Consider the following 56,570-nt stretch of genomic DNA (forward strand, 5'->3'; position numbering starts at 1 on the left):
AAGGAGACGACGGGCGTGGAGTTAAAGGGCGACCCGATCGTGCTGGCGAACGGGGCCGAGCTGCATTTTCTGGGCACCAACGCCAAAACGGCGCAGGGCTACCACGGCGATACCTACCTCGACGAATATTTCTGGATCGGTGGCTTTGAGCAGTTCCGGAAAGTCACCAGCGGCATGGCGATGCACAAGAAATGGAAGCAGACCTATTTCAGCACGCCCAGCAGCGTCGCCCATGAGGCGTATCCATTCTGGACCGGCGAGCGGTTCAACAAGCGCCAGAAGAAGGCCGACCGTGTCGAGATCGATGTGAGCCATGCGGCGCTGGCCAGCGGTGCGCGGTGCGCCGATGGCCAGTGGCGCCAGATCGTGACGATTCAGGATGCGATGGCCGGTGGCTGTGATCTGTTCGACATCGATCAGCTGCGCCTGGAGTACAGCGATGACGAGTTCGCGAACCTGCTGATGTGCGAGTTCGTCGATGACAGTCAATCAGCGTTCCCGATGATGTCGATGCAACGCTGCATGGTGGATTCATGGGATATCTGGCGTGACTGGAAGCCGTTCGCGCAGCGCCCGTTCGGTGATCAGCCGGTGTGGATCGGTTATGACCCGGCGGGTGAGGGCGAGGGCAGCGACGGGGCCGGGCTGGTCGTGCTGGCCCCGGCCAAAAACCGCAACGACCGGCACCGGATTCTGGAGCAGCACCGGCTCAAAGGGCACGACTATGAGGCGCAGGCCGAGTACATCCGCGAAGTGGCCCGACGCTATAACGTCCAGTACATCGGCATCGATACCAATGGCATGGGCGATGCGGTGGCGCAGCTGGTCGCGAAGTGGTTCCCGCGCGTCACTCGGCACCGCTATACCCCCGACAGCAAGAGTGCGCTGGTTCGTCAGGCGCAGCACATCATCGACCGCGGTCGCCTGGAATTTGACGCCCGCGACACGATCATCGCGCAGTCGTTTACCTCGATTCGCCGCGAGCTGACCGCAAGCGGTCGGCAGTTCACGTATGCCGCTGGCCGCAATGGCCAGACCGGCCACGCCGATCTGGCGTGGGCCACCATGCACGCCCTTAGCAATGAGCCCATCGACGTTCTCGCCGAGGGCGAGCGCGGTGGCTCGATCATGGAGATTTACGGATGACCGCAGAGACCGCAAAACCACGTCAGCGCATGTATGCGCAGTTCGAGCAGCAGGCCGCAGCACCGGCATCTGCCCCGGCCAGTACACCGGCGAGACCGGAGGCGTTTACCTTCGGCGAGCCGGTGCCTGTCACCGATCTGGCCGATTTTCTTTACACCGGATGCTGGATGGCCAACGCCCGCTGGTATGAGCCGCCGGTGGATCTGGCCGCGCTGGCCAAAATGTACCGGGCGACCGCGCACCATGGCAGCGGACTGCAGGTTAAGCGCAATATTCTGACGCGCAGCTTCGTGCCGCATCCGCTGCTGGGCCGGCAGGCGTTCCGCGAGCTGGTCACTGACTATCTGGTATTCGGCAATGCGTATATCGAAAGGGTTTATGGTCGGCTGGGCCGACTGATCGGGCTGCGCCCGGCTCGGGCCAAGTACGTGCGGCGCGGTACCGAGGAGGGGCATTTCTGGTGGGTAAGCAACTGGCAGCAGCCGGTCGAGTTTGAGGCCGACTCGATGATTCATCTGATCGAGCCGGACATCAATCAAGAAATCTATGGCGTGCCGGATTACATGGGTGCGCTGCAGTCGATCATGCTGAACGAAAACGCCACGCTGTTTCGCCGGCGCTACTACCTGAACGGCAGTCATGCAGGGTTCGTGATGTACGTCTCTGATGCGGCGCAGAATCAGGAAGACATCGACGCGATGCGCGATGCGCTCAAGAATTCGAAGGGCGTCGGCAATTTCAGAAACCTGTTCCTGCATTCCCCTGGGGGCAAAAAGGATGGGGTGCAGATCATCCCGATCTCGGAGGTCGCGGCGAAAGACGAGTTCGCCGGTATCAAGAACATTACCCGCGACGACACACTGGCCGGGCATCGGGTACCGCCGCAGCTGATGGGGATCATCCCGAACAACACGGGCGGGTTCGGTGACATTGAAAAGGCGGCGAGGGTGTTTGTGGCCAATGAGCTGGACCCGCTGCAGTCGGTGTTCCTCGAGATCAACGACATCATTGGTCAGGAAGTGGTGAGGTTCAGGCCGTATGAGCTGGGCGGGAAGGAGTCATAACTATGGCAAAGTGGATTGGCGTTGACCTGGACGGGACGCTGGCCAAAAGCGTCAGCACCATGACCGGCGGTATCGGCGAGCCAGTGCCCTCGATGCTGACCAAGGTCAAGGATTGGTTGCAACGTGGCCAGCCTGTCCGAATTTTTACCGCTCGGGCGGGCGACCCCAAGCAGGTGCGAGCGATCCGGGCGTGGCTGCGGCAGCATGACATCGACAAGTGCGGGATCACGGATCGCAAGGATCTCGACATGATCGAGCTATGGGACGACAAGGCCCGACGCGTTGAGAAAGACACCGGGAAAGTTTGCAGCGGCTGTAGACCGAAACCGTCTAACCACAGCTCATTGGATGGGGCCGTTGTCTTCACCGACTGCTGACCGAACTCCAGCCTGAATGAAAGCGCCGCCCATTGGGCGGCTTTTTTGTGGGGCACACGTCAAATTCTACTGAGACGCATTAACTTTAGCGTTTGCATCCATCGACGCCACGCACCCTATTTGCCCGTGTACGCGGCGCTGCCTTTCTGCGCTCACGGGCACGTCTTGATGCCGCTTTGTCCGCTAGCGCGCCTCACTGGTCGACCCTGCCCCATTCTGGGCGCTTTCACCCCACAGCGCGCCATCGACTCCCCGCCCCGCCTGCGCGCTAAATGGGTCTATTTTATTGCACCCTTTCACCTGCCCGCGAGCCAGCCGCCATGCGGGCCGCTCGGCGGTTTTTGCGATAGGTTTTATCGTGCGTTTCCTTGCATTTCATGCGCCCACACTATGGCGTGTGTGGAATGTTTCCAGATCACTGCCGGCGCCTGCTTTTCTACTCATCCAAAACCGCCGGAAATGTTGCCCTAAATGCTGCCCCAGCTATGCCAAAACCTGCCCGCTTCATGCCCCTTTGTTCGTTTTTTGATCAGTAGCGTTTTCAGCGCTATATGGCGCTAAGCCCTTGTTTTAAACATAAAAAAAGCCGCCCGGTGTGGGGCGGCCTTTTTCATATTTGGTGGAGGCGGGGGGAGTTGAACCCCCGTCCGCCGGCACTCGTCCATCAGCTCTACATGCTTAGATTCGTCTTTTGGTTCAACCGTATCGGCTCCGACGAGCAGGATCCGATACAGCGGGCTCTCTAATGTTTAGCGGTTGACGCGAGAACAAAGCCAACCACGATCCTGTCAGCTGTAGCTCATAGCCCCGTCACGATGAACAGGCACATCGCTTCGGGGTAAGAAGGTTACCAGCAGGGTTTAAGCTGCCAGCGCGCCCTCTTGAGCATAGTTTTCGTCATTTGCGACTATTTTAGAGTAACGTGGTATTTACGAGATACGTTACGCTCTCGGCATGCACCTCAGGATCTGCAACCGGCGTCGAATCCATAACGCCCCCGGTTCGGTACAGAGTGTAGCAATAATTGCAGTAAGCGCCAATTGCTATCGATGCTGGAATACCTGATGCACGTACAAAATGGCTGATCTGCCATTGAATGGCTTGCCGACGGCTCAGCGCTGTTCGCGTACAACGCGTGCCTTCTGTCGCTGCCAGTCGCGCTGCTTTTCGGTTTCGCGCTTGTCATGCTTTTGCTTGCCGACGACCAGCGCCAGCTCACATTTGACCAGATGCCCTTTCCAGTAAAGCCTCAATGGGACACAGGTATGACCCTTGTCCTGCGTACGTGAAAAGATTTTGGCAATTTCCTTTCTATGCAGCAGCAGCTTGCGCGTTCTGGCTGGCTCGGCCACCTCATGCGTGCTGGTCGTGTTCAGGGGCGTAAAATGAGCGCCCATGAGCCAGGCTTCGCCACGACGCACCAGGATGTAGGTATCTGTCAGCTGTGCCTTGCCGGCGCGCAGGCTTTTGACTTCCCACCCGGATAAAGCAAGCCCTGCTTCGAAGCTTTCTTCGATGTGGTATTCATGGCGCGCCTTGCGGTTCTGGGCAATCAGATTGCCTGAGGGCTGTTGTTTCTTCTTGCCCATCGAAATGTCATCTCCTTGACGATAAAAATCATGCAATGCATCACATGCGCGTGCTCACCTTGAAATGGGGGGAGGCGTGATATCATTCAAGTATGTGTGAACAAACGTCAACCATGGTACGCGCTGAGCGTGCCTGCGTCATGGGAGAAGGGCATGCCCACCGTTGATCGCTCCGCGATGGTGCGCCATACCGATCAGCAGATGTTTGATCTGGTGAATGATTTCGAGCGTTATCCAGAATTTTTACCCAACTGTCGCAACGCGCGTACGGTCGAACGGGGAGAGCACCATCTAATCGGTGAGCTTACCCTGGGAAAGGGAGGGATAGAGCAGACCTTTCGCACCCATAACGGGCTCAAACCCTTTGATCGTATTGACCTGTCACTGGCAAGTGGCCCGTTCAAGCGTTTTGAAGGCCACTGGAGGTTTGTGGCGCTGGATGAGCGTTCCTGCCGGGTAGAGCTGCATCTGGAATTTGAATTTTCCAGCCGGCTGCTGGGGATGGCCTTTGGACGGCTTTTCAATCAATTGGCAGGCCAGCTGGTCGATGCCTTTATTGAACGTGCTGACAGGGTGTACGGGCGCTGATGCAACGTGAAGCGGAAGGGATTACCTGTGAGGTTGCCTGGGCGACACCGGCGTCACAGTATCTCGAAGTCATTACGGTGCCTTCGGGGACCACGGTGCTGGGCGCGCTTGAGGCCTCGGGCCTTTGCAGCAAGGTCAACGAACTGTGTAGCGTGCCCATGGAGACGTTAACGCTTGGGATCTTTGGCGAGCACGTTAAATCGCCGAGCGATCAGGTAGTGCGTCAGGGGGAGCGGATCGAGGTCTACAGGCCGCTGCAGGTCGATCCAAAGCAGGCTCGTCGGGCCCGGGCCCGACGAAAGGTCTGAATGACCGCTATCCTGTCGATGGCTTACAGGGTCGGATCCGCCGCGCCACCCTCGGGATTTGATGTCGGCTGACCCATGGGGGAAACCACTTCTCCGGGCCCTGCGGCGGCAGCTGATGCAGGGGCATCAAGCTGCTGCGTTCGGGGGCTGGCATCGATATCGCCGGCTGTCTGAACATCCGCCAGTTGATTGCCATTAAAGACGAGCGAAACCTGCTTTTCAGTGATATTGTCGTCAGCATCCTTCAGCCGATAGACATAGTTCCAGTGTGAATCGTCAAAGGCGTTGTACATCAGGGGACTCCCCATGACCTGTACGACCTGCTGACGGCTCATGCCGGGCTGCAGCTGCGACACCATATCGGGAGTGATCAGATTACCCTGTGGCAGGTCGCGCTTGTAAACGCATGCTGCTAACAGACTGATCAGAAAAGAAAAAATTATAAGCTTGAGCGTGTTTTGCATTTGCCTGGGACTTTCCCTATCGTTTGCCTTGATCGATCATACCCGATACATCCAGAGACTGCGAAGAGCTACCATGGCCGATAGAAATCAGGAGTTACGCAAGGCGGGCCTCAAGGTGACCCTGCCCCGCGTAAAAATCCTTCAGATCCTCGAGGCAACTCGGGAAGAGGATCTGCACATGAGCGCTGAAGACGTCTACAAGGCGCTGCTGGATTCCGGTGAAGACGTCGGTCTGGCCACTGTTTATCGTGTCCTGACACAGTTCGAGTCCGCAGGACTTGTGGTACGTCACAATTTTGACGGCGGCCATGCTGTATTCGAAATGTCTCAGGAAGAACATCACGATCACATGCTGTGTCTGGAAACGGGCGAAGTCGTCGAATTCTTTGATCGCGATATCGAGCGTCGTCAGCGTGAGCTTGCCGAAGAGCGCGGCTACGAGCTGGTCGATCATGCCCTGGTGCTTTATGTCCGCCCAAAGGGCTCCAGCGCGACGCGTCAGGATGGCGGTGGCAATCGCCGCTGATCAGAACCACGAACACCTGGGTGATCACAAAAACGCCGCGAATGTTCGCGGCGTTTTGATGTCGGTAACCCGGAAGCCCCAGCTGCTAATGGGCAGAGCGCTGACTGACGTCCAGCATTTCACGGGCGTGGGCCAACGTGCGCTCTGAAAGGTGTACGCCTCCCAGCATCCGTGCTAGCTCCCTGACCCGTCCTCCCTCATCGAGCAGTGCCATGGTGGTATGCGTGGTGCGCTCATCTGCTTGTTTTTCGATATGCAGGTGCTGATGCCCCTGTGCGGCGACCTGAGGCAGATGCGTGACGCATAGAATCTGACCGTGACCGCCCAGCTGTCGCAGCAGCTGTCCGACGATTTCGGCCGTGGCGCCTGAAATGCCGACATCGACCTCGTCAAAGACCAGTGTCGGAATAGTGCTGTGCTGTGCGGCGACCACCTGAATGGCGAGACTGACGCGGGAAAGTTCACCGCCCGATGCCACTCGGGTCAGAGCGCGAGCCGGTTGACCAGGGTTGGCGCTGATCAAAAAGCTGACCCGGTCCATGCCGTCGGGTTGTGCTGTCTCCCGGCGTGCGACATCAACGGTAAAGTCCGCCTTTTCCATACCCAGAAAGGCCAGCTGAGACTTCACTTCCTCGCCCATGCAGCGTGCTGCCTCGGTGCGCTGCTCTGAGATCTGGCGGGCCAGTTCGCGCCAGGCGTTGCGCGCGGTTTCCGTGGCCTCGACCAGCGTCTCCATGTCTTCCCCGCCATCCTGTAACGCGGAAAGTTCTGTCTGCAGGCGTTGATGCAGCGCCGACACTTCCTCGGGCATGACGTGGTGCTTGCGGGCGATACGGTGAATTTCGGCCAGACGTGACTCGACCGTCATCAGACGATCAGGGTCCAGTTCAGTGGCGTTGACATAGTGATGAAGTTCATAGCCCGCTTCCTGGAGCTGAATGCAGGCATCTCCCAGCATACCCAGAATGTTGGCCAGGGCGCCGCTGTCACTGCCGGGCAGCTGCTCCAGTCGCTGTCTGGCCTGAGTCAGGCGGAACAGGGCGCCGCTCTCATCATCATCACAGCAGTCGGCGGCAAACTGCGCCTGAGTAATGATTTCTTCGGCATTGGCCAGGCGGGTCTGTTCCTCTTCAAGTGCCAAGAGCTCTTCTTCGCCCAGTGCCAGCGCGTCGAGCTCTTCAACCTGATAGCGCAACAGCTGACAGCGAGCCTGCTGCTCGTCACCGTTTTCCCGTGCATTTTTCAGTCGGCGACTGGCCTGCTGCCACTGACGATAGATCTGCGTGAGCTGTTCGACCTTCTCGCTGTGGCCTGCAAAATCGTCCAGCAGACGCAGATGCGTCTCCTCGCGCATCAGGGTCTGATGGGCATGCTGGCCGTGGATATCAATCAGATGTTCGCTGAGCGCCTTGAGGTCGGCAAGCGTTGCCGGTACGCCGTTGATCCAGGCCTTTGAGCGGCCGTTGGCGGTTACCGAGCGTCGCATCAGACACTCCGTATCGTCGAGGTCGCGCTCGGCAAGCCAGGCGCGTGCGTCGGACAGTTTCTCGACGTCAAAGCGCACCGCCAGATCGGCCCGCGAGGCACCATGGCGCACGCTGCCGGCATCGGCTCTTTCCCCCAGGCAAAGCGACAGGGCGTCCAGAAGAATGGACTTGCCGGCACCGGTTTCGCCGGTGATGGCCGTCATGCCATCGCGGAAATCCAGTTCCAGATGTTCAACAATGGCGTAGTTACTGATGGATAGCTGAGACAGCATGGCCACTCCCGTGCGCGGTGTCGCAATGACTGGGTATTAGTGGGTAGAGACTGATTTTATATACAGTGAATGTGTTTTTATACAGCTGCTCTGATCGGGCTTCAATACCCTGAATTGGTAATTTCATCGTCGTCATGCCTTGAGATTGCGACCCGAATGCCCCATCTGGGTAAACAGTTTTCAGCATGAATGTCGCTCTACAGGATGACGCACTGACAGCCGGTCGCGTATGCCCGCGCAACATGAGCGCCATGATTCAATAGTAGACACAGCGAGTCAGGAGTGGGGTATGACCAACAAGCCGCATGATCCAAGAGATGAAGAACTCGAGCGTGCCGAGCGCGAAGGCGAGCCGCAACCGCTTGACACCGACAATACGGATACTCTCGAGGATATCGAAGGCGAACTGGCCTCGGACGACGATGCCGTGATGAGCCAGAGCGAGCAGGAAGCCGACGTTCTGGCCGGACGCGTGGCAGAACTCGAGCAGGAGCTGGCACAGGTGAAGGACCAGCAGGTCCGGGCCGCGGCCGAAGCGCAAAACGTACGCCGCCGTGCCGAGCAGGATGCCGAGAAGGCCAAAAAGTTTGCGCTTGAAAAGTTCGTCAAGGAGCTGCTGCCGGTCGTGGACAGCCTCGAGAAGGGGCTTGAAAGCATGAGCGAGGATGTCAGCGAAACACATCGTGAGGGCGTATCAATGACCCTTCGGATGCAGCTGGACGTGCTCGGGAAGTTTGGCGTTGAGCAGCTCGACCCGCACGGCGAGCCCTTTGACCCCCAGTACCATGAAGCCATGACGCAGGTGGCCAATCCCGAGATGGATCCCAACACGGTCATGGACGTCATGCAGAAGGGATACACGCTTAACGGTCGCCTGGTTCGCCCGGCCATGGTGGTGGTGAGCAAGCAGGCCTGACTACCCGGTTTCGGATGATTTGTCGACAACGATACGTGTGGGGTCTTGAAAAGCAGCGTAATGCCCACACATAGGCAGACATCCACGCAGCGTTGGCTGCGCATCGACAGCAATTCTGGTTCAAAAGATTTTTCGAGGTGACACTTATGGGACGCATTATTGGTATCGACCTTGGCACAACCAACTCCTGTGTGGCTGTGCTTGATGGCGATAAGACCCGCGTAATCGAAAACGCCGAAGGTGCTCGCACGACGCCTTCCATCATCGGCTATACCGGTGACGGCGAAACACTGGTAGGTCAGGCGGCCAAGCGTCAGGCCGTGACCAACCCGAACAACACCCTGTATGCGGTCAAGCGTCTGATTGGCCGAAAATTCAAGGATGACGTTGTTCAAAAGGACATCAAGATGGTGCCTTACAGCATCATCGAAGCCGACAACGGCGATGCCTGGGTTCAGGTCAACGACAAGAAGATGGCGCCGCCGCAGGTCAGCGCTGAAGTCCTGAAGAAGATGAAAAAGACCGCCGAGGATTATCTCGGTGAAGAGGTCACGGAAGCGGTCATCACCGTACCGGCCTACTTCAACGACTCTCAGCGTCAGGCCACAAAGGACGCCGGTCGTATTGCCGGTCTTGAAGTCAAGCGCATCATCAACGAGCCGACGGCTGCAGCGCTGGCCTACGGCATGGACAGCAAGGGCGGCGATCGTACCATTGCGGTTTACGACCTGGGCGGCGGTACCTTTGATATCTCCATTATCGAAGTGGCCGATGTCGACGGTGAGAAGCAGTTCGAAGTCCTCGCGACCAACGGTGACACCTTCCTTGGCGGCGAAGACTTTGACCTCAAGCTGATCGACTATCTTGTCCAGCAGTTCAAGACCGATTCCGGTATCGACCTGTCAGGCGATTCGCTCGCCATGCAGCGTCTGAAGGAAGCCGCCGAGAAGGCCAAGATCGAGCTGTCTTCCGCACAGCAGACCGAAGTCAACCTGCCCTATATCACGGCAGATCAGACCGGCCCCAAGCACCTGGCGGTCAAGGTCACTCGTGCCAAGCTCGAGTCACTGGTCGAAGATCTGGTACAGCGCTCGCTCGGCCCGTGCAAGACGGCCATGCAGGATGCCGGTCTCTCCAATAGCGAGATTCAGGACGTGATCCTGGTCGGTGGCCAGACGCGCATGCCGATGGTTCAGCAAAAGGTTGCCGAATTCTTTGGTCAGGAAGCTCGCAAGGACGTCAACCCTGACGAAGCCGTTGCCATGGGTGCGGCGCTTCAGGGCGGCGTACTGGGCGGTGACGTCAAGGACGTGCTGCTGCTCGACGTGACGCCGCTGACACTGGGTATCGAAACGATGGGTGGTGTCATGACACCGCTGATCGAAAAGAACACCACGATCCCGACCAAGAAGACACAGACCTTCTCCACGGCCGAGGACAATCAGACGGCAGTGACCATTCATGCGCTGCAGGGTGAGCGCAAGCAGGCAGGGCAGAACAAGTCACTGGGTCGTTTCGACTTGGCCGACATTCCGCCGGCCCCGCGTGGCGTGCCGCAGATTGAAGTGGCCTTCGATCTTGATGCCAACGGTATCCTGAACATCACGGCGAAGGACAAGGCGACCGGCAAGGAACAGTCGATCGTGATCAAGTCTTCCGGCGGTCTCTCCGATGACGAGATTGATCAGATGGTCAAGGACGCCGAGGCGCACGAGGCCGAAGACAAGAAGTTCGAGGAGCTCGTTCAGCTGCGCAACCAGGCCGACGGCATGATTCATGCCTCGCGCAAGACGCTGGAAGAGTCCGGTGACAAGGCCACTGACGAAGATCGTCAGAGCATTGAAACGGCCATTACCGAACTGGAAGAAGCGCTCAAGAGCGATGACCCCGAGCAGATCCAGCCGAAGCTGGATGCCCTGACCGAGGCTTCCGGTAACCTGGCCCAGAAAATGTACGCCGAGCAGGGCGAACAGGCTCAGGGTGAGCAGTCGGAAGGTACTCAGAAGAGCGGTGATGATGTGGTCGATGCGGACTACGAAGAAGTCAACGACGATCAGAAAAAGCAGTAAGGTTTTTCACGCCTGATCTGTACAACGCGGGAGCCTTGCTCCCGCGTTGTTTTTGCAGGTGTCAGACTTCGGAGGATTCGTTAGACCATGTCCAAGCGTGACTATTATGAGGTCCTCGGCGTCGAGCGCGGCGCCGACGACAAGGAAATCAAGAAGGCCTATCGTCGCCTGGCACAGAAGTATCATCCCGATCGTAACCCTGATGATGAGACGGCGGCCGAGAAGTTTCGTGAGGTCTCTGACGCTTATGAAGTATTAGCCGACGGTGACAAGCGGGCGGCCTATGACCAGTTCGGCCATGCCGGCGTTGATGGTCAGGGCGGCGGCTTTGGCGGCGGTGGCTTTGGTGGGGCCGGCGGTGCAGGCGGTTTCAGCGATATCTTCGGCGACGTGTTCGGCGACATCTTCGGGGGTGCCGGTGGACGGCGCGGCCCAGGCGGTGCCGCGCGTGGCAGTGATCTGCGTTACAACCTGGAAATCGATCTGGAAGAGGCCGTTGCCGGCACGACGGTCGATATTCGCGTGCCGCGCCTGGTGGAATGCGATCGCTGTCACGGTGATTGCGCCGAACCCGGTACCAGCAAGCGCACCTGCTCCACCTGTAACGGCATGGGTCAGGTTCGCATGCAGCAGGGCTTTTTTGCCGTGCAGCAGCCCTGCCCGACCTGCCATGGTCAGGGGCAGAGCGTTGATACGCCGTGCCGCAAGTGCCACGGTGAAGGGCGTGTTCAGGAAACGCGCACCCTGTCGGTCAAGATTCCGCCAGGCGTCGATACCGGTGACCGCATTCGCCTCAACGGTGAAGGTGAAGCCGGCGTTAACGGTGGCCCGGCAGGCGATCTTTATGTGCAGGTGGCCATCAAGGCCCATGCCATCTTCGAGCGCGACGGGCGCGATCTCTACTGCGAAGTGCCCATCAATTTTGTGGACGCCACCCTCGGTGGTGAGCTTGAAGTGCCGACGCTTGAAGGTCGCGTCAAGCTGCGCATTCCGCCCGAGACCCAGACCGGCAAGCTTTTCAGGTTGCGTGGCAAGGGCGTCAAGCCGGTACGTGGCGGCGCACCAGGCGATCTGATGTGCAAGGTGGTACTGGAAACGCCAGTCAATCTTGATGAAGAGCAAAAGCAGCTGCTGCGTCAGTTCCAGGAAAGCCTGGACGGCACGGACACCCGGCATTCGCCGCGTAAAAGCCGCTGGTTTGACGGCGTGAAAAAGTTTTTCGATGACATGCGCCCATAAGCGTCTGGATCGATCTCAAAAACCCTGCCGGTTGGCAGGGTTTTTTTGTGTTTGGCCACATGGCCAGGCGTCCTGAGGTGGTATCAACTACGCTTGCAGCAGGTTTTCAACACAGGAAGAGCATCATGTCAGTCATGTATGAAACCACCGTCAATGTCTCCGGCGGACGCAAGGGACATGCCAGAAGCGATGACGGCATTCTTGATGTCGATCTTGCCATGCCGGGCAGTGGTACAGATGCCACCAATCCGGAGCAGCTTTTTGCTGCCGGTTATGCCGCCTGTTTCTCCAGCGCCGCCATGGGCGTGGCACGCCAGCAGGGTCATAAGCTCGATGACATCCCGGTGGCCGCTCATGTCACACTGGATGCTGAAAATCATGACTACAACCTGGCGGTTAAACTGACTGCGGAAGTGGCTCTGCCCCAGGCCGAAGCGGAAAAGCTGATCGCTCAGGCGCATGAGATGTGCCCGTACTCCAAGGCCACTCGAGGCAACATCAAGGTTGATATCGAAGTGAAAGGTCACTGACACCATCGTGTGATCCCGCCAAAAAAGCGCACCGCAGCTCTGATAGACTGCGGTGCGTTTTTTTATGAAGAGTACGGGCCATGTCGATCGTATCAATGCCGGCAAAGTGCTGGCTAAAAGGGCAGCAGCTTCTGGCGCTGCTGTGTCTATTGGGGCTGGCTGGATGCGCCGGCAGCCAGCTGTCTGATGCGCCGGGAGCCACTGCCTCGGGTAAGGCCTCCTACTACAGCGACCGTCATCAGGGCGCACGCACCGCCAGTGGTGAACGCTATGATAAAAGCGCTCTGACAGCGGCGCATCGATCTCTGTCCTTTGGCACCCGGGTGCGAGTGACCAACCTGAACAATCAGCGTCAGACCGTGGTGCGGATCAATGACCGCGGTCCCTTTTCAAGAGGGCGAGTGATTGATCTATCCCGTGCTGCCGCCGAGCAGATCGGAATGATCCGCAGTGGCGTGGCACCGGTGAAAGTCGAAGTCCTGAAATAACCCGGTGCCCGTGTGGGATGATCGCTTGATACCGCGGTGGCACCGGTTTTCAGCGTTTACAGTGCTGTCTCAACCACCAGCATTGGACTGCCTCTGGAGCAGGTTTCGATGCGTCCTTCGACCTGATAGACCTCGCGCAGAAGTTCGGCGGTGACCACGGCCCGCGTCGGCCCGCACGCCTTGAGCGCCCCGCCGGCCAGCACAATGGCTTGGTCGGCAAAGCGCAGCGCATGCCCCAGATCGTGGAGCGCCACAATGATCAACATTTGACGCTGTTCGGCCAGCCGGCGAAGCACGCTTAAAAGGCCGATCTGGCGATGCAGATCAAGCGCCGAAGTGGGTTCATCCAGTAACAGGATATCCGGAGACTGCACCAGCGCCTGGGCGGCGCTGACCAGCTGGCGCTGGCCGCCGCTGAGGTCTCCGATATCACGCTGGGCCAGTGTCTGAATATTGAGCTCGTCAAGGGCTGCATCCACCTGCGCCAGATCCTCGGGCTGCACCTTGAGACGGCGACCCTGCATGCGTGCCAGCAAGACGCTTTCGTAGACGCTCAACACCGCATCGATTCGGGTTTCCTGTGGCATGTAGGCCACCGGTCGCTCGGCGTTTGTTCCGGCGATCCGAACCTGGCCGCCACCGGCCAGCAGCCCCAGAATGCGTCGAAACAGTGTGGACTTGCCCGCAGCATTGGGTCCCAGTAGCGCCACCACCTGGCCGCCCGACAGCGTCGGGGTGGTAATGCTCGAGAGCACTTCACGCTTGCCGTAGTGGGCGGTCACCTGTTCAAGCGTCAGGCTTACCATGTCGATTTCTTCTGGTTGAGAACAAGAAAGAGGAAAAACGGAATGCCGACCAGCGAGGTGATGATACCGATGGGAATCACCGTGCCCGGAATCAGCATCTTGGAGATCACCGAACCTACCGACAGGATCAGGGCGCCACACAGGGCCGAGGCCGGCAGGAAAAAGCGCTGATCCTCGCCTACCAGCATTCGCGCAATATGCGGCCCTACCAGCCCGATGAAGCCGATCGTGCCGACAAAGGCCACCGATACCGAGGCCAGCAGGGACACCAGCATTAGCACTTGAAGTCGCAGCCTGCGTGGGCGTACGCCCATGCTTTCGGCCTTGGCATCGCCCAGGCGCATGGCGGTCAGCGCCCAGCCGTGGCGGGCCAGCAGCGGAATCGCAATCACCAGTACCGTCAGCGAGACCCAGACCTTGGGCCAGGTCGCCTTGGTCAGGCTGCCCATGGTCCAGAACACTACCGCCGACAGGGCCTGCTGACTGGCAAAGAACTGGATCAGCGCCATGAGCGCGTTGAAGATGAACACCATGGCAATGCCCAGCAGCACGATGGTTTCAATCGTCACGCCCCGGCGCATGCTCAAAAGATGAATCATCAGCGCCGTGAGCATGGCGACCAAAAAGGCATTGATCGGCACGATATAGCCCACGGCGAACGGCACGATCGATACTCCGAAGGCCAGCGCCAGCGCCGCGCCGAATCCAGCCCCGGCCGAGATGCCCAGCGTAAAGGGGCTTGCCAGCGGATTGCTGAGGATGGTCTGCATCTGTGCGCCGGCAATTGAAAGACTCGCTCCGACCACGATCGCCATCAGTGCCACCGGCATGCGAATCTGCCAGACAATGACGCTGATCTGCTCGCTGACCGAGCCGGGCGCGAGCAGTGCGCTCAGCACCTCTGTCAGCTCATATCGAGCAGGCCCAAGCGCCAGATCGACACAAAAGCTTAAAAACAGGGCACCCAGAAGGGCCAGCAGGATCAGCTGACGGCGCAGGACCATAGTGCGATAGAAGGTGCGACCCTGTTCGGGAGAGGTCATGGCGGCCGTCGACTTATTCATCTTCCGCCTCGAGCGACACCCAGTACCCCGGCTGGTACGTCAAGGGCAAAAAGCGTTCATGAAGCTCGCGCATGGTGGCATCCGGATCGAGATCCTTGAAAAGGTCCGGATGGAACCATTTGGCCAGCTGCTGAATCGCCACAAAGTAATAGGGGCTGTTGTAGAACTGATGCCAGATGGCATGGACACGATCATGTTTAACGGCATCGATGCCGGTCATGGCCGTACGGTGCGTCAGGGCCTCCAGCTTGCGGCGGGCCTCGCGCATGTCAGCGCCCGGTCCGACACCTACCCAGGCACCGCCGGGGACATAGGCTTCCCAGTCGCCACCGGTGACCACGACCTGCTGCGGATTGGAGGCGATGATCTGTTCGGGGTTGAGGGTGCCAAAAGTGTTGGGAATGATGTCATTGGCAATGTTCTGGCCGCCGGCAATGCGAACGTAGTCGCCAAAATTGTGCGGACCAAAGCTCATGCAGCAGTCATCAGAGTAGCCGCCGGCGCGATCGATAAACACACGCGGGCGCTCCGGGTCGGCCTTTTCAATCACATCGGTCACACGTGCCATCTGCTGGTTGGAAAAGTCGATAAAGCGCTCTGCTTTCTCATCCTTGTCCAGAAGCTTGCCCATGAGTCGGATCGAGGCCGGGGTATCCTTGATGGGATTCTCGCGAAAATCGACATAGACGATGGGAATGTCCAGTGCCGCGAGCTTGTCCTCGTAGCCGGCGTCTTCGGTGGCCGTTTGCGCCTCGATGTTCATGAAAACCACATCGGGTTTAAGAGACGCGGCCTGCTCCACGTCAAAGGTGCCATCCTTGAAACCGCCAAAGGTCGGAATGTCTTTCAGTTCGGGAAATTTTTCGGCGTAGGCGGCGTATGTTTCCGAGTCGGCCTGCGAAAGATCTTCACGCCAGCCCACCACACCGTTAAAGGGGGTTTTCGGCTGCAGTACGCTCAGCAGATAGATCTGGCGGCCCTCGCCAAGAATCATGCGTTTGACCGGCGTGTCGACATGGACCTGACGGCCTGCCACATCGGTGACCACCACGTCCTTTGCCGAAGCGAGGCCGGAGAACAGGACAAGCGTTATAACAGCGGTAAACAGCAGGTTTCTTTTCATGATCATTGTGATGGCCAGAGAGGGAGACACACGCTGTGAACGCGACACCGGGCAGCGTCCTGTCATGTGATGATAAGGTTTATCATTCGCATTTTTTCGGCATTATGCGAGGTTTCATTCGCGGCGTCGAGCAGCACGGGGCAACGAGGATAGCGAACAGCCAAATTGGCAATACGATGTCTTGCAAGGGGGCTCATGCCTGACAGAATCCGGGCGACATGACAGGAAAATGGCCCCGCCTGCAGGTAGATTGCAAGGGGGCCATCGATAGGTCACTTCAAAAGGGGCTTCGCGCTGGCTCAGCCTGCGTCTGAGGTCTCCTCCCAGTCTTTCACCACATCCGACATGGTCTTCAGTCGTGCCACCGCAAGTCTTGACACGGGATCGAGCTCGCTGCCGTCCTGATCGGCGTAGTCGATGATCTGGCGTTTCATGTCACGGGCCCAGAATCTCTTGAGATGACCGGCAATCTGCTCGGCCGCCGCCTCATCACTGTCATGATGACGATTGTTGAGGCTGATCTGATTGACCATCTTGATCAGCGGTACAATGGGATCGTTCATGTCAACCTCGCAGTCCGAATAGGGTCATGGTCGCCAGCGCTCATTTGACCGCCGGTTCCGGTGACTCGGCGTTGGCCAGATAGCCCTGCTGGCGTTCGTCAAAGCGCTGGAACTGCTGCTGCCAGGACGAGGGCTGCGAGACCTTCTCAACCTGCACGGCCGTCACCTTGTACTCGGGGCAGTTGGTGGCCCAGTCGGAGTTGTCGGTCGTGATCACGTTGGCACCACTGCCCGGATGGTGGAAGGTGGTGTAGACCACGCCCGGCGCCATGCGATCGCTGACCAGACAGCGCAGCACGGTGTTGCCCACGCGGCTGCGGATGCCGAGCCAGTCCCCATCACGCAGGCCGCGATCCTCGGCATCCGCCGGATGGATCTCCAGCACGTCCTCTGAATGCCAGCTGCTGTTGGCGGTGCGCCGTGTCTGCGCGCCAACATTGTACTGGCTAAGGATGCGCCCGGTGGTCAGCAGCAGCGGATAGCGCGCATTGACCCGCTCTTCCGTCGCCACGTATTCGGTGATGGCAAAGCTTCCCTTGCCGATCGGGAAATCCACGCCGTGCATGGTAGGCGTGCCGAGCGGATAGTCGTCATTGCAGGGCCACTGGATGCTGCCGAGCTGTTCGAGCTTGTCATAGCTTACCCCGGTGAAGGTCGGCGCAAGGCTTGCGATCTCGTCCATGATTTCAGACGGATGGCTGTAGTTCATGGGATAGCCCAGCGCGTTGGCCAGATCCTGAGTGACTTCCCAGTCTTCCTTGCCGGCCACCGGTGGCATGACGCGGCGCACGCGGTTGATGCGACGCTCGGCGTTGGTGAAGGTGCCGTTTTTCTCAAGGAAGGTGGCACCCGGCAGCAGCACATGGGCGTATTTGGCCGTTTCGTTGAGAAAAATATCCTGCACGATCAGGCAATCCAGCGCTGACAGGGCCGATTCGACGTGCTGGGTATTGGGATCGGACTGTGCGATGTCCTCGCCCTGCACGTAGAGCGCCTTGAAGGTGCCATTGATGGCAGCGTCAAACATGTTGGGGATGCGAAGCCCAGGCTCGTCATCGAGTGTGGCGTTCCAGATGGTTTCAAAGCGCTGGCGGATCTCCGGGTCTGCCACGTGCTGATAGCCCGGCAGTTCATGCGGGAACGAGCCCATGTCGCAGGAGCCCTGAACGTTGTTCTGTCCGCGCAGCGGGTTGACCCCAACCCCTTCACGACCAATGTTGCCGGTCGCCATCGCCAGGTTGGCGATCGCCATGACCGTGGTCGAGCCCTGGCTGTGCTCGGTCACGCCCAGTCCGTAGTAGATCGCACCGTTGCCGGCACTGGCGTAGGTGCGCGCGGCTTCGCGAACGGCCTCGGCAGGGACGCCGGTTTCACCTTCCACGGCTTCCGGGGCATGACGCGGATCAGCGATGAACGCGCGCCAGCGCTGATAGCCCTCGGTGTCACAGCGCCTAGCGATGAAGTCGGTATCCTCCAGGCCTTCTGTCACCACCACATGGCCCAGCGCATTGACCAGCGCCACGTTGGTCCCCGGCTTGAGCGCCAGATGCTGGCTCTGACCGCCGTGAGGCGTTCTCAGCAGATCGATCCGGCGCGGGTCGGCCACAATCAGCGTGGCACCCTGACGCAGCCGGCGCTTCATCTGTGAAGCAAACACCGGATGCGCATCGGTGGGGTTGGCACCAATGACAAGAATGGTGTCGGCCTTCATGACCGAGTCGAACGTCTGGGTCCCGGCGGACTCACCCAGCGTGGCCTTGAGGCCGTAACCGGTCGGCGAATGGCAGACGCGGGCGCAGGTGTCGGTGTTGTTGTTGCCCAGCGCGGCACGGATCAGCTTCTGGACCAGATAGGTCTCTTCATTGGTGCAGCGTGATGACGTGATGCCGCCAACGCTGTCACGGCCGTACTGTGCCTGAATCTCTCTGAGGCGACGGGCGGCGAAGCTGATGGCCTCCTCCCAGGAGACGGCACGCCAGGGCTGGTCGATCGAATCGCGAATCATCGGCTCGCGAATCCGGTCTTTATGGGTGGCGTAGCCAAAGGCAAAGCGACCCTTGACGCAGGAGTGGCCGTGGTTCGCATCGCCGCCCTTGTAGGGGACCATGCGGACCAGCTTGTCGCCCTTCATCTGTGCTTCAAACGAGCAGCCCACGCCGCAGTAGGCACAGGTGGTCACGACGCTGTGTTCGGGCACGCCTTCCTCGATAACGCTTTTCTCCATCAGCGTCGAGGTGGGGCAGGCCTGCACACAGGCGCCGCAGGAAACGCACTCGGAGTCCATGAAGGGTTCGTTCTGGCTGGCGGCCACCTTGGAGTCGAAACCGCGACCTTCGATGGTCAGCGCAAAGGTGCCCTGAACCTCACCGCAGGCACGCACGCAGCGTGAGCAGACGATGCACTTGCTCGGATCAAAGCTGAAATAGGGGTTGGAGTCATCGATCTCGGCATCGAGATGGTTGGCACCATCAAAGCCGTAGCGCACCTCGCGAAGCCCCACGACACCGGCCATGTCCTGCAGCTCACAGTCGCCATTGGCCGGACAGGTCAGACAGTCCAGCGGATGGTCGGAGATGTAGAGCTCCATGATGTTGCGACGCAGCTTCGCGATTTTGGCGTTTTGCGTCGTGACAGACATGCCCTCAACCACCGGCGTGGTACACGAGGCCGGCATGCCGCGCCGGCCTTCGATTTCCACCGCGCAGAGTCGGCACGAGCCGAACGCTTCGAGATTGTCCGAGGCGCACAGGCGGGGAATGGTAATGCCGGCCAGCGCGGCGGCGCGCATGACAGAGGTGCCTTCGGGCACGCGAATGGCGGTGCCGTCGATGGTCAACTCGACCGGCGTTTCGGAGACGCGTGCCGGGGTACCCAGATCGCGGTCGAAAAACGCCGGATTGAAGGTGTTCTGATAGTCACCGACACCGCCCAGCCCTGCATTGAAGGCGTGTGGGTCGGCCTGTTTGGGATCGAAGTAGTTCAGCATGTCGTACCACCCGCCGTAACGGCTTGTCGAGGTGTCAGATCATCGGGAAAGTGCTGCATGACGCTCTGTACCGGGAACGGCGTCATGCCGCCCATGGCGCACAGAGAGCCATCGACCATGGTGTCGCAGAGATCGGTGAGCAAAGCGAGGTTTTTATCGAACGACTCGCCGGCGCGGATGCGGTCAATGACCTCCACGCCACGCACGGCACCGATTCGGCACGGCGTGCACTTGCCGCAGGACTCCACGCTGCAAAATTCCATGGCAAATCGGGCCTGGTCGCCCATGTCGACGGTGTCATCGAACATCACCACGCCGCCATGGCCGACCACGCCCCCAAATGCGGCGAAGCCTTCATAATCGACCGGGTTGTCCCACTGGCTTTCTGGCAGATAGGCACCCAGCGGGCCACCGACCTGGACGGCCTTGAGCGGGCGACCGCTCAGGGTGCCGCCGCCAAACCCTTCCATCAGCTCGATCAGGCTGGTGCCAAAGGCCAGCTCGACCAGCCCGCCGCGCTTGACGTTGCCGGCCAGCTGAATGGCCAGCGTCCCGCGCGAGCGACCCAGACCATAGTCGGCATAGGTCTGGCCGCCCTGATCCATAATGAAGGGAACTGCCGCCAGCGACAGGACGTTGTTGACCACGGTGGGTCGGCCAAACAGACCCTCGATGGCGGGCAGCGGTGGCTTGGCGCGCACCAGTCCACGCTTGCCTTCAAGGCTTTCCAGCAGGGACGTTTCTTCGCCGCAGATATAGGCACCAGCCCCCAGGCGTACTTCCAGGTGAAAGGCGCGGCCGCTGCCCTGAATGTTATCGCCGAGATAGCCGGCGTTGACGGCGCGCTCGATCGCTTCATCCAGAATGGCATGCGCCAGCGGATATTCGGAGCGCAGGTAGATGTAGCCCTGATCGGCGCCTACGGCGAGGCCGGCAATGGTCATGCCCTCGATCAGCATGTAGGGATCACACTCCATCACCAGACGGTCAGCAAAGGTGCCGGAGTCGCCTTCATCGGCATTGCAGACCACATACTTCTGCCCCGGGGCCTGATCATGGACGGTCTGCCACTTGATGCCGGTGGGGAAGGCTGCGCCGCCACGACCGCGCAGGCCGGAGGTCTTGACCTCATCGACCACGGCCTGGCTGTCCAGCGCCAACGTTTTTTTCAGGCCTTCAAAGCCGCGCAGGGCCGTGTAGTCCTCAAGAGACAAGGGGTCGGTGATGCCGATGCGTGAAAAGGTCAGACGCTGCTGGCGCTTGAGATAGGGGATATCTTCGGTCAGCCCGAGTGCCAGGGGATGATCCTGACGGCCTTCAAGCAGCCCCGCATCCAGCAGGGCTTCCACATCACCGGGAGTGACCGGGCCAAACGCCACGCGGCCGTCAGGCGTATCGACTTCAATCAGTGGTTCCAGATAAAACAGGCCACGGGAGCCGTTGCGCACGATGTTGATCTCGACATCACGGGCCCTTGCGCCGCGCTGGAGACGGGTGGCGACCCGGTCGGCACCCAGCGCCAGCGCCGTGGTGTCCCGGGGGACATAAACGGTAATGGCCATCACTTCACCTCCACAACGGTTGCCGACAGCTCATCGGTCAATTCATCAAACTGCTCGGGCGTCATGCGCCCGTAAACGTCGTCATTGACGCGGATGGAAGGACCGCAGGCGCAGTTGCCCAGACAGTAGACCGGCTCGAGGGTGAACTCATGATCTGGCGTGGTCTGGTGATAATCCACACCCAGCGACGCCTTGGCGTGCGCTTCAAGCTGGCGGCTGCCGACCGACTGACAGGCTTCGGCGCGACAGATCTGAATGACGCTGCGTCCTGCCGGATGCGTGCGAAAGTGGTGATAAAAGCTGATGATGCCGTGAACTTCGGCGCGGGTATGGCGCAGTGTCTCGGCAATCATGGGCACCGCCTCGTCAGGAATGAAGCCGAAGCGGTCCTGAATGGCGTGCAGGGTCGGCAGCATGGCGCCCGGTCTCTCGCGATGGGCGTCAATCACTGCCTGAATTTGCGCCGGCGTCCAGGCGTCGGCGACGGGGGAGGGAATCTGTGACATGGCCGGATCTCATCAGGTCGGAGGATTCAAGCGACATCGCTCATCCGATCATCTTATAGGAATCGTTATTCATAACTGCTTTAAGTCAGGGTCACGTTCGCGATCAAATTAGCACTCTCTATACGGCGGCAAAATATGAACGAAAATGCTTAGCAAAAAGTTGAATATCGTTCCGGCCTGGCGCTTTTATCGCGAGGATGGCGAGCTGCTCGACCCGGTGCTGTTCGTGCTGCTGGCCGGGCTGCTCGAGACCGGCAAGCTGACGCACGCCGCCAGCCGGGCCAATGTCTCCTATCGGCATGCCTGGAATCTGCTCAATCGGGCCGAGACCTTCTTCGGCATGGCGCTGGTGGAGATGCGCCGTGGCCATGGCACGAAGCTGTCGCCGCTGGGAGAAAAGCTTCTATGGGCGGAGCAGCGGGTACGTGCGCGGCTGGGGCCGCAGATCGACAGCATGGCCTCCGAGCTCAACCACCAGCTGCAGCAGCTGCTGGACGGTGCCCATCCCGTGTTACGTCTGCATGCCAGTCACGGTTACGCCGTCGCCCTGTTGCCGGATTTTCCGGGGGAGCTGGATTTACGCTATTGCACCTCGATGGAAGCCCTCGAAGCGCTGCGTCGCGATGAGTGTGATCTGGCCAGTCTTCATCTGCCGGTGGACCCGCAGCTGGCCGGGCAGGTCATGGCGGTCTATCACCCCTGGCTCTCCGGTCAGAATTTAAGCGTTATCCGCTTTGTGACCCGGCGACAGGGGCTGATGCTGCGTCATGAGGATCATCATCGAATTCGTACCATGAAAGACCTGGCGCGCGGTGATGTTCGATTTATTCATCGTAACGAACGCTCCGGGACCCGCATGCTGTTTGATCTGCTGTTGGCAGAGCAGGGTGTCGATGAGGCCGACCTGCCCGATGCGCGGCACGAGGAGTTCACGCATACCGCCGTGGCCGCCTACGTGGCGGCGGGCATGGCAGATGCAGGCTTTGGGGTAGAGGCGGCCGCCACACAGTTCGGACTTGATTTCGTTTCTCTGGCCACCGAGCACTATTTACTGGTCTGTCACACCGAACGGCTGGCTCAGGACAATATGCAGGCGCTGCTGGGCTATATGGCCTCGCGCGGCTTTCTGGCCGAGCTGGCGGGCCTGAATGGTTACGCGCCGGACCGCTGCGGGGAAGTGATGACCCTTGAGACGCTGCTGGCAGAAAACGCGGCAGGCCCCGGAGCAGCGTGCTGATGACCGGCAGCGCCCCGGCGGCCCCTGGGTGGTCACTTCGCAGGCGGCGGGACGTCAAAACACCCCAGAAGCGAGCGCTGTAACCAGTTCAGGTTATCGTCGCTGATCATCAGATAGCGATGTGGCGCGATGTGTGCCAATCCCTCAAAATTGTCCAGCCGCCAGCCTTCGTCACTGGCCAGCCGGGCAATGGTGCTGCCGGGCACGACGCTGCCCGGTGTGGCATCTGAAAGTCGAGCGCGCCGCAATGAGATGGTCAGGGGCCTGCCGACCTTGAAGTCGCGCTCCAGCAGCAGGAGGTCATCGCCCAGTGGTGCCATCGCCGTCAGGCCGCTGTTGGCACTGCTGCGCTGCCAGCGCCACTGATGTCCCTTGAGATCAAATAACCGGCTTTCGTTGGCGGCCATGCCGCGTGAGGCAAATTCGAGCCCGGCAATGATGCCGTACCGAGGGTGGTTGACCAGCGCTTCCAGACTGCCGTTGTCGCGCGCGCCTTCCAGTGCCGGCGGTCGAATGGCGTCTCCCAGTGGTCGCCCGTCAAGCGTGAAACGCTGTAGTCGATGGTGGCGCTCAAACCCGATCAAAAGCTGCGTCGCGCCGTTTTCTCCTTTGGTCAGCACCATCGATTCGCTGTCGGCCCAGGGCATTTTGAGCGGCTGACCCTTTTGATCACGAAGCGGTGTCGAGTCCAGCAGTTCAAGGCGCGTCAGTTGCTGGTGGTCGTCAAAATGGGGGCGAGCGCGGTAGAGCCGGGCGCGGTCGGACAGCAGGTATAACACATGACTGTCGGGGTCGAACGCCAGTTCCGACAGTCCCCCGAGGGGTTGTCCATCGGGCATGTGATCCGGCAGTTCCAGCATGCCGCACCACTCAAGGTGCTCGGGGCTTGAGCCGCCGGGCGGTCCGCCCGGATCGACAACGCCTGCCCGGGTGCAGCCGGACAGCAGGGTCAGCCACAGGGAAAGCACAGTGGTAGCAAAAAAGTGTTGGGTACGTCTGTCCGCCATGGGGCCGTCCGGTTGCGGGGTCTGATAGGTTATAGTGGCAGAGATGAGCACGGGCAAATGATGAACATGAGCAATGAGCAGGGGGATATGTGACACGAATTGCCATCATGGGCGCGGCAGGACGCATGGGCAAAATGCTGATCGAGGCGGTCAGCAGTGACGACAGCGCTCGGTTGACAGGCGCCGTTGTCCGTCCGGACAGCTCGCTGAAAGGGGCCGATGCCGGTGAGCTGGCCGGTCAGGGGCGTCTGGGCGTGATGCTGGCCGGCAGTCTCGAGGCCATCATTGATGACTTCGATGTTCTGATCGATTTCACCACGCCGGCCCTGACGCTGGATAATCTGGCGCTTTGTGCCGAGCACGGCAAGCGTCTCGTGATCGGGACCACCGGGTTCAACGACGAGCAGCTGAAGCTGCTGGAAGGTTACGCATCAACAGTGCCTTTCGTGTTTGCCGCCAACATGAGCACCGGTGTCAATCTATCACTCAATCTGCTCGCCACGGCGGCCCGGGCGCTGGGTGATGCAGGCTTTGATATCGAAATCATCGAGGCCCATCACCGTCACAAGGTGGATGCACCTTCGGGCACGGCCCTGATGATGGGCCGGGCCGTGGCCGAGCCGCTGGGCCGTGATCTGAAGGCCGATGGCGTTTATCAGCGTGTGGGGCAGATCGGCCCTCGAAGTGCGCGGGAAATCGGCTTTTCCACCATCCGCGGTGGCGACATCGTGGGCGAGCATACCGTGCTCTTTGCCGCCGAGGGCGAGCGCATCGAGATCACTCACAAGGCGTCGAGTCGGCTGACCTTTGGGCGGGGTGCCGTGCGGGCTGCGCACTGGCTGATGGATCAGAAGGCCGGTCATTACGACATGCAGGATGTACTGGGACTCAAACAGGCCCTGCCCGCCGACCCACAGGCCTGATCATTGTGTGATGGCATGCGGGGGTGAAATCCGATATTATCGGCACAATTTGGCCGGGTCGAACCCGCAGACCATGGCGATAAAACAAAGCGGGATGAAGCCCTTCAGGGTTTCGTCCCGCTTTTTTGCAGCCCGGGGGCATGTCTGTTACCAGAACGTGCCGGGAGGGCATGGTCGACGGGGTCGCCAGACGGCCGGTTTTGCGGTCAGCGTTGTGGCATGTTGCTTTCGCTGACAGTTTCTTTTGCCCTGTGGAGGACGTTGCATTGATCAAACCCGCGATTCTGGCGCTCGAGGATGGCAGCGTATTTCACGGCGTCTCCATCGGCGCCGACGGAGAAACCAGTGGCGAGGTGGTCTTCAATACGGCCATGACGGGCTATCAGGAGATCCTGACCGACCCTTCCTATTCTCGCCAGATTGTGACCCTGACCTACCCCCATATCGGCAACACCGGCATCAATGAAGAGGATGTCGAATCCCACCGCATTCATGCCGCCGGCCTGGTCATTCGTGACCTGCCCCGTCTGGTCAGCAATTTCCGCAGCGTCCGCGCCCTTGATGAGTATCTGGCTGCCCACGGCATTCTGGGCATTGCCGACATCGACACGCGCCGTCTGACCCGACTTCTGCGTGACAAGGGTGCCCAGAACGGGGCCATTGTGGCCGGAGTGGATGCCCAGGGCGATGACGCCGTGGCGCGCGCCCTGGCGGCCGCGAAAGCCTTTCCGGGGCTCAAGGGCATGGATCTGGCCCGCGAGGCCGGTACCCGAGAGATTCATGAGTGGCATGACGGTGAGTGGCAGCTGAGCAAGGGGTACGCCGATTTTCGCCAGCGTGAACGCCCCTGGCACGTGGTGGCCTATGACTTTGGCACCAAGCACAACATCTTTCGCATGCTGACCAGCCGGGGCTGCCGCCTGACCGTGGTGCCGCCGCAAACGCCCGCCAGTGAGGTGATGGCGATGAATCCGGACGGCGTTTTTCTGGCCAACGGCCCGGGGGATCCAGAGCCCTGTGACTATGCCATCCGGGCCATCCAGGAGATTCTGGCCACCGGCACGCCGGTCTTTGGCATCTGCCTGGGCCATCAGCTGCTGGCACTGGCCAGCGGGGCAAAAACCATCAAGATGAAACAGGGCCATCACGGCGCCAATCATCCGGTGCTGGATATTGATCGCGGCCATGTCATGATCACCAGTCAGAACCATGGTTTTGCCGTTGACGAGGCATCACTGCCGGCCAACGTGCGGGCCACGCACCGATCGCTGTTTGACCACACCCTGCAGGGCATTGAGCTGACCGATACACCGGCCTTCAGCTTTCAGGGGCACCCGGAAGCCAGTCCCGGGCCACATGATGTTTCACCGTTGTTTGATCGCTTTGTGGCCATGATGGAGGGCCGCCGTCAGGCAGCCTGACCCGGTCCCGACGGCGGCGTTTGCCGCCGTCGGGCCGCCATCGCATCCGACTTGTTCGCATCCCATTTTTCGACGCAGTGAAATCGTCATGCCAAAACGTACCGACCTGAAAAGCATTCTGATCATTGGCGCTGGCCCCATCGTTATCGGCCAGGCCTGTGAATTCGACTATTCCGGCGCCCAGGCCTGCAAGGCGCTGCGTGAGGAGGGATACCGGGTCATTCTGGTCAACTCCAATCCGGCGACCATCATGACCGACCCGGTCATGGCGGATGCGACCTATATCGAACCGGTCACCTGGGAGACCGTTGCGCGCATTATCGAGCGTGAGCGTCCCGATGCGGTGCTGCCGACCATGGGCGGACAGACCGCGCTCAACTGTGCGCTTGAACTCGACCGCCGCGGCATTCTTGATGAGTTCGGCGTCGAGCTGATCGGTGCCAATGCCAAGACCATTGAAAAGGCCGAAGACCGTGACCTTTTTGACAAGGCGATGAAAAACATCGGTCTTGAGTGCCCGAAGGCCAAGGTGGCGCACTCGATGCCGGAAGCCTGGGAAATCCAGTCCGAGCTGGGCTTTCCCTGCATCATTCGTCCGTCCTATACCATGGGCGGCTCCGGTGGCGGCGTGGCCTACAACCGGGAAGAGTTTGAAGAGATCTGCCATCGCGGTTTTGAGCTCTCTTCCAACCATGAGCTGCTGATTGATGAGTCGCTGCTGGGCTGGAAAGAGTACGAGATGGAGGTCGTGCGGGATAAAAACGACAACTGCATCATTGTATGTGCGATCGAAAATTTCGATCCGATGGGCGTGCACACCGGTGACTCCATTACCGTGGCACCGGCGCAGACGCTGACCGATAAAGAGTACCAGATCATGCGTAATGCATCGCTGGCGGTACTGCGGGAAATCGGCGTCGAGACCGGCGGCTCCAACGTGCAGTTTGGCGTGGACCCGGATACCGGGCGCATGGTGGTTATCGAGATGAATCCGCGCGTCTCTCGCTCCTCGGCACTGGCGTCCAAGGCGACCGGTTTCCCGATCGCCAAGGTCGCAGCCAAGCTGGCCGTGGGCTATACGCTGGATGAGCTGCAAAACGACATTACCGGCGGTGCCACACCTGCCTCATTTGAGCCGGCCATCGACTATGTCGTGACCAAGATTCCGCGCTTTACCTTCGAGAAGTTCCCACAGGCGAACGATCGTCTGACCACCCAGATGAAGTCGGTGGGCGAGGTCATGGCCATCGGGCGCACCTTCCAGGAGTCGCTGCAAAAGGCGCTGCGCGGTCTGGAAATCGGGGTCGATGGGCTGGATCCGAAGCTTGTCGATTTCGATGAGGCGTCGCGTCAGCTGATGCAGGGTGAGCTGCAGCGTCCGGGCGCTGACCGGATCTTTTTTGTGGCCGACGCCTTCAGGGCCGGCCTGTCGCTGGATGAAGTCTTCAACTTCACCAAAATCGATCGCTGGTTTTTGATCCAGATTCAGGAGCTGATGGTTCTGGAAGGCCAGATCGCCAAGGCCTCCCTGAATGATCTCAGTCGCAAGCAGGTCTATTTCTACAAGCGTCGCGGCTTTGGGGATGCACGTCTGGCACGGCTGATTGGTGTCAGTGAAAAGGCCTTCAGGGAGCGTCGTCATGCGCTGGATGTGCGTCCGGTCTTCAAGCGGGTCGACACCTGTGCGGCCGAGTTCGCGACATCAACAGCCTACATGTACTCCACCTATGAAGAAGAGTGCGAGGCCAACCCCAGCGATCGCCAGAAGATCATGGTGCTGGGCGGTGGCCCCAACCGGATCGGTCAGGGTATCGAGTTTGACTACTGCTGCGTCCATGCCGCACTCGCCATGCGCGAAGACGGTTATGAGACCATCATGGTCAACTGTAACCCTGAAACCGTCTCGACCGACTATGACACGTCCGATCGCCTCTACTTCGAGCCGGTAACGCTTGAGGATGTGCTGGCGATTGTCGAAAAGGAAAAGCCGGTGGGGGTCATTGTGCAGTTCGGTGGCCAGACGCCGCTGAAGCTGGCGCGTGATCTGGAGGCGGCCGGGGTACCCATTATCGGTACCTCGCCGGATGCGATCGATCGTGCCGAGGATCGTGAGCGCTTTCAGCAGATGATCGAAAAACTCGGTCTCAAGCAGCCTCACAATGCGACGGCGCGCAGTTTTGAAGATGCCTTCGTCAAGGCCGCCAAAATCGGTTATCCGCTGGTGGTGCGCCCGTCCTACGTGCTGGGTGGGCGCGCCATGGAGATCGTTTATTCCGCTGACGAACTCGAGAACTACATGACCCATGCGGTCAAGGTCTCCAATGATTCGCCGGTACTGCTGGATCACTTCCTCAATGCCGCCATCGAAGTGGACATTGACGCCATCAGTGACGGCAAGGAGGTCGTGATTGGCGGCATCATGCAGCATATCGAGCAGGCCGGGGTTCACTCCGGGGACTCGGCATGCTCGCTGCCGCCTTATTCGCTGCCGGGTGAAGTGCAGGATCGCATGCGTGATCAGGTGCAGCGCATGGCGCTGGAGCTTAACGTGGTGGGCCTGATGAACGTGCAGCTGGCCTGGCAGGATGGCGAGGTCTATGTCATCGAGGTCAATCCGCGCGCCTCGCGTACCGTGCCATTTGTCTCGAAGTGCATCGGCCGCTCGCTGGCCCAGCTGGCGGCGCGCGTCATGGCCGGCAAGACGCTGGCAGAGCTTGAGTTTACCCGTGAGCACATTCCGAACTTCTATAGCGTCAAGGAAGCGGTCTTCCCCTTCAACAAGTTCCCGGGCGTGGATCCGATCCTGACGCCGGAAATGAAGTCGACCGGTGAGGTCATGGGGACCGGCACGACCTTCGCCGAAGCGTTCTACAAGGCGCAGCTGGGCGCGGGAGAGGCCATTCCTGCACTCAGTGGTGACCGCCAGGCGTTTCTCTCTGTTCGTGATCCGGACAAGGAGGGCGTTATTGACGTGGCCCGTTCTCTGTTAACATTAGGGTTTACGTTGATCGCGACACAGGGCACGGCGCAGGCCATCGAAGCTGCGGGTCTGCCGGTCACTGCGGTCAACAAGGTGTTTGAAGGCCGTCCCCATATTGTCGACATGATCAAAAACGATGAGGTTGCCTACATCGTGAACACGACCGAGGGGCGGCAGGCCATTAACGATTCTTCCATGATTCGCCGCTCGGCGCTGTCACACAAGGTGCCCTATGCCACGACCCTGGCCGGGGCGCGTGCCGTGTGTATGGCGCTTGAGTATGGTAACGAGGTTACCGTGCGGCGACTTCAGGAACTCCATACGAGTGTAACGGCATGACCAGGGTTCCGATGACAGTGCAGGGTGAGAAGGCCCTGCGTGAAGAGCTTAACCAGCTCAAGGGTGTTGATCGCCCGCGCGTGATTGCAGACATTGCCGAGGCGCGAGAGCACGGCGATCTCAAGGAGAATGCGGAGTATCACGCCGCGCGTGAGCAGCAGGGGTTTATCGAGGGGCGGATTCAGGAAATCGAGTCGCGTCTGTCCAATTCTCAGGTCATTGATGTCACCAAGGTGCCGCATACCGGCAAGGTCATCTTTGGCACCACGATCAAACTTTTAAACCTCGATACCGATGAGGAAGTGACCTATCGCATCGTTGGTGAAGACGAGGCCAGCATCAAGGACGGCAAGATTTCGGTAAACTCTCCCATCGCGCGTGCGCTGGTGGGCAAATCCGAAGGGGATGTCGTCAATGTGCGAACGCCCGGCGGCGATGTCGAATATGAAATTGACAGCGTCGAGCACGTGGGCTGATCAGCGCCATATTGCCCGTTATAAAAAAGCCCCCGACAGCGTCGGGGGCTTTTTGCATTCAGATCATCGGCGTGGGCCGTCAACGCTTTGTGGCGATTACTGCGTATAGCGTGCCACGTTGGAAAGCCTGGGGTCGGCCTTGGGATTGTGGCGATAAAGCAGGGCAGTCTTGCCGATGCTTTGTACCAGTTCGGCGCCTGATTGCTCCAGTAAGTGTTGAATAATCTCGGCCCGCTCGTCGCGCTCTGCGCCGGCGATGCTGATCTTGATCAGTTCATGGTCGGTGAGTGCTCGTTCAAGCTCACCCGTAACACCCTCGGTCAGGCCTTTGTCACCGATCCGGACAACCGGATTAAGGATATGGCCGACGCTACGCAGGGTTTTCTTTTGTGCCGCTGTAAGGCTCATGATATGTTGAAAACTCTCGATCCTTTTTCATGTGCAATCATCTTACTCCACACGACGGCAGTGGCGCCAACGGTTGTATCACGTTCAGTGTTCTTTCCTATGATCGTGCTGGTGTTTGATCGCTGTAGCACGGCAATCCCTTTCTTCGGAAGTTAACGTGAAACGCTTCAAAAAGCCGGCTGCCGGCAAGAAGGCTTCAGCCGACAACAGCTGGATGAAGGCACGCTTTGATGATATCCGGGCAAGTTGCAGCTGGGCGGATGGCTATTGCTCCCGTACCAGTGACAAGCTACTTGAAATCGATGATCGCGATCGGCTATTTGCGCCGGACATGAGTGTGGTCGACCCGGGCGCCGCTCCGGGCAGGTGGCGTCAGGTGGCTATGGCGCGCGCAGGGCATCAGGGGCAGGTGATCGCCACTGATATCCTCGAGATGGATGCCATTGCGGGCATGGATTTCATTCAGGGTGACTTTACTGAAGAAGGCACGCTGCATGCTATGCTCGAGGCGCTTGGCAATCGACATGTCAACGTTGTGCTGTCAGACATGGCGCCCAATTTAAGTGGGCAGATAGCCATTGATCAGCACTGAGTCATGTATCCTGTAGAGCTGACACTTGATATGGCTCAGCAATGGCTGATGCCGGGTGGCGATTTTCTGACCAGGATCTTCCAGAGTGAGGGTTTTGATCAGTATCTAAAGGAAATGCGTCTCCGGTTCGATAAGTTAGTGACTCGCAAACCAGATGCCTCGCATCCAGGATTGCGGGAAGTATATCTGCTGGGTCGCGGTTTTCGCACATGAGCTTGCAATCGACAGGCCGCGCCCCAAGCTATCCGACACATACCGGGCCACGCCTGGCAGGCAGAATCACGTAGTGAGGGTGTCCCCTTGAACGACATGGCCAAGAATCTGATCCTATGGTTGATTATCGCAGCGGTACTGCTGACGGTATTCAATAACTTCAGCGTCGATAATTCGCCGCAGGCGATGAACTATTCCCAGTTTGTCGAGCAGGTGCAAAACAAACAGATCCGTCAGGTCACCATCGATGGCTACGATATTCGTGGTGAGCGCGATGATGGCTCCAGCTTTCAGACCATCAGGCCGTCTGCAGAAGACCCGCGCCTGATGGACGATCTGCTCAGCAACAACGTGACCGTGGTAGGCAAGAAACCCGACCAGCAGAGTATCTGGTCTCGCTTGCTGATCGCCAGTTTCCCCATACTGCTTATCCTTGGCATCTTCCTGTTCTTTATGCGACAGATGCAGGGTGGGGGTGCCGGCAAGGGCGGTCCCATGAGCTTTGGCAAGTCAAAGGCCAAGCTGCTGTCACACGAACAGGTCAAGACAACCTTCAAGGATGTGGCCGGGTGTGACGAAGCCAAGGAAGAAGTCGAGGAACTGGTCGACTTTTTGAAGGACCCCTCCAAATTTCAGCGTCTTGGTGGCCAGATTCCACGCGGCGTACTGCTGGTAGGGCCGCCCGGGACGGGTAAGACCCTGCTGGCCAAGGCTATTGCCGGTGAGGCTCGGGTCCCGTTTTTCACCATTTCGGGCTCTGACTTTGTTGAAATGTTTGTGGGTGTCGGTGCCTCTCGAGTGCGTGACATGTTCGAGCAGGCCAAAAAGCAGGCGCCCTGCATCATCTTCATTGATGAAATCGACGCCGTGGGCCGTTCGCGTGGCTCCGGCATGGGCGGTGGTCATGACGAACGCGAGCAGACACTGAACCAGCTGCTGGTCGAAATGGACGGCTTTGAAGCCAATGAAGGCATTATCATCATTGCCGCCACCAACCGTCCTGATGTGCTTGATCCTGCCCTGTTGCGTCCGGGCCGTTTTGATCGTCAGGTGACAGTCGGTCTGCCCGATATCCGGGGTCGTGAACATATTCTGGGTGTGCACCTTCGCAAGGTGCCGCTGGCCGATGACGTCAAACCAGAGATGATTGCACGGGGAACGCCTGGCTTTTCAGGGGCCGAACTGGCTAACGTGGTCAACGAGGCTGCCCTTTTCGCTGCCCGCAAGAACCGTCGCCTGATTGGCATGGCCGAGCTTGAAATGGCCAAGGACAAGATCATGATGGGTGCCGAGAAGCGCTCGATGGTCATGTCTGAAAAGGAAAAACGTAACACGGCCTATCATGAGGCGGGTCACGCCATCATCGGCCTGCTGATGCCGGAACATGACTCCGTCTACAAGGTCACCATCATTCCTCGCGGACGGGCGCTGGGTGTGACCATGTTCCTTCCCACCGAGGATCGTTACAGCTATACGCGTCAACAGATCATCAGCCAGATCTGTTCGCTGTTTGGCGGCCGTATCGCTGAAGAGATGACGCTGGGGCCCAATGGTGTGACCACGGGGGCTTCCAATGATATCAAGCGTGCCACCGAGCTGGCCCACAACATGGTGGCCAAGTGGGGGCTATCGCAGGAGATGGGCCCGCTGATGTATGACGAGGATGAGTCACATCAGTTCCTGGGTGGCCCGGGCGGCGGAGGCAGCAAGTTCACTTCGGCAGAAACCTCCTCAAGGATGGACCGCGAAATTCGTCGCATCATCGACGAGTGCTACCAGCAGGCCGAACAGATCCTGCATGACAATCGTGACAAGCTGGACGCGATGACCGATGCCCTGATCAAGTTTGAAACCATTGATGCCGACCAGATCAACGACATCATGGAAGGCCGTGATCCGCGTCCGCCGAAGGAGCCCGGCAGTAGCGGTCCGAGCGGTGGTCTGGGTGTGCCCGACACCAGTCCCTCGGATGTGCGTCCGGTGGAAGACCCGGAGGATGGCGACAGTGCTGACGATACGCGGCGCCGTCCCTCTGACCCGCTGGGCGGTTCCTCCGGACATTAACCTTTGTTTTACGTATCATGACCGCCCTCCGGGGCGGTTTTTTTATATCCACTGCTTACAATGACAGGTCGTCAGTTCGGGTTTCAGGAATCATCATGTCGAAAGAAGCTACTTTCATGTCGTGCGGCGAGCGCCACCGGCTGTCCCGTGACAGGCCCCATGTCATGGGCATTCTCAATGTCACGCCGGACTCCTTTTCCGACGGTGGAAAGCATGCTCTGGGCGATGCGGCCCTGCGTCGTGCCGAAGAGATGCTCCGTGAGGGTGCCGATATCATCGATGTGGGAGGAGAATCCACTCGGCCCGGAGCCACGCCTGTTGGCGTGCAGCAGGAGCTGGATCGGGTGGTGCCGATTGTGGAGCGTCTGACCCATGAGCTGGGGGCGCTGGTTTCGGTGGATACCAGTGCGCCGGAAGTGATGACCGCCATCACGAAAGCCGGGGCCGGCATGATCAATGATGTTCGCTCATTAAGGCGTCAGGGGGCGCTTGAGGCAGCCGCCGCCTCGGGGTTGCCTGTCTGTCTCATGCATATGGTGGGCGAGCCCGATAACATGCAAAATGACCCGCGATATGAACGCCCCATTGAAGAGGAGGTGGCTGTATTTCTCGAGCACCAGATCGCTCGCTGCCGCGGTGCCGGTATGGATGGCGATCGGTTGCTGGTTGATCCGGGCTTTGGCTTTGCAAAGACGCTTGCGCACAATCTGCGACTGATGAATCGCCTAGAGTATCTCCAGCATCTGGGCTACCCCCTGCTGGTCGGTACCTCTCGCAAGGGCATGATCGGTCGTGCGCTGTCACGCGAGGTTGATGAACGTCTCTATGGTGGGTTGGCGTTGACAGCTCTTGCCGTCAGCAAGGGCGCCTGGATTATCAGAACACATGATGTCGCTGCCAGCGCTGACGCCGTTGGCATGACCAGTGCAGTACTCAAGGAAGGCTAATAGCAATGGCAAGACAATATTTCGGTACGGATGGTATTCGCGGCACGGTGGGTCAGGCGCCCATTACGGCAGATTTCATGCTGCGTCTGGGCTGGGCTGCCGGTCGTGTCTTTGCCCGCCAGAATCGCCGCGCGCGCGTGCTGATCGGCAAGGATACCCGTATCTCCGGTTATATGTTCGAGTCTGCACTGGAAGCCGGTTTTTCGGCAGCCGGAGTGGATGTGGCCCTTCTGGGGCCGATGCCCACGCCCGGTATTGCCTATCTGACCAGTACTCTACGGGCCAGCGCCGGTGTGGTCATTAGTGCTTCGCACAATCCTTATCAGGATAACGGCATCAAGTTTTTCTCGCAGCATGGCACCAAGCTGCCCGATGCTTTGGAAGATGAAATCGAGCGTGAGCTTGAAGGTCTTCAAGAGACGGTCGGTCCGGACAGGCTGGGCAAGGCCGTACGTATCGAGGATGCTGCCGGGCGCTATATCGAGTTCTGCAAGTCGACAGTGCCCAATCGCTTTGGCCTGCATGGTCTGAAAATTGTTATCGACTGCGCCAACGGCGCCACTTATCACATCGCGCCCAATGTCTTTCGTGAGCTGGGTGCCGAAGTCATTACGCTGGGTGTGACCCCTGACGGTCTCAACATCAACCAGCAGGTGGGTTCCACACATCCTGAAGTCATGCGCGAAAAGGTCCTTGAGACCGGCGCGGATCTCGGCATCGCCTTTGATGGTGACGGTGATCGTGTGATCATGGTGGATCATGCCGGTCGCATCGTGGATGGGGACGACATTCTCTATATCATTGCACGTGATCGTCAGCGTCGCGGCGTGCTGGGCGGTGGCGTCGTTGGTACGCTGATGAGCAACTTCGGGCTGGCGACAGCGCTGGAAGAGTTGGGTATCCCCTTCGAGCGTGCCAAGGTTGGTGATCGCTATGTCATCGAACAGATGCTGGCGCGTGACTGGCAGCTGGGTGGAGAGTCCTCGGGACACATTCTGTGCGGTCATGCCCAGACCACCGGTGACGGCATTGTGTCTGCCCTGCAGGTGCTGGCCACCATGGTGATCGAGGAGCGAAGCCTTGATGAACTGCTGGAAGGAATGGAAAAGGCCCCGCAGGCGTTGATCAATGTGCGTCTGGTGCCCGGCATTGACAAGACGGCGCTGATGGAAAGCGCTCCTGTGACGAACGCCGTCAAAGAGGTCGAGCAAACGCTGGGCGAGTCCGGGCGTGTCCTGCTCAGGCCCTCGGGCACGGAGCCACTGATCCGGGTCATGGTGGAAGGGCGTCCGCGCTTTGATGTTCAGGCGCTGGCACAAAAAATCGCCGATGAAATCGAGCAGGGCATGACAACTGCCCAGGGTTGAAGAAGACGGGGCGTGGTTGTGTTCGCGCCATCGCTCCATTAACATCGCCCTCCTTGCGGAGGCGTCTACCAATACTTTCCTGTTCCCGACAGGCTAGGGAGAAGTCACCATGCGTAAGCCACTGATTGCCGGCAACTGGAAGATGAATGGTTCGCTGGCGCTTTTGGAGACCATGAAGCAGGCGCTGTCGTCTGCCCGGGTTTCCTCTGACGTGGATGTCGCCATTATTCCGCCATTCACGCTGCTCATGTCGGCAGGAAAGATACTGGCGGGAAGCTCGGCAGGAATTGGTGCCCAGACGCTTCATCCTGAATCATCAGGTGCCTACACCGGTGAAATCAGTGCCTCCATGCTGGCAGAGTGCGGTGTCAGGTATGTGCTGGTGGGCCACTCGGAGCGTCGTACCCTGTTTGCAGAAGATGATCAGGCCGTACTGGCGCGTGTGAAGGCTGCGCTTGGTGCTGGTCTGGTGCCTGTGCTGTGCGTGGGTGAAACGCTTGAAGAGCGTGAAACTGACCGCGTGGAGACCGTGGTGCTGGGGCAGGTCAGTACGGTGATTGACGCCCTTTCTGCAGAAGAACGCTCACGCCTGGTCATTGCCTACGAACCGGTCTGGGCCATCGGTACGGGCCGTACGGCCACGCCCGATCAGGCGCAACAGGTTCATGCCATGATTCGGTCATGGTTGTCAGACAAGGATCTCGCTCTGGGAGAGAGCATGCGTCTGCTGTATGGCGGCAGCATGAAGGCTGACAATGCTGCCGACCTTCTTTCCCGGCCGGATATCGATGGGGGGCTGATAGGCGGCGCCTCGCTTAAACCCGATGACTTTATTGCGATTTGTCACGCAGCAGGTTGATTAAATGTACGTTGCCATCATTTTGATTCACGTCCTTCTTGCCATCAGCCTGATTGCGCTGGTGCTCTTGCAGCGCGGCAAGGGGGCCGAAGCCGGTGCCTCCTTCGGGGGCGGCGCCTCTCAAACGGTGCTGGGCTCGCAGGGCGCCTCCAAAACGCTTGCACGCCTGACCGCAGTACTGGCAGCGCTTTTTTTCATGACCTCACTCGGCCTTGCCTGGGTGGTGGATCGTGGCGGCGACACCCAGAGCGGTATTCCTGATGCCAGGGTGATCGAGCAGCAGCGCAGCAGCGCGCCGAGTCTGGATGATGGCGACGATGCACCTCGCGCCCCCGCTGCTCAGCAGCCGTCTGAAAAGAGTGGTGATGACGGTTTAAGCGTCCCCTCTACAGACAGCAATAACGGTAATTGATGTATGAGATTACGCATCGCTTGACGAATCATGTCATGGGATGCATAATCTCGCGCCAGTGATGAGGCGCTCGCTCAAGCGATGCTTTGTCACATGTTCGACAGAGAAGGTGTCGAGCACGACAGAACGCAGTTTTCTGTCGATCCGAAAGCCGAAGTGGTGGAATTGGTAGACACGCTATCTTGAGGGGGTAGTGACCTTATGGTCGTGCGGGTTCAAGTCCCGCCTTCGGCACCATCGGAACTGCAAGTCGCGACAGACGGATCATGTTGATTCGGCAGGACAAAGTCCTTATACTGATTGCGCTATTGATGCGGGGTGGAGCAGCCTGGTAGCTCGTCGGGCTCATAACCCGAAGGTCGTCGGTTCAAATCCGGCCCCCGCTACCATCCAGCCGTAATGGATGGAAATTTTTCCCGAAAAGCCCCTTCCATTGAAGGGGCTTTTTGTTACAGCGCAACAAGATCGCTCATCAGTCACCTCATCTGCTCTCCTGTATTTTCGCTCAGGTGCCTGATGCCACTGCAGGAGGCCATGTCGTGCCAACCAGGCAAGAAACACTGCATACGCTGATAGAACCCGCCGTCGCAGCGCTCGGCTTTGAACTCTGGGGCATCGATTTCAGCTCCCAGGGCAAGCATTCCAAGCTGGTTGTCTATATCGAACACGAAAATGGTGTTGGTGTGGATAACTGTGCCGATGTCAGTCGGCAGGTAAGTGCTCTTCTGGATGTAGAAGACCCTCTCCCCGGACAGTATCAGCTTGAAGTGTCCTCCCCCGGGATGGATCGCCCGCTTTATTCCCTGTCACATTTTGCCCGTTTTGCCGGTCACACGATTACGTTGAAGCTGCGTGCGCCCTTTGAAGGGCAGCGTCGTTTCAAGGGGCTTCTGGCAGGTGTGGAAGGTGACGAGGTGCTGCTGCAGTTTAACGACGAAGAGTATGGATTTCCTATCGAGACCATTGAGCAGGCACGTGTCGTGCCCGGGTTTGATAACTGATGCTTGATGATAACAAGGACTTTTCTGGCGAGGCACAGGCATGAGCAAGGATATTTTGCTGGTCGTCGATGCGATATCGAATGAAAAGGGTGTCCCCCGCGACATTATTTTCGAAGCCGTCGAGGCGGCGCTGGCCAGCGCCTCCCGCAAGCGCTACGAAGGCAAGGATGTCGACATTCGTGTGCGTATCGATCGCAACACCGGCGACTACGACACCTTCAGGCGCTGGACGGTCGTGCCTGATGAAGACTACATCACCTCGGCGCGCCAGATACCGCTGGGTGCCGCAGAAGAGCGCGATGAGCCGCTGGATCTGGGTGCCGTGGTGGAAGAGCAGATTGAGTCCGCCGAATTTGGTCGGATTGCTGCCCAGACGGCCAAGCAGGTCATCGTGCAGAAGGTGCGCGAGGCCGAGCGCGCCGAAATTGTACGCCAGTACGCCGAACGTGAGGGCGAGCTGGTAGGCGGTAGTGTCAAGAAAACCACACGTGATGGCCTGATCATTGATCTTGGCGACAACGCGGAAGGTTTCCTGCCACGCGGTGAAATGATTCCGGGTGAGCGCTATCGTCTCAACGAGCGTGTCAGGGCCCTGCTCTGGCGCGTGGATCCCGAAGCACGCGGTGCCCAGTTGATTCTGTCACGGACACGCCCCGAGTTTCTGGTTGAGCTGTTTACCATTGAGGTTCCCGAAATCTCGGAGCAGCTGATTGAAATCAAGGGTGCTGCACGCGATCCCGGCTCTCGAGCCAAGATTGCCGTCAAGACCAACGACCGTCGTATCGATCCGGTCGGTGCCTGTGTCGGCATGCGTGGTTCCAGAGTTCAGGCCGTTTCGAACGAGCTTCGCAATGAGCGTGTGGACATCGTGCTTTGGGACGATAATCCTGCTCAGCTGGTCATCAATGCCATGGCGCCTGCTGATGTGGCCTCCATCCTTGTGGATGAAGACACTCATGCCATGGATGTCGCCGTTGGCGAGGACAATCTGGCGCAGGCTATCGGACGCAGTGGACAGAATGTGCGTCTGGCGAGTGAGCTGACAGGCTGGACGCTCAACGTCATGACGGAGGAGGAAGCCGAAGGACGCCGCGAGCAGGAACTCGACAGCTATATCGAATACTTCATCAATCATCTGGATGTTGATGAAGAGATGGCACGACTGCTGGTGGAAGAAGGGTTTACTTCTCTTGAAGAAGTGGCCTATGTCCCGCTGGAAGAGATGCTGGAAGTCGACGGCTTTGATGAGTCGTTGGTCGAAGAGCTGCGTGCGCGTGCCAAGGATGAATTGCTCAATCTGGCCATTAAATCCGAAGAAGAACTGGATGGCACAGCGCCCGCCGAGGATCTGCTCTCAATGGAGGGTATGGATCAGCATCTTGCCTACCGGCTGGCCGGGCGAGGAATTATCACCATGGAAGATCTTGCCGAGCAGTCCATCGAAGACCTCAAGGATATTGAGGGAATGGATGAAGAACGCGCAGCGGCACTGATCATGACGGCCCGGGCGCCGTGGTTCGAATAATCCATCGTATCGCGACAGGTCACGGGCTCAGGAGGTCATAAATGGCAGAAACAACAGTCAAGGAATTTGCCGGCAAGGTGGGGCGTGATGTCAGCCGCCTGCTGGAGCAGATGAGTGAAGCAGGCCTGCCCCACAAGGCAGAAAATGATGCGGTCTCGGAAGAAGACAAGCAGAAGCTGCTCGATTATCTCACCAAGAGTCACGGCGGTGCCGGTGCACGCGGTAACAAGAACCGCATCACCATGACGCGCAAGACCAGCAGCAAGATTCGCACCGGTGATCGCAACAAGACCATTGAGGTGCAGGTTCGCAAAAAGCGTACCTACGTCAAGCGTGGCGATGAGGAAACCGGCGAGCAGGAACCGGCGCCGGCTGCCGAGCAGGCCAGCGAAACGTCAGCACCGGCAGCCTCCGAGGCAGCGGCAGCGGTAGAAACACCTGCTGTCGAGCCGACGACTGCCGCAGCTGACGCTCCGGCCAGCAACAAGGCTGCACCGGTTGAAGAAGCTGTTACAGCGCCTTCAGAAGATGGCGCGCCTGCTGTTAACGCACCGCCCCGCGAGCCGCGCAACGATAACAGTCGTCGCACGCCCCGTCGTGGTGAAGGTGACAAGTCGGCCAGCGGTCGTCGTGACGAGCGTCGTGACGATGCCGATGAGCGCAGCGAGCGCAACGAACGCAAGCGTGGCGGCAAGAAGGTCAAGCGTGCCGAGCAGCGTCGCGGCAGTCGCCGTGGCGGCAGCGGTCGCAGCGATAACGCACATGGCTTTCAAAAGCCGGTGCAAAATATCGTGCGTGAAGTGGCCATTCCCGAATCCATCAGCATCGCGGATCTTGCTGACAAGATGGCCATCAAGGCCAACGAAGTCATCAAGGCCATGTTCAAGATGGGCGCAGCGGTCACCATCAACCAGACCATCGATCAGGATACTGCCTCGATCGTGGTTGAAGAGATGGGGCACACGCCCAAACTGGTGAAGGAAGATGCCCTCGAAACGGAAGTGCTCGAGAACATCTCCTACGAAGGCGAACAGATCACGCGTGCGCCGGTCGTTACCGTCATGGGTCACGTTGACCACGGCAAGACCTCGCTGCTGGATTACATTCGTCGTACCAAGGTCGCCACCGGCGAAGCCGGCGGTATTACCCAGCATATCGGCGCCTATCACGTCGAACATGAAAACGGTAATGTGACCTTCCTGGATACACCGGGACACGCGGCCTTTACAGCCATGCGTGCTCGTGGTGCCCAGGCGACCGACGTCGTCATTCTGGTGGTCGCAGCCGACGACGGTGTCATGCCGCAGACGGTTGAAGCCATCGAGCACGCCAAGGCAGCAGGCGTTCCGCTGGTCGTGGCCGTCAACAAGATCGACAAGCCCGGCGCTGATCCGGACCGCGTTCGTAACGAGCTGTCACAGCGCGGCGTGATCTCGGAAGAGTGGGGTGGCGATACCCAGTTTGTACATGTTTCGGCCAAAAGCGGCGAAAACATCGACGGACTGCTGGAAGCCGTCCTGCTGGTCTCTGAAGTGCTGGAGCTCAAGGCTGTCCCCGAAGCGCCCGGCAAGGGTGTTGTGGTCGAGTCCCGTCTGGATCGCGGTCGTGGCCCGGTGGCCACCGTACTGGTACAAAACGGTACCCTCAAAAAGGGTGATGTCGTACTGGCCGGTCTCCACTATGGTCGCGTGAGAGCGCTGGTCAACGAGCTGGGCAAGCAGGTTGATGAAGCCGGGCCTTCCATGCCGGTCGAAATCCTCGGTCTGGGCGGTACGCCGGAAGCCGGTGACGACTTCATGGTGCTGGCTGACGAGAAGAAGGCACGTGAAGTCGCCAACTTCCGTCAGGGCAAATACCGCGAAGTGCGTCTGGCACGTCAGCAGAAGGCCAAGCTGGAGAACATGTTCAGCCAGATGGGTCAGGACGAAACTGCCACGGTCAATATCGTACTCAAGGCCGATGTGCAGGGGTCGCTCGAAGCCATCCGCGGTGCGCTTGAAGAGCTGTCGACCGATGAAGTCAAGGTGGCCGTGGTCTCCTCTGGTGTCGGCGGTATTACCGAAACCGATACCAATCTGGCGGTGGCCTCCAATGCGATCGTGATTGGCTTCAACGTCCGTGCCGATGCTTCCTCGCGTGAAATCATCGAACGCGAAGGGCTGGATCTGCGCTATTACAGCGTCATCTACCATCTCATCGATGAGGTGAAGCTGGCGATGAGCGGCATGCTGGCACCGGAATGGCGTGAAGAGATCGTGGGCGTGGCTGAGGTTCGTGACGTCTTCCGTGCTCCGAAAATCGGTGCTGTCGCTGGCTGTATGGTGGTAGAAGGCAACGTACACCGTCACAAGCGTATCCGTGTCCTGCGTGAAAACGTGGTCATCTACGAAGGGGAGCTGGAATCCCTGCGCCGCTTCAAGGATGACGTCAGCGAAGTACGCAATGGCATGGAGTGCGGCATCGGGGTACGTAACTACAATGATGTCCAGGTCGGCGACAAGATCGAAGTCTTTGACCAGATCGAGGTCCAGCGCTCCTTGTGAGCGCTGCACCCATGAAGGGAGCGATTCATGCGTGAATTCAGTCGTACGGATCGGGTAGGCGAGCAGCTGGCACACGAGCTGGCACAGCTTATCCAGCGTGAGGTCAAGGATCCCCGGCTGGGCATGGTGACGGTCACGTCGGCCGATGTCAGTCGTGATCTGGGCTATGCCGATGTTCACGTCACCCTGATGGGTGAAAACGATCCGGAGCGTATCCGTGAAAACCTTGCCGTGCTCAAGCGGGCCAGCGGTTTTTTGCGCTCACGTATTGCCCGGGTCATGAAGCTCCGGCATGTGCCCGAGCTTCGTTTTCACTTCGATGAGTCCGTTACTCGCGGTCATGCGCTATCGAGTCTGATTGAGCGCGCCGTACAGTCCGACCGTGATCGGGCGCCGGAAGATGATGAGGAAGGCTCGGAGCACCGCGACTGATGGCAAGACGACGTCGCGGTCGCCCCATTGATGGCGTGCTGTTGCTGGACAAGAGCGAAGGTATGACCTCTAACCGTGCATTGCAGCAGGTGCGCGGGCTCTATCAGGCCCAGAAGGCGGGACACACTGGCACGCTGGATCCCATGGCAACCGGGCTTCTGCCCATTTGTCTGGGGGAAGCCACCAAGTTTTCGTCCTGGTTGCTGGACGCCGACAAGCGTTATCTGGCCGATGTCCGTCTGGGTGCCGTCACCGACACCGGGGATCGTGAAGGCGAGGTGATTCGGCAGTGTGCCGTGCCCTCGTTGCCTGACAATGAGGTTAAAAGCGTACTGTCCGGTTTTCTCGGCGAGATTGATCAGGTGCCGCCGATGTACTCGGCGCTCAAGCATCAGGGGCGTCCGCTCTATGAGCATGCCCGTGCCGGCCGAGAAATTGAGCGTGCACCCAGACGTGTGAGCATTTATGATATCGCGCTCACCTCGCGACATGCGCAGGGCTTTTCGCTGGATGTCAGCGTCAGCAAAGGCACCTATATCCGCACGCTGGCCGAGGATATTGGCGAACGTCTCGGCTGTGGGGCACACCTTGAAGGGCTTCGTCGGCTCAGAACCGGCCCCTTTGATGGCAGTGACATGCTCGATATCGAGCAGCTTGAGTCGATGAGCGATGAGCAGCGTCTGGAAAGGCTGCTGCCCATTGACGCACTGATCGGTCATCTCCCGGCGCTTGAAACCGATAGTGAAGGGGCGCGGCGCATCATGCACGGTCAGCCCATTGCGCTCGAGACACTTGAGCTGGCAGAAGGCAGCATTGCCAGGCTTTATCATGACCAGGGCCTTTTGGGCGTGGTCACCATCAGTGGATCGGGGCAGTGTTCGCCTCGCCGGCTGATCAATACTGCCGACGAACGCCGGTAGGGTTCGCGAAGACTGCAAATATGCGTGGTCTTCGACATTTATTAATGCTCAGGCATATTAGACTGGAGAAGTAACATGGCACTGACTGCCGAACGCAAGGCCGAAATCGTCAAGGAATTTGCGACCGTTGAGAACGACACCGGCTCGCCTGAAGTTCAGATTGCCCTGCTGACTGACAACATCGTCACACTGCAGAGCCACTTCAAGGATCACAAGCAGGACCATCACTCGCGTCGTGGTCTGATCCGCATGGTTAACCAGCGCCGCAAGCTGCTGGACTACCTCAAGCGCAAGAATTTTGATCGCTATCAGCAGATCATTTCTCGTCTGGGCCTGCGTCGCTGATTGCGTCGCTTTTCCGGTACGAACTGACAGGCGGCTCCCCTTCGGGAGCCGCCTGTTTTTTGTTGTGCCGGTCTGGTGAGAGTGACACCTGGGGCGTTTGATTTTAAGATGACATTGAAAGTAGATGAATGGTTTACGAGAAAAGGACAACGCATTGAACGCGGTTAAAAAGACATTTCAATACGGCAATCACAGCGTCACGCTGGAAACCGGCCGTCTGGCACGTCAGGCTACCGGCAGCGTACTGGTCACCATGGACAACACCGTCGTGCTGTGCACGGTCGTGGCCCGCAAGGACACCAAGCCTGGTCAGGATTTTTTCCCCCTGTCCGTGCACTATCAGGAAAAGACCTATTCGGTCGGCAAGATCCCGGGCGGCTTTTTCAAGCGCGAAGGACGTCCCAGTGAAAAGGAAACGCTGACATCGCGTCTGATCGATCGTCCGATCCGCCCGCTGTTTCCCAAGGGATTCATGAACGAAGTGCAGGTCGTCTGCACGGTACTCTCGGCAGAACGCGATCAGGATCCTGATATCGCTGCCATGCTGGGTACTTCCGCAGCGCTGGCCATCTCCGGTGTGCCCTTCGCCGGCCCGATCGGTGCGGCGCGCGTGGCTTTCACCGGTGAGCGCGGTTATTTCATCAACCCCACCCAGGAAGAACTGCAGGGTTCTGAACTTGACATGGTCGTGGCCGGCACCGAAAAGGCCGTGCTGATGGTTGAGTCCGAGGCGAAAGAGCTCTCCGAAGATGAAATGCTCGGCGCCGTGCTGTTTGCACATGAAGAGATGCAGGTGGCCATCAAGGCCATTAACGAATTCGTCAGTGAAGGTGGCAAGGCCAAATGGAACTGGCAGCCCCAGTCTGAAAACTCGACGCTCAAGGAAGCGCTGGCCAGCGGTTTTGAGGCAGGCATCGGCGAGGCTTATCGCATCACCGACAAGATGGCGCGTCAGGATCGTCTGAGCGAGCTCAAGTCACAGGCGAAAGCGCAGCTGGCTGAAGGCGACGCGGCTCTTTACAGCAGTGAAGATGTCAGCGGAGGGTTTGCAAAACTCGAAAAGCGTATCGTGCGTGAGCGTGTCCTTAACGGCGAGCCGCGCATCGACGGTCGTGACCACGCCACCGTACGGGCGCTGGATATCGAAGTCGGTGCCCTGCCGCGTACGCATGGCTCTGCCATCTTCACCCGTGGTGAAACCCAGGCCATCGTGACCACGACGCTTGGCACCACACGGGATGCGCAGCTGGTTGAAGGCCTTAATGGCGAGCGCCATGACCGCTTCATGCTGCACTACAACTTCCCTCCCTACAGCGTAGGTGAGGCCGGCTTCATCGGCTCTCCCAAGCGTCGTGAAATCGGCCACGGTCGTCTGGCGCGCCGCGGTGTGGCCGCCATGCTGCCGTCTGCCGATGATTTCCCCTACACGATTCGTGTGGTCTCCGAGATTACCGAGTCCAACGGCTCAAGCTCGATGGCCTCCGTATGTGGCTCTTCGCTGGCACTGATGGATGCCGGTGTGCCGCTAAAAGCACCGGTGGCCGGTATTGCCATGGGTCTGGTCAAGGAAAACGATCGCTTTGCCGTTTTGACCGACATTCTGGGCGATGAAGATCACCTGGGTGACATGGACTTCAAGGTGGCGGGTTCCGTTGACGGTATTACCGCGCTGCAGATGGACATCAAGATCGAAGGGATCAATGAAGAGATCATGGAAAAGGCGCTGGAGCAGGCCTTCCATGCACGTCAGCATATCCTGGTCGAGATGAACCGCGTGATCGCGCAGAGCCGTGGCGAAGTCGCTGAGCACGCGCCCACCATGGCCCGTCTGAAGATCGATCCCGAAAAGATCCGCGACGTCATCGGCAAGGGTGGTGCCACCATTCGCCAGATCTGCGAAGACACTGGCGCTTCGATTGATATCGATGATGATGGCAGCGTGCGTATCTATGCCGAGACCAAGGCGGGCGCGCAAAAGGCCATGGATACTGTCATGGGCATCACTGCCGAAGCCGAAATCAACAAGCTCTATCGCGGCAAGGTCGTGCGCATTGCTGACTTTGGCGCCTTCGTCAACTTCATGCCGGGTACTGACGGACTGGTTCATATTTCCCAGATCGTCCCCGAGCGCGTCAATGACGTGCGTGACTTCCTCAGCGAAGGGCAGATGGTGACCGTCAAGGTGCTGGATATCGACAACCGAGGTCGTGTGAAGCTCTCCATCAAGGAAGTTGGTGAAGAAGAAAAGACAGCCTTTGAGGCCACGCTGGAAGAGTAATTTTCCAGACTTCTGCCGGTATGCAGCGTCAGTGACACTGACGCTGTCGTAAAAGCAGAAGTGCCTTTGGTATCAGGGCCTGAACACCGATTTAATCGGGTTCAGGCCTTTTTTGTGCTCGAAGGACAGATCTCTTGTGCGCTCAAAAAGCGCTTAGAGTTGTCGTGCCATGGGCTGAATGCCGCGCTCGCTGACAGGCCCGGCACTGGCAAACCCGAGTCGTTGATAAAGTCGAAGGGCGGGTTGATTATCGGTGGCGACATTGAGCGTTACCCGCGTAGCGCCCCGGTTGATGGCTTGCGCGACCAGATGATCGCATAGCTGTTCGCCCAGCCGTTGGCCACGTCGATGGGGGGCGACAATCAGCCGACAGAGATGCCACGTCGTGATGTTCTCTCGAGGTGCCAGCTGCCCGAAGGCCTGAAGTTCTCCATGCACGTCCAGAGCGAAGGATGGCAAAAACGCCACTTCGATCTGCTGCCATAGATCCTCAGCCCTGACTGGCCATGTCACCAAAGGGCCGCCCCATTGCGCAAGCGTTCCGGGTGAGTCGATCCAGTCTGTCAGCACCGCCATATCCTTCGGCCGGGCGGATCGCCATTCTGTCATGATGCCCGGACCAGATTATCAATCAGCCGGGTATTCCCCAGTCTGGCCGCCGCCAGCAATACCGCGCCGGGGTGCCATGTGCTGATCGGGCACAGCGTGGTGGCATCGCACAGCGCCAGATACTCGGGTTGAAATCCTGCCTGTTGCAGCTGTTGTAGTCCCTTTGCCAGCACTTGCTCGCTATTGTCGCCCTGCTCAAGGCGTTGGGCGCTATCCACAAGACATTGATGAAGTCGGCCTGCCTGAGCACGTGCCTCTTCATCCAGATAGCGATTGCGAGAGGATAGGGCAAGTCCGTCATGGTCACGGGCGATGGGCACGCCAATAATCTCGATGGGCATGTGCTGATCGCGCACCAGCTTTCGAATGACGGCCAGCTGTTGAAAGTCCTTTTCACCAAAGCAGGCCACATCGGGGCGGGTCAGATTGAAAAGGAGACTGACCACGGTCGCCACGCCGTCAAAGTGCCCGGGCCGATGGGCACCGCACAGCCCTTCCGAAACCCGGGGGACGATGACCCTGGTCAGAGAGGACTGTCCTTCGGGATAGAGAGTGTCAACGCCGGGGGCAAACAGAAGATCACAGCCACGCCCGGCCAGAAGCCGCTGGTCTTCGGAAAGTGTGCGTGGATAGCGATCCAGATCCTCGTCAGGGCCAAACTGCAGCGGGTTAACGAAGACGGTGGCCACAACGCGGTCGGCGTGCTGTCGCGCCGCATCCACCAGCCTTAGATGGCCCTCATGAAGGTTGCCCATGGTCGGCACAAGGGCGATTCGATGGCCTTCGCGGCGCCATGCCGCCAGCGTGTTTTGAAGAGCTTTAATGTCGTCAAACGTTTGCATGCCGTGTGGTGTCCATACTTAGAAGCAGTGTTCCGGGGCGGGGAAGCAGCGGGTGGTAACCGCCTCATGATAGGCCCTGAAGGCGCCCTCGATACTGCCGGATTCTGCCATGAAGTCCTTGACGAATCTCGGCGCTCGTCCCGTGGTGGCGCCCAGCATGTCGTGCATGACCAGAATCTGTCCATCAACGTCGGGGCCTGCGCCAATACCAATCACCGGGACATGGAGGGCCTCCCGGATGCGGCCTGCCAGTTCGGATGGCACACACTCCAGCAGGATGACGCCGGCACCGGCCTGTTCCAGCGTTATGGCGGCATTGAGCATGGCCTCGGCCTGATCATCGTCGCGGCCCTGAACGCGATAGCCGCCCAGCGCATTAACGCTTTGTGGCGTCAATCCCATATGCACGCAGACAGGTATACCGCGCTGTGCCAGGGCCGTGACGGTCTCGGCAAGCCAGGCTTCGCCTTCGAGCTTGATCATGTGCGCGCCTGCCTGCATCAGCTGTCCGGCTGCCTGCAGGGTCTGGGGCGTTGTGATATTGGTCATGAAGGGGAGATCAGCCATGATCAGACTGGAGGTGCCGGCCCGTGCAACACACCGGGTGTGATAGATCATGTCTTCAAGAGTGACCGGCAGGGTGGATGTGTGTCCCTGTAACACCATGCCCAGTGAATCGCCGATCAGCAAGACGTCAATGCCGGCATTGTCTGCCAGAGTGGCCAGAGTGGCATCATAGGCGGTGAGACAGCTGAAGGGCTGTCCCGCCGCGCGTCGCTCGTTCAATGTTCGGATGTTAATGGGGCGGGTCATGTATCCCTCGACAGTCTGCAGCCAATATGGCTGGTCGAGTCTAGGGTCAGAGCGATAGACGCTTCAAGTCATTCGAGGGCGCTGCTGCGCAAAGCCGGTTCAAGGGCTGGCCGTCAGGCAGGCAGAGTTCAGGATCAATTTCCAGCATGGGCTGGACCACGAAGGCACGGCTGGTAAGCCAGGGGTGAGGCACGACAAGGCGCGCAAGATCGAGCACCCGGTCGTCATACAGCAAAATATCCAGATCCAGTGTGCGTGGCCCCCAGTGACGCTGTCGTACGCGTCGATGACGCTGTTCCAGCGCCTGGAGCTGATCGAGCAGCGCCAGCGGGGACAAAAGGGTGTCCAGTACTGCCACGGCGTTGACGAAGTCAGGCTGATCCTGTGGACCTACCGGGCGGCTGCCGTAAAGAGAAGAGCTGGCGCTCAGTTCAGTCAGAGGCAATCCGGCAAGGTCCTCAAGCGCGCTCAGGACCTGCCGGCGAGGCTGATCGAGATTGCTGCCCAATCCGATCCAGACCCTGTGACTCACTCCTGGTCATCCCGGGGGGCACGACGTCTGCGGCGGCGTCTGGGCTTACGGGCAGGGGCGGGCATGCTTTCCGGTCCCTCGTCATCGACGGGGACATCATCCTGGCCCTGTTCTACCTTCTGCACCATTTCACGCTGCTGGGTTTCGCTGGCTTCCTGAAAGCGGGTCCACCAGAGTCCAAGGCCCGAAGCTATTTCACCGGCCGTTTCCCTGAGCAGCAAAAAGTCATAGGCCGCACGAAAGCGTGGATGCACCAGCGTCTGATAGGGGCGCTTGCCCCGTCGTCGTGGCAGCATCATCTGCATGTCCCAGATCTCGCGCATGGGCAGGCTGAAGCGCTTGGGAATGGACGTATGCTGTAACTGACGATTCAGTACCTGCTGGGAAGCCTGCTGCGCAGCAGGTACCGGTGGCACGCCCTCGTTGATCAGCTGCGCGGTCTGCGCGACCGTGGCCGGCCAGAGCAGGGCGGCATACAAAAAGGCCGGAGTCACCGGCTTGTCGGCCCGAATACGCTCATCGGTGTTGATCAGCGCCTGCTCGACCATCTTCTCGGCCCAGCTCAGCTGCGCAAAAGACTCCTCGGTGCCCGGAAACAGCATGGCAAACAGGCCATGACGTCTAAGACCGTGAAAGGCGCTCAGGGCATAACCGGACAAAAAGAGTTTGAGGACTTCTTCAAACAGCCGCGCCGAGGGGATCTGCAACAGCAGGGAGGCACAGTCTGCCAGCGGTGCCTCGGTTTCGGCAGCCAGAGTGAAATCCAGCTTGCTGGCAAAGCGCACGGCACGAAGCATCCGGACCGGGTCTTCACGATAGCGCAGGTCCGGATCACCGATCAGGCGAAGTACGCGATGCTCGAGGTCTTCAAGGCCGCCGGTCCAGTCGTGAATGGCGAAGTCACGCACGCTGTAATAAAGCGCATTGACCGTAAAGTCACGACGCATGGCGTCTTCGTCGATACTGCCCCAGACATTGTCACGCAGCAAAAGCCCTTCTTCGGACTGATGTGAGTGACGCTCGGCCATTTCGGTATCGTGACCACCGCGAAAGGTGGTGACCTCGATGATTTCACGTCCGAAACGAACGTGAACGATGCGAAATCGTCGACCGATCATGCGGGCATTGCGAAAGACGCTGCGAACCTGTTCCGGTGTGGCACTGGTGGCAACATCAAAATCCTTGGGCACCTGCCCAAGAAGAGAATCTCTGACACATCCACCTACCAGATAGGCTTCAAAACCTGCCTGGTTAAGACGATAAAGTACCTTCAGCGCATTTTCGCTGAGCATTCGTCGAGAAATTGGATGTTGATCGCGGGGAAGAATGGTGGGCGTCAAGGTGAAGCCATGTTGACCTGATGGAAATTCCGGGGACCGATCAAATAACGGCCATGATGTCCCGATCTGTCTGCGCCCTGATAAATTGTGACGCCGATCAGAGGGTCAGTGTAGCCGAGCAGCAAAAGCTTGCAAAGCAGCCTGTCATACAAGTCGGCAGTTGGTAATGAAAACGGGGAGACATTTTTCGTCTCCCCGCCAATGATGATGCATTGTGTTTTTCTTCGTGATGGCGCATCGCCCTGAATACGTACCATGTTCAACGAACGCAATATGCCGTGATCTATTGTTTTTATATGCCTGAACGGCTGCGAACATCTCGTATTCAAAACAATCTTCCATAACGACAGCCACAAGGCTGCTCCGAAGGTTTTATTGTTGTTTCGGAGTGTCGCAGGGTTGAGTTGTTATTGTCGTACAACGCTGCATTGACATCGCATTCTTTGGGTAACGAAAGGCCTTTATTGTTGTTATTGGTGCCTCGTGCGAGATGGGGCCATTGTTATTATTATCAGCCAGTGCATCCACGCGTTTATGACGGACCTTTTCATATTGTTATTGTGCAAGGCTGTCGATCGGTACCGGCTATTGTTTTTGTTGGAAGCCGATCAGGTGATCGCTGTTATTTTTCTTCAGTCGACTTTACTAGTGCAGGGCATATGCCAATTTAAAAAAATTCCATTAAATTCATCAATCTATGAAAATTTAATTGATCTAACATTGTCCAAAACAAGTTCCGGTAAATACCGAGGCTTATTTGCGCACTAAAATAGTGCATATATCTCGCGTGCTTGCTTATTTTTGGTGCACTGTTCTTGTTGGCTAGGGTCAGCATACGCGTAACGGGGCGTAAAAAAAGACGACGATGGTCGATAGTGGTCAACTCGATGTCGTTTGCTGAACATTATGAGAAGTCAGAAAGTGCGGTCGCCAGCCATTGACGGCGGCGCTGAGCTGGTGGCTGACAGGCGCATGGCGCATGGACTGCTCGGGAGATTGCCCCAACAGCGTGAGGGCATCATGAAGTAATGGGCGAACGGCGTGATCCTGCAGGGGAAGGGCCGGCGCCATGTTTTGTTTGGACAGCTTCTGACCGTTGGCCGCCACCACCAGCGGGAGGTGTAGATACCGGGGCGTGGGATATCCCAGTGCCTGCTGCAGTCGAACCTGCCAGGGCGTGTTGTCGAGAAGATCAGCCCCACGGACGATATCTGTTATTCCCTGACGGGCGTCATCGGCCACCACGGCCAGCTGATAGGCCCATAGCCCATCGCGTCGCTTGAGCACAACATCACCAAGCTCCGGCAACGACCAGCGCTGATGGCCCATTCGTCGGTCCTGCCAGCAGATGTCCGGGTCGCCGATATCGGTTCTGAGTCGCCAGGCGACATCACGCTCGGGATGCAGGGGGCCATGACGACACCAGCCCGGATAGACGCTGAAATGCTGCCACTCCTTTCGTGAGCAGCTGCAGGGGTAGGCCATACCGGCGTTCACCAGCGCATCCAGCGCCATCTGGTAATCGCTGTCGTGATCATGCTGATACTCGACGGCGCCATCGTGATAAAGGCCGAAAGCGTCGAGCTGTTTGATAATGGTGTCACTGGCACCGGGTGGGCAGCGGGGTGGGTCAATATCCTCAATGCGCAACAGCCAGCGACCGCCTTGTGAGCGCACATCCAGCCAGCTTGCCAGTGCGGCCAGCAAGGAGCCGAAATGCAAAGGCCCCGAGGGCGTTGGTGCGAAGCGACCAACGACCGCGGGGCCGTGTTCAATATGCCTTTGGCTCGGCATTCAGCCTCCGAGCTGTTTTTCCTTCAATTCAGACAGCGTTTTACAATCAACGCAGAGTGTGGCCGTGGGCCTGGCTTCAAGACGTCGGATGCCGATTTCGATGCCACACGCGTCACAAAAGCCGTAATCATCTTCATCGATTTTTTCGATGGTCTCGTTGATTTTCTTGAGCAGCTTTCGCTCGCGATCACGAGTGCGAAGCTCGAGATTGAAGCCTTCTTCCTGCGTGGCGCGATCGGCAGGGTCGGCGTAGTTGTTGGCGTCTTCCTGAAGGTGGCGAACGGTGCGGTCGACCTCTGTCATCAGGTCGTTTTTCCAGTTGAGCAGAATCTGGCGGAAGTGTGCCAGCTGCTGCTCGTTCATGTACTCTTCGCCCGGCGTTGGCTCATAGGGCGTAAAGGTATCGGGCGACTGCGTCTCGGCTACTGCCATGGGAGATTGCCTCACTGCAGGTAATAGCGATGCTGTAAGCCCGCAAGACTGTTCCTGATTACCGCATCGCATGATTCAGGGTAGTGCTGTTTATAGGAAATCCATGCCAATTGCAAGCCGGTTTCAACGAACGTCAGCAGGCCTGGAGATCGCCTCATGAGTGTAGTTCACCCCATGCTATCGGCGCTGGAGTCGGGAGCATGAAATTGCCGCCACTATGGTCGGGCGTGCTGATTGCGCGCTACAAACGTTTTCTGGCCGACATCCGCCTTGATGATGGCCGTGTCATTACCGCGCATTGCCCCAACACCGGCTCGATGCGCGCGGTCAATGTGCCTGGCTGTCGGGTCTGGGTATCCTGGCATGACAATCCAAAGCGCCGGCTGGCATGGACCTGGGAGCTGATCGAGCTGCCGGATGGGGCGATGGCCTCTATTCACACCGGGCGTGCCAATGCGCTGGTGCAGGAAGCACTGGAAGCCGGGACACTGCTGCCGTTCGAACCGCCGTGGACTTTGCAGCGCGAGGTCAGAACGGGGGACTCAAGGCTTGATTTTTGTCTGACGCCTGAAGAGGGCGCCCCGGTCTGGCTGGAGGTCAAGCAGGTGACGCTCAAGGAGGCGGGCAGTGGTTACTTTCCGGATTCGGTCAGCACCCGGGGGCGCCGTCATCTGGAAACGCTCATGGCACTGCGCGCTGCTGGCGACCGGGCGGTGCTGGTATTTCTGGTCGCCCATGACGGTATTGATGACGTCCGCCCGGCAGCGCATCTGGATCTTGCCTATGCCCGCACCTTTCAGGCAGCATGCGAGGCAGGGGTAGAGGTCATGATGCTGGCCTGCGATATCACGCCCGAACAGGTGACAGCCTGTCGCTACCGCCGCCTTTATTAGGTTCAGGTGGCGCTGTCGGGGCCTTCCAGCTCGCGATCGCGAAGATAGGTGATCTCCGTTTTGCCATGCGGGGCAGGGCGGCCGTCCTCGCCCATGTTGACGAAGACAATCTCATCAATGGTCAGGATATTTTTGTGGGTGATCTTGTTGCGCACCACGCAGTGCAGGGTAAGCGATGTCTTGCCGAATCGGGTGGCGGTAATCCCCAGCTCGATGATGTCCCCCTGACGGGCGCTGGAGACAAAGTTGATGGACGACATGTATTTGGTCACCACGCGCGAGTTGGCCAGCTGGATGACGGCATAGATGGCCGCTTCTTCGTCGATCCATTTCAGCAGGCTGCCCCCGAAGAGCGTGCCGTTGGGGTTGAGATCCTCGGGCTTGATCCACTTGCGGGTATGAAAATTCATGTTCAGGCCTCGCTGGGCGTCGCGGATTGATCCTTTGATCATACCAAAGTCCAAGACGCCCGGACCCTTCTGTTCTAGCGCTTGACCCGAAAGATGGCATCCTGGCCGAAAAGATTGGGCCAGCGCCGGTGGCGCCACTGGCCTTCCGTGCTGCCATTGCCTACCGCGCGGTCGGTGATGGTATGCCCCTGCTGGCGGCACAGATCGGAAAAGTCCCGGAAGGTCGACAGGTGAATATTGGGCGTGTCGTACCAGGCATGCGGCAGCGAGCGCGATACCGGCATGCGGCCCTTGATGCCCAGCGACAGGCGATGGCGCCACCAGGCAAAGTTGGGAAAGGCAATGATGCATTCATTGGCGACCCGCAGCATTTCATCGAGCATCAGGTCAGGTCGTCTCAGGACCTGAAGCGCCTGGGTCATGATCACCAGATCGAAGGTGTCATCGGGAATATTGGTCAGTCCCTGGTCCAGATCCTGCTCGATGACATCCACGCCCTTTTCAAGACAGCGTGAAATTCCGTCGCTGTCGATCTCAAGACCATAGCCCGTGACCTGCTTTTGCGCCGAGAGCGCTGCCAGCAGGGTACCGTCGCCACAGCCCAGGTCCAGAACGCGAGCGCCATGCGGGACCCAGTCATAAATCAGTGCAAGATCGGCCCGCATCACAAATTTCCCTCGGTAGTCCGTTCCACGTCATTGGCAACACGCGTCATGAAACCGCCCAGTACGGCCTCATAGCGCTCATTGGGCAGCAGGAAGGCATCATGCCCATGAGGAGAGTCGATATTGGCATAGCTGACATGCTTGCCGGCCCGCAGGAGTGCATCGACCAGTTCGCGTGACCGGGCCGGTGCGAAACGCCAGTCGGTCGTAAAACTGACCACCAGAAAACGACACGTCGCCGTGGAAAGGGCACGGGGAAGGTCATCCTCGTGCTCACCGGCCGGGTCGAAGTAATCGAGCGCCTTGGTCATCAGCAGATAGGTATTGGCATCAAAGCGTGTCGAGAAGGTATCGCCCTGATAGCGCAGATAGGACTCCACCTCGAATTCGACATCATAGCCATAGTTGAGGCTATCGGTGCGCAGGTCACGTCCGAAGCGCGCGCCCATGGAATGTTCCGAAAGATAGGTGATATGACCGACCATGCGGGCCAGCCGCAGCCCTTGCCTGGGCAGGGTCTGATGTTCGGTATACCAGCCGTCAAAGAACTCGGGGTCGGAACGTATGGCCTGGCGTGCCACTTCATTGAAGGCGATGTTTTGTGCCGAAAGCCGTGGCGTTGCGGCAACGACGGTGGCATTGGCCACTCGCTCGGGCAGGCTCATGGCCCATTGCAGGACCTGCATGCCGCCCAGACTGCCTCCCACCACCGCGGCGAAGCGCTGGATGCCCAGCCGGTCAGCCAGCATGGCCTGACTGTTGACCCAGTCGGTCACCGTCATGAGCGGAAAGTCGGGGCCCCAGATGCGGCCGGTGGCCGGGTTTTCACTGGCAGGACCGGTACTGCCATGACAGCCGCCAAGATTGTTGACGGCAATCACGAAAAAGCGTCGGGTATCGATGCTTTTGCCGGGGCCGATGTGCGCATCCCACCAGCCGGGCTTTCGATCATCAACATGATGGTAGCCGGCAGCATGATGGTGACCCGACAGCGCATGGCAGATCAGGACCGCATTACTGGCCGTTTCGTTAAGCGTACCGTAGGTTTCATACACCAGCTCAAAGGCCGGGAGTTCACGGCCGCAGGCCAGCGCCAGGGGCGTATCAAAGCGGGCGACCTGGGGGGTTACTAGGCCAACCGATGTAGAAGACAGTGTCTCGGGCATCAGCACTCAAATCCGGTCAGACAGGGCAGGCCGGAATCATGGCCCGGCGTCGCAGGCGCACTGTAGCATATCGTCGCAGGCGTCGGGGGAGCGCGCTGGCGGGGCGGCTGTCGTGCGCGGGCACGACAGCCTGTCAGGTCTTAAATCAGCGGTGCAAGGGGGCCGGCTGCACGGCTGAGCGCACCCACCAGAAAGCTGTCGAGCACGTTGATCAGCAAAAAGACCACGATGGGAGAGAGGTCGATCATGCCGATGGCAGGAATGACGCGTCGTACTGGCGCCATGACCGGTTCGGTAATCTGAAACACCAGCAGTGCTCCGGGGTGACCGGACTGGGGGGCGACCCAGCTCAGAATGATCATGATGATCATCGCAAAGAAGTAGATCTTCAAAATGGCGTTGACCACGCCCGCCAGCGCTGCCACGGCCAGAAGGCCGATGGGCGGAAAGCCAAAGATCACCATGCAGATCAGGGCAATGCCCGCCATCTTGAACAACAGCGCGACCACAAGCGTTGCGATATCAATGGGGCCGGCAGGTCGCAGAATGCGCTGCAGTGGGGCCACCAGCGGCGAGGTTGCCTTGACGATCGCCTGGCTGATGGGGTTGTAGTAGTCGGCATGTGAGGCATGCAGCAAAAAGCGCAGCATCAGCACAAACAGATAAAGGTTGATCAGGGTGTTGACCAGCATGATGCCGGTATCGCCCAGTGCGCTCCCCATGGAGACTCTCCGTTATGTCGTCACAAGATGACAGATACAGTGAATTTACTGATCCCGCAGCTCACGTGCCAGTGATTCGGCACGCTCGAAACAGGCCAGTGTGGCATCATCCACCATTTTCTCGAAGCCGGCCTGCTCAAAACTGGCAATGGCGCGCTCCGTAGTACCTTTCGGCGACATGACCTGTTGCTTGAGCGTTTTCGGGTCATGTTCGCTTTCTTTTGCCATGTGGGCTGCGCCCAGTGCCGTCTGAACGGCCAGTCGCCGCGCGATGTCGCGTGAAAGCCCTCGTGCTACGCCGGCATTTTCCATGGCTTCCAGCATATAGAAGAAGTAGGCAGGGGCGCTGCCGGCAATGGCCGTGACGGCGCTGAGCAGGCTTTCTTCTTC

54 protein-coding genes, 2 tRNA genes, 1 other RNA gene and 1 pseudogene (2 of these 58 running past the window's edge) are annotated in these 56,570 nt (G+C 58.9%); 32 read left to right on the forward strand and 26 right to left on the reverse strand.

Features of this window, described 5'->3' with window-relative positions; translation table 11 throughout:
- The 3 genes in view from KSP9073_RS16430 to KSP9073_RS16440 are tightly spaced (at most 2 nt apart) and all read left to right on the forward strand, a layout consistent with a single transcriptional unit that may run on beyond the window.
- Positions 1 to 1,146, forward strand: partial view of a terminase large subunit domain-containing protein gene (locus KSP9073_RS16430; protein WP_243409275.1) — the 3' portion only. It extends 681 nt beyond the left edge of the window; the window shows 1,146 of its 1,827 coding nt (coding positions 682–1,827); the start codon falls outside the window, past its left edge; it ends in the stop codon at positions 1,144 to 1,146.
- Complete coding sequence (locus KSP9073_RS16435) at positions 1,143 to 2,210, forward strand: phage portal protein (protein WP_108844065.1); 1,068 nt, start codon at positions 1,143 to 1,145, stop codon at positions 2,208 to 2,210. The genes KSP9073_RS16430 and KSP9073_RS16435 overlap by 4 nt, the downstream gene beginning before the upstream one ends.
- A gap of 2 nt (positions 2,211 to 2,212) precedes the next feature.
- A complete protein-coding gene (locus KSP9073_RS16440) occupies positions 2,213 to 2,587 on the forward strand; it encodes a hypothetical protein (RefSeq protein WP_207771508.1) in 375 nt (124 codons plus the stop codon).
- Positions 2,588 to 3,204: 617 nt separating this feature from the next.
- Here KSP9073_RS16440 and ssrA read toward each other — a convergent pair.
- Together ssrA and smpB are read right to left on the reverse strand one after the other, a co-directional pair.
- Positions 3,205 to 3,586: a transfer-messenger RNA gene (gene ssrA, locus KSP9073_RS16445) on the reverse strand.
- 113 nt (positions 3,587 to 3,699) lie between these two features.
- Complete coding sequence (gene smpB, locus KSP9073_RS16450) at positions 3,700 to 4,176, reverse strand: SsrA-binding protein SmpB (protein ID WP_108844066.1); 477 nt, start codon at positions 4,174 to 4,176, stop codon at positions 3,700 to 3,702.
- 153 nt (positions 4,177 to 4,329) lie between these two features.
- On the opposite strand from smpB, the gene KSP9073_RS16455 reads away from it, so the two are divergent.
- On the forward strand, positions 4,330 to 4,764 hold the full coding sequence (locus KSP9073_RS16455; RefSeq protein WP_108844067.1) for a type II toxin-antitoxin system RatA family toxin: 435 nt from the start codon (positions 4,330 to 4,332) through the stop codon (positions 4,762 to 4,764).
- Positions 4,764 to 5,072, forward strand: coding sequence for an RnfH family protein (locus KSP9073_RS16460; RefSeq protein ID WP_108844068.1), 309 nt, complete (start codon positions 4,764 to 4,766; stop codon positions 5,070 to 5,072). Before KSP9073_RS16455 ends, KSP9073_RS16460 begins: the two co-directional genes overlap by 1 nt.
- Before the next feature lie 23 nt (positions 5,073 to 5,095).
- Here the strand turns inward: KSP9073_RS16460 and KSP9073_RS16465 are convergent, their stop codons facing one another.
- The gene (locus KSP9073_RS16465; protein WP_108844069.1) at positions 5,096 to 5,536 is read right to left on the reverse strand and encodes an outer membrane protein assembly factor BamE; all 441 of its coding nucleotides are present in this window, start codon (positions 5,534 to 5,536) and stop codon (positions 5,096 to 5,098) included.
- 73 nt (positions 5,537 to 5,609) lie between these two features.
- Here KSP9073_RS16465 and fur point away from each other — a divergent pair, with 73 nt between their 5' ends.
- Positions 5,610 to 6,062: a ferric iron uptake transcriptional regulator gene (fur, locus tag KSP9073_RS16470; protein WP_086620854.1), complete on the forward strand. Its 453-nt coding sequence runs from the start codon at positions 5,610 to 5,612 to the stop codon at positions 6,060 to 6,062.
- Between the two features lie 85 nt (positions 6,063 to 6,147).
- On the opposite strand, the gene recN is transcribed toward fur, so the two are convergent.
- Positions 6,148 to 7,821 carry a DNA repair protein RecN gene (recN, locus tag KSP9073_RS16475; protein ID WP_108844070.1) on the reverse strand — a complete coding sequence of 558 codons (1,674 nt, stop codon included), beginning with the start codon at positions 7,819 to 7,821 and terminating at the stop codon, positions 6,148 to 6,150.
- A 289-nt stretch (positions 7,822 to 8,110) separates the two neighbouring features.
- Between recN and grpE the strand changes: the two genes are divergently transcribed.
- From grpE to KSP9073_RS16500, 5 genes are all read left to right on the forward strand, one after another.
- Complete coding sequence (grpE, locus tag KSP9073_RS16480) at positions 8,111 to 8,737, forward strand: nucleotide exchange factor GrpE (RefSeq protein WP_108844071.1); 627 nt, start codon at positions 8,111 to 8,113, stop codon at positions 8,735 to 8,737.
- Positions 8,738 to 8,883: 146 nt separating this feature from the next.
- A complete protein-coding gene (gene dnaK, locus KSP9073_RS16485) occupies positions 8,884 to 10,806 on the forward strand; it encodes a molecular chaperone DnaK (RefSeq protein WP_108844072.1) in 1,923 nt (640 codons plus the stop codon).
- 87 nt (positions 10,807 to 10,893) lie between these two features.
- Positions 10,894 to 12,045, forward strand: a complete 1,152-nt coding sequence (gene dnaJ, locus KSP9073_RS16490) for a molecular chaperone DnaJ (protein WP_108844073.1) — start codon at positions 10,894 to 10,896, stop codon at positions 12,043 to 12,045.
- A gap of 125 nt (positions 12,046 to 12,170) precedes the next feature.
- The gene (locus KSP9073_RS16495) at positions 12,171 to 12,575 is read left to right on the forward strand and encodes an organic hydroperoxide resistance protein (protein ID WP_108844074.1); all 405 of its coding nucleotides are present in this window, start codon (positions 12,171 to 12,173) and stop codon (positions 12,573 to 12,575) included.
- 80 nt (positions 12,576 to 12,655) lie between these two features.
- Positions 12,656 to 13,063 carry a septal ring lytic transglycosylase RlpA family protein gene (locus KSP9073_RS16500; RefSeq protein ID WP_108844075.1) on the forward strand — a complete coding sequence of 136 codons (408 nt, stop codon included), beginning with the start codon at positions 12,656 to 12,658 and terminating at the stop codon, positions 13,061 to 13,063.
- 56 nt (positions 13,064 to 13,119) lie between these two features.
- Here KSP9073_RS16500 and KSP9073_RS16505 read toward each other — a convergent pair whose 3' ends face one another.
- The 7 genes from KSP9073_RS16505 to KSP9073_RS16535 form a co-directional block, all read right to left on the reverse strand.
- The gene (locus KSP9073_RS16505) at positions 13,120 to 13,869 is read right to left on the reverse strand and encodes an ABC transporter ATP-binding protein (RefSeq protein WP_108844076.1); all 750 of its coding nucleotides are present in this window, start codon (positions 13,867 to 13,869) and stop codon (positions 13,120 to 13,122) included.
- Positions 13,863 to 14,933: a FecCD family ABC transporter permease gene (locus tag KSP9073_RS16510; RefSeq protein WP_108844077.1), complete on the reverse strand. Its 1,071-nt coding sequence runs from the start codon at positions 14,931 to 14,933 to the stop codon at positions 13,863 to 13,865. Before KSP9073_RS16510 ends, KSP9073_RS16505 begins: the two co-directional genes overlap by 7 nt.
- Entirely contained in the window at positions 14,926 to 16,104 is a 1,179-nt protein-coding gene (locus tag KSP9073_RS16515) for an ABC transporter substrate-binding protein (RefSeq protein WP_341476573.1), read from the reverse strand. Before KSP9073_RS16515 ends, KSP9073_RS16510 begins: the two co-directional genes overlap by 8 nt.
- Positions 16,105 to 16,355: 251 nt before the next feature.
- A complete protein-coding gene (locus tag KSP9073_RS16520; protein ID WP_108844078.1) occupies positions 16,356 to 16,619 on the reverse strand; it encodes a formate dehydrogenase subunit delta in 264 nt (87 codons plus the stop codon).
- Positions 16,620 to 16,659: 40 nt separating this feature from the next.
- Positions 16,660 to 19,605, reverse strand: coding sequence for a formate dehydrogenase subunit alpha (gene fdhF / locus KSP9073_RS16525; RefSeq protein WP_108844079.1), 2,946 nt, complete (start codon positions 19,603 to 19,605; stop codon positions 16,660 to 16,662).
- Positions 19,599 to 21,167: a formate dehydrogenase beta subunit gene (locus tag KSP9073_RS16530; protein WP_108844080.1), complete on the reverse strand. Its 1,569-nt coding sequence runs from the start codon at positions 21,165 to 21,167 to the stop codon at positions 19,599 to 19,601. Before KSP9073_RS16530 ends, fdhF begins: the two co-directional genes overlap by 7 nt.
- Positions 21,167 to 21,673 carry a formate dehydrogenase subunit gamma gene (locus KSP9073_RS16535; RefSeq protein ID WP_108844081.1) on the reverse strand — a complete coding sequence of 169 codons (507 nt, stop codon included), beginning with the start codon at positions 21,671 to 21,673 and terminating at the stop codon, positions 21,167 to 21,169. The genes KSP9073_RS16530 and KSP9073_RS16535 overlap by 1 nt, the downstream gene beginning before the upstream one ends.
- A gap of 145 nt (positions 21,674 to 21,818) precedes the next feature.
- Between KSP9073_RS16535 and KSP9073_RS16540 the strand changes: the two genes are divergently transcribed.
- On the forward strand, positions 21,819 to 22,910 hold the full coding sequence (locus KSP9073_RS16540; protein ID WP_108844082.1) for a substrate-binding domain-containing protein: 1,092 nt from the start codon (positions 21,819 to 21,821) through the stop codon (positions 22,908 to 22,910).
- A 32-nt stretch (positions 22,911 to 22,942) separates the two neighbouring features.
- Here the strand turns inward: KSP9073_RS16540 and KSP9073_RS16545 are convergent, their stop codons facing one another.
- On the reverse strand, positions 22,943 to 23,917 hold the full coding sequence (locus tag KSP9073_RS16545) for an esterase-like activity of phytase family protein (RefSeq protein ID WP_108844083.1): 975 nt from the start codon (positions 23,915 to 23,917) through the stop codon (positions 22,943 to 22,945).
- A gap of 89 nt (positions 23,918 to 24,006) precedes the next feature.
- On the opposite strand from KSP9073_RS16545, the gene dapB reads away from it, so the two are divergent.
- The 4 genes from dapB (at position 24,007) to greA (ending at position 30,056) form a co-directional block, all read left to right on the forward strand.
- Positions 24,007 to 24,840 (forward strand): 4-hydroxy-tetrahydrodipicolinate reductase, encoded by an 834-nt coding sequence (dapB, locus tag KSP9073_RS16550; protein WP_108844084.1) that lies wholly within the window; start codon positions 24,007 to 24,009, stop codon positions 24,838 to 24,840.
- A 266-nt stretch (positions 24,841 to 25,106) separates the two neighbouring features.
- A complete protein-coding gene (gene carA, locus KSP9073_RS16555) occupies positions 25,107 to 26,261 on the forward strand; it encodes a glutamine-hydrolyzing carbamoyl-phosphate synthase small subunit (RefSeq protein ID WP_207771509.1) in 1,155 nt (384 codons plus the stop codon).
- Between the two features lie 88 nt (positions 26,262 to 26,349).
- Positions 26,350 to 29,580 (forward strand): carbamoyl-phosphate synthase large subunit, encoded by a 3,231-nt coding sequence (gene carB, locus KSP9073_RS16560; RefSeq protein WP_108844086.1) that lies wholly within the window; start codon positions 26,350 to 26,352, stop codon positions 29,578 to 29,580.
- The gene (gene greA, locus KSP9073_RS16565) at positions 29,577 to 30,056 is read left to right on the forward strand and encodes a transcription elongation factor GreA (protein WP_108844087.1); all 480 of its coding nucleotides are present in this window, start codon (positions 29,577 to 29,579) and stop codon (positions 30,054 to 30,056) included. Before carB ends, greA begins: the two co-directional genes overlap by 4 nt.
- Positions 30,057 to 30,152: 96 nt before the next feature.
- Here the strand turns inward: greA and yhbY are convergent, their stop codons facing one another.
- Entirely contained in the window at positions 30,153 to 30,464 is a 312-nt protein-coding gene (gene yhbY, locus KSP9073_RS16570) for a ribosome assembly RNA-binding protein YhbY (protein ID WP_108844088.1), read from the reverse strand.
- 214 nt (positions 30,465 to 30,678) lie between these two features.
- On the opposite strand from yhbY, the pseudogene KSP9073_RS16575 reads away from it, so the two are divergent.
- The 15 genes and pseudogenes from KSP9073_RS16575 to pnp all read left to right on the forward strand — a co-directional run bounded on the left by KSP9073_RS16575 (position 30,679) and on the right by pnp (position 45,962).
- Positions 30,679 to 31,269, forward strand: a pseudogene (locus tag KSP9073_RS16575) (RlmE family RNA methyltransferase).
- 87 nt (positions 31,270 to 31,356) lie between these two features.
- Entirely contained in the window at positions 31,357 to 33,333 is a 1,977-nt protein-coding gene (gene ftsH, locus KSP9073_RS16580) for an ATP-dependent zinc metalloprotease FtsH (protein ID WP_108844089.1), read from the forward strand.
- Between the two features lie 95 nt (positions 33,334 to 33,428).
- Entirely contained in the window at positions 33,429 to 34,280 is an 852-nt protein-coding gene (gene folP / locus KSP9073_RS16585; protein WP_243409276.1) for a dihydropteroate synthase, read from the forward strand.
- A gap of 5 nt (positions 34,281 to 34,285) precedes the next feature.
- Entirely contained in the window at positions 34,286 to 35,647 is a 1,362-nt protein-coding gene (glmM, locus tag KSP9073_RS16590; protein ID WP_108844090.1) for a phosphoglucosamine mutase, read from the forward strand.
- Positions 35,648 to 35,756: 109 nt separating this feature from the next.
- A complete protein-coding gene (gene tpiA / locus KSP9073_RS16595; protein ID WP_108844091.1) occupies positions 35,757 to 36,506 on the forward strand; it encodes a triose-phosphate isomerase in 750 nt (249 codons plus the stop codon).
- Positions 36,507 to 36,510: 4 nt separating this feature from the next.
- Positions 36,511 to 36,918 (forward strand): preprotein translocase subunit SecG, encoded by a 408-nt coding sequence (gene secG, locus KSP9073_RS16600; protein ID WP_108844092.1) that lies wholly within the window; start codon positions 36,511 to 36,513, stop codon positions 36,916 to 36,918.
- A 150-nt stretch (positions 36,919 to 37,068) separates the two neighbouring features.
- Positions 37,069 to 37,155: transfer RNA gene (locus KSP9073_RS16605), tRNA-Leu, on the forward strand.
- Between the two features lie 75 nt (positions 37,156 to 37,230).
- Positions 37,231 to 37,307, forward strand: a tRNA-Met gene (locus KSP9073_RS16610).
- A gap of 150 nt (positions 37,308 to 37,457) precedes the next feature.
- Positions 37,458 to 37,919, forward strand: coding sequence for a ribosome maturation factor RimP (gene rimP, locus KSP9073_RS16615; RefSeq protein ID WP_108844120.1), 462 nt, complete (start codon positions 37,458 to 37,460; stop codon positions 37,917 to 37,919).
- Positions 37,920 to 37,959: 40 nt separating this feature from the next.
- Positions 37,960 to 39,444 carry a transcription termination factor NusA gene (gene nusA / locus KSP9073_RS16620; RefSeq protein ID WP_108844093.1) on the forward strand — a complete coding sequence of 495 codons (1,485 nt, stop codon included), beginning with the start codon at positions 37,960 to 37,962 and terminating at the stop codon, positions 39,442 to 39,444.
- Positions 39,445 to 39,485: 41 nt separating this feature from the next.
- A complete protein-coding gene (gene infB / locus KSP9073_RS16625) occupies positions 39,486 to 41,987 on the forward strand; it encodes a translation initiation factor IF-2 (protein ID WP_108844094.1) in 2,502 nt (833 codons plus the stop codon).
- A gap of 27 nt (positions 41,988 to 42,014) precedes the next feature.
- Entirely contained in the window at positions 42,015 to 42,419 is a 405-nt protein-coding gene (gene rbfA, locus KSP9073_RS16630; RefSeq protein WP_108844095.1) for a 30S ribosome-binding factor RbfA, read from the forward strand.
- Entirely contained in the window at positions 42,419 to 43,339 is a 921-nt protein-coding gene (gene truB / locus KSP9073_RS16635; RefSeq protein ID WP_108844096.1) for a tRNA pseudouridine(55) synthase TruB, read from the forward strand. Before rbfA ends, truB begins: the two co-directional genes overlap by 1 nt.
- Positions 43,340 to 43,414: 75 nt before the next feature.
- Entirely contained in the window at positions 43,415 to 43,684 is a 270-nt protein-coding gene (rpsO, locus tag KSP9073_RS16640) for a 30S ribosomal protein S15 (protein WP_108844097.1), read from the forward strand.
- A gap of 124 nt (positions 43,685 to 43,808) precedes the next feature.
- Positions 43,809 to 45,962 (forward strand): polyribonucleotide nucleotidyltransferase, encoded by a 2,154-nt coding sequence (pnp, locus tag KSP9073_RS16645; protein WP_108844098.1) that lies wholly within the window; start codon positions 43,809 to 43,811, stop codon positions 45,960 to 45,962.
- Positions 45,963 to 46,115: 153 nt separating this feature from the next.
- On the opposite strand, the gene KSP9073_RS16650 is transcribed toward pnp, so the two are convergent.
- From KSP9073_RS16650 to dksA, 8 genes are all read right to left on the reverse strand, one after another.
- Positions 46,116 to 46,571: a GNAT family N-acetyltransferase gene (locus KSP9073_RS16650; protein WP_108844099.1), complete on the reverse strand. Its 456-nt coding sequence runs from the start codon at positions 46,569 to 46,571 to the stop codon at positions 46,116 to 46,118.
- Entirely contained in the window at positions 46,568 to 47,413 is an 846-nt protein-coding gene (gene panC / locus KSP9073_RS16655; protein ID WP_108844100.1) for a pantoate--beta-alanine ligase, read from the reverse strand. The genes KSP9073_RS16650 and panC overlap by 4 nt, the downstream gene beginning before the upstream one ends.
- Before the next feature lie 18 nt (positions 47,414 to 47,431).
- Positions 47,432 to 48,226, reverse strand: coding sequence for a 3-methyl-2-oxobutanoate hydroxymethyltransferase (gene panB / locus KSP9073_RS16660; protein WP_108844101.1), 795 nt, complete (start codon positions 48,224 to 48,226; stop codon positions 47,432 to 47,434).
- A gap of 46 nt (positions 48,227 to 48,272) precedes the next feature.
- Positions 48,273 to 48,758: a 2-amino-4-hydroxy-6-hydroxymethyldihydropteridine diphosphokinase gene (gene folK / locus KSP9073_RS16665; RefSeq protein WP_108844102.1), complete on the reverse strand. Its 486-nt coding sequence runs from the start codon at positions 48,756 to 48,758 to the stop codon at positions 48,273 to 48,275.
- A complete protein-coding gene (pcnB, locus tag KSP9073_RS16670; protein WP_108844103.1) occupies positions 48,755 to 50,050 on the reverse strand; it encodes a polynucleotide adenylyltransferase PcnB in 1,296 nt (431 codons plus the stop codon). The genes folK and pcnB overlap by 4 nt, the downstream gene beginning before the upstream one ends.
- Positions 50,051 to 50,094: 44 nt before the next feature.
- Complete coding sequence (locus tag KSP9073_RS17550) at positions 50,095 to 50,355, reverse strand: hypothetical protein (RefSeq protein WP_133241045.1); 261 nt, start codon at positions 50,353 to 50,355, stop codon at positions 50,095 to 50,097.
- A gap of 622 nt (positions 50,356 to 50,977) precedes the next feature.
- Positions 50,978 to 51,892 carry a tRNA glutamyl-Q(34) synthetase GluQRS gene (gene gluQRS / locus KSP9073_RS16675; RefSeq protein ID WP_108844104.1) on the reverse strand — a complete coding sequence of 305 codons (915 nt, stop codon included), beginning with the start codon at positions 51,890 to 51,892 and terminating at the stop codon, positions 50,978 to 50,980.
- Positions 51,893 to 52,324 (reverse strand): RNA polymerase-binding protein DksA, encoded by a 432-nt coding sequence (dksA, locus tag KSP9073_RS16680; RefSeq protein WP_108844105.1) that lies wholly within the window; start codon positions 52,322 to 52,324, stop codon positions 51,893 to 51,895.
- A 200-nt stretch (positions 52,325 to 52,524) separates the two neighbouring features.
- Here dksA and sfsA point away from each other — a divergent pair, with 200 nt between their 5' ends.
- Positions 52,525 to 53,217, forward strand: coding sequence for a DNA/RNA nuclease SfsA (gene sfsA / locus KSP9073_RS16685; protein ID WP_108844106.1), 693 nt, complete (start codon positions 52,525 to 52,527; stop codon positions 53,215 to 53,217).
- A gap of 2 nt (positions 53,218 to 53,219) precedes the next feature.
- Here sfsA and KSP9073_RS16690 read toward each other — a convergent pair whose 3' ends face one another.
- The 5 genes from KSP9073_RS16690 to proC form a co-directional block, all read right to left on the reverse strand.
- Entirely contained in the window at positions 53,220 to 53,627 is a 408-nt protein-coding gene (locus KSP9073_RS16690) for an acyl-CoA thioesterase (RefSeq protein ID WP_108844121.1), read from the reverse strand.
- A 74-nt stretch (positions 53,628 to 53,701) separates the two neighbouring features.
- Positions 53,702 to 54,292, reverse strand: coding sequence for a methionine biosynthesis protein MetW (gene metW, locus KSP9073_RS16695; protein WP_108844107.1), 591 nt, complete (start codon positions 54,290 to 54,292; stop codon positions 53,702 to 53,704).
- Positions 54,292 to 55,458: a homoserine O-succinyltransferase MetX gene (metX, locus tag KSP9073_RS16700; protein WP_108844122.1), complete on the reverse strand. Its 1,167-nt coding sequence runs from the start codon at positions 55,456 to 55,458 to the stop codon at positions 54,292 to 54,294. Before metX ends, metW begins: the two co-directional genes overlap by 1 nt.
- Positions 55,459 to 55,598: 140 nt before the next feature.
- Positions 55,599 to 56,180 carry a YggT family protein gene (locus tag KSP9073_RS16705; RefSeq protein ID WP_108844108.1) on the reverse strand — a complete coding sequence of 194 codons (582 nt, stop codon included), beginning with the start codon at positions 56,178 to 56,180 and terminating at the stop codon, positions 55,599 to 55,601.
- A gap of 45 nt (positions 56,181 to 56,225) precedes the next feature.
- Positions 56,226 to 56,570, reverse strand: partial view of a pyrroline-5-carboxylate reductase gene (gene proC, locus KSP9073_RS16710; protein WP_108844109.1) — the 3' end only. The gene runs 483 nt beyond the window's last position; 345 of the gene's 828 nt are visible here — the last part of the coding sequence; its start codon lies beyond the right edge, outside the window — the gene reads right to left on this strand; it ends in the stop codon at positions 56,226 to 56,228.

This window comes from Kushneria phyllosphaerae, from assembly GCF_900312995.1.
In the GTDB taxonomy this organism is placed as follows: domain Bacteria; phylum Pseudomonadota; class Gammaproteobacteria; order Pseudomonadales; family Halomonadaceae; genus Kushneria; species Kushneria phyllosphaerae.

Excerpts from the sequence above, each read along its gene's own strand:
- metW (WP_108844107.1), bottom strand. The coding sequence starts at position 54,292 with ATGCGGGCCGATCTTGCACTGATTTATGACTGGGTCCCGCATGGCGCT.
- yhbY (WP_108844088.1), bottom strand. The coding sequence starts at position 30,464 with ATGAGCCTTACAGCGGCACAAAAGAAAACCCTGCGTAGCGTCGGCCAT.
- KSP9073_RS16530 (WP_108844080.1), bottom strand. The coding sequence starts at position 21,167 with ATGGCCATTACCGTTTATGTCCCCCGGGACACCACGGCGCTGGCGCTG.
- dksA (WP_108844105.1), bottom strand. The coding sequence starts at position 52,324 with ATGGCAGTAGCCGAGACGCAGTCGCCCGATACCTTTACGCCCTATGAG.
- KSP9073_RS16455 (WP_108844067.1), top strand. The coding sequence starts at position 4,330 with ATGCCCACCGTTGATCGCTCCGCGATGGTGCGCCATACCGATCAGCAG.
- KSP9073_RS17550 (WP_133241045.1), bottom strand. The coding sequence starts at position 50,355 with ATGGTACGTATTCAGGGCGATGCGCCATCACGAAGAAAAACACAATGC.
- tpiA (WP_108844091.1), top strand. The coding sequence starts at position 35,757 with ATGCGTAAGCCACTGATTGCCGGCAACTGGAAGATGAATGGTTCGCTG.
- KSP9073_RS16435 (WP_108844065.1), top strand. The coding sequence starts at position 1,143 with ATGACCGCAGAGACCGCAAAACCACGTCAGCGCATGTATGCGCAGTTC.
- gluQRS (WP_108844104.1), bottom strand. The coding sequence starts at position 51,892 with ATGCCGAGCCAAAGGCATATTGAACACGGCCCCGCGGTCGTTGGTCGC.
- smpB (WP_108844066.1), bottom strand. The coding sequence starts at position 4,176 with ATGGGCAAGAAGAAACAACAGCCCTCAGGCAATCTGATTGCCCAGAAC.
- KSP9073_RS16690 (WP_108844121.1), bottom strand. The coding sequence starts at position 53,627 with ATGAATTTTCATACCCGCAAGTGGATCAAGCCCGAGGATCTCAACCCC.
- recN (WP_108844070.1), bottom strand. The coding sequence starts at position 7,821 with ATGCTGTCTCAGCTATCCATCAGTAACTACGCCATTGTTGAACATCTG.
- KSP9073_RS16495 (WP_108844074.1), top strand. The coding sequence starts at position 12,171 with ATGTCAGTCATGTATGAAACCACCGTCAATGTCTCCGGCGGACGCAAG.
- KSP9073_RS16520 (WP_108844078.1), bottom strand. The coding sequence starts at position 16,619 with ATGAACGATCCCATTGTACCGCTGATCAAGATGGTCAATCAGATCAGC.
- fur (WP_086620854.1), top strand. The coding sequence starts at position 5,610 with ATGGCCGATAGAAATCAGGAGTTACGCAAGGCGGGCCTCAAGGTGACC.
- KSP9073_RS16510 (WP_108844077.1), bottom strand. The coding sequence starts at position 14,933 with ATGAATAAGTCGACGGCCGCCATGACCTCTCCCGAACAGGGTCGCACC.
- KSP9073_RS16460 (WP_108844068.1), top strand. The coding sequence starts at position 4,764 with ATGCAACGTGAAGCGGAAGGGATTACCTGTGAGGTTGCCTGGGCGACA.
- greA (WP_108844087.1), top strand. The coding sequence starts at position 29,577 with ATGACCAGGGTTCCGATGACAGTGCAGGGTGAGAAGGCCCTGCGTGAA.
- KSP9073_RS16505 (WP_108844076.1), bottom strand. The coding sequence starts at position 13,869 with ATGGTAAGCCTGACGCTTGAACAGGTGACCGCCCACTACGGCAAGCGT.
- KSP9073_RS16440 (WP_207771508.1), top strand. The coding sequence starts at position 2,213 with ATGGCAAAGTGGATTGGCGTTGACCTGGACGGGACGCTGGCCAAAAGC.
- KSP9073_RS16705 (WP_108844108.1), bottom strand. The coding sequence starts at position 56,180 with ATGGGGAGCGCACTGGGCGATACCGGCATCATGCTGGTCAACACCCTG.
- metX (WP_108844122.1), bottom strand. The coding sequence starts at position 55,458 with ATGCCCGAGACACTGTCTTCTACATCGGTTGGCCTAGTAACCCCCCAG.
- secG (WP_108844092.1), top strand. The coding sequence starts at position 36,511 with ATGTACGTTGCCATCATTTTGATTCACGTCCTTCTTGCCATCAGCCTG.
- sfsA (WP_108844106.1), top strand. The coding sequence starts at position 52,525 with ATGAAATTGCCGCCACTATGGTCGGGCGTGCTGATTGCGCGCTACAAA.
- dnaJ (WP_108844073.1), top strand. The coding sequence starts at position 10,894 with ATGTCCAAGCGTGACTATTATGAGGTCCTCGGCGTCGAGCGCGGCGCC.
- infB (WP_108844094.1), top strand. The coding sequence starts at position 39,486 with ATGGCAGAAACAACAGTCAAGGAATTTGCCGGCAAGGTGGGGCGTGAT.
- pcnB (WP_108844103.1), bottom strand. The coding sequence starts at position 50,050 with ATGCTCAGCGAAAATGCGCTGAAGGTACTTTATCGTCTTAACCAGGCA.
- fdhF (WP_108844079.1), bottom strand. The coding sequence starts at position 19,605 with ATGCTGAACTACTTCGATCCCAAACAGGCCGACCCACACGCCTTCAAT.
- nusA (WP_108844093.1), top strand. The coding sequence starts at position 37,960 with ATGAGCAAGGATATTTTGCTGGTCGTCGATGCGATATCGAATGAAAAG.
- KSP9073_RS16465 (WP_108844069.1), bottom strand. The coding sequence starts at position 5,536 with ATGCAAAACACGCTCAAGCTTATAATTTTTTCTTTTCTGATCAGTCTG.
- rpsO (WP_108844097.1), top strand. The coding sequence starts at position 43,415 with ATGGCACTGACTGCCGAACGCAAGGCCGAAATCGTCAAGGAATTTGCG.
- rbfA (WP_108844095.1), top strand. The coding sequence starts at position 42,015 with ATGCGTGAATTCAGTCGTACGGATCGGGTAGGCGAGCAGCTGGCACAC.
- truB (WP_108844096.1), top strand. The coding sequence starts at position 42,419 with ATGGCAAGACGACGTCGCGGTCGCCCCATTGATGGCGTGCTGTTGCTG.
- KSP9073_RS16500 (WP_108844075.1), top strand. The coding sequence starts at position 12,656 with ATGTCGATCGTATCAATGCCGGCAAAGTGCTGGCTAAAAGGGCAGCAG.
- folP (WP_243409276.1), top strand. The coding sequence starts at position 33,429 with ATGTCGAAAGAAGCTACTTTCATGTCGTGCGGCGAGCGCCACCGGCTG.
- pnp (WP_108844098.1), top strand. The coding sequence starts at position 43,809 with ATGAATGGTTTACGAGAAAAGGACAACGCATTGAACGCGGTTAAAAAG.
- panC (WP_108844100.1), bottom strand. The coding sequence starts at position 47,413 with ATGCAAACGTTTGACGACATTAAAGCTCTTCAAAACACGCTGGCGGCA.
- carB (WP_108844086.1), top strand. The coding sequence starts at position 26,350 with ATGCCAAAACGTACCGACCTGAAAAGCATTCTGATCATTGGCGCTGGC.
- glmM (WP_108844090.1), top strand. The coding sequence starts at position 34,286 with ATGGCAAGACAATATTTCGGTACGGATGGTATTCGCGGCACGGTGGGT.
- panB (WP_108844101.1), bottom strand. The coding sequence starts at position 48,226 with ATGACCCGCCCCATTAACATCCGAACATTGAACGAGCGACGCGCGGCG.
- KSP9073_RS16545 (WP_108844083.1), bottom strand. The coding sequence starts at position 23,917 with ATGGCGGACAGACGTACCCAACACTTTTTTGCTACCACTGTGCTTTCC.
- grpE (WP_108844071.1), top strand. The coding sequence starts at position 8,111 with ATGACCAACAAGCCGCATGATCCAAGAGATGAAGAACTCGAGCGTGCC.
- dnaK (WP_108844072.1), top strand. The coding sequence starts at position 8,884 with ATGGGACGCATTATTGGTATCGACCTTGGCACAACCAACTCCTGTGTG.
- KSP9073_RS16650 (WP_108844099.1), bottom strand. The coding sequence starts at position 46,571 with ATGACAGAATGGCGATCCGCCCGGCCGAAGGATATGGCGGTGCTGACA.
- KSP9073_RS16535 (WP_108844081.1), bottom strand. The coding sequence starts at position 21,673 with ATGTCACAGATTCCCTCCCCCGTCGCCGACGCCTGGACGCCGGCGCAA.
- KSP9073_RS16540 (WP_108844082.1), top strand. The coding sequence starts at position 21,819 with ATGCTTAGCAAAAAGTTGAATATCGTTCCGGCCTGGCGCTTTTATCGC.